We start from the raw sequence: 57,671 nt of genomic DNA, 5'->3' as shown, positions 1-57,671 counted from the left end.
TCCGGAATGGAACCCGGTGGTCGCGTTCAGCCTGATCGTCTTCACGATCTTCTATGCACCCTGCTTTGTCACAGTGGTCTGCATCGCCCGAGAAGCCGGGTCATGGAAATGGGGCGTGTTTTCCATCGTTTTCAATACCAGCATCGCTTTCAGCCTGGCCGTTCTGAGCTACCAGATCGGTTCAGCGGGAATATTCGGAATCTAAATCTTATGGAATCGCTATTGGTTTTATTCATTGTTGTGGTGGCCACGGTCTGCTCCACCCGACATTTGATCAGGAAATTCAAGGCACCCGATATTCATTGCTGCAATGGTGCCTGCAGCACCTGCTATCGAAAGACCCACCCCGGAAAGGACGATAACAATGCATCACCAGGAGGCGAAACGCAACACTATGGTAAAGATCCTTAAATTTGGAGCCATCATGCTGGGACTGGGGCTTATCTTGCCCGCCCTGGCCAGCGCAGCCGAAACACCGGACGACACCAGCCTGGCCGCCAGGGTCGACAAACTGGAACAATCCTTCCGAGGGCTGCATAACTGGCTGGACCGCATCAGCCTCAGCGGCCTGATCGAAGTGGAAGCCGGATATATCGATATCGATTCGGACGATCCCGAAGCAGACGGCGACGAAAGCGACCTGACCCTCGCTACCGTCGAACTCGGCATCGACGTCGACTTGATCAAACACGTTTCCGGCCATGTGCTGCTTTTATGGGAAGAAGACGATACCGAACCGCTCGATGTGGACGAAGCCACGATCCGTCTCGACGGCGAGGACGTTATCCCCCTGTACCTTGAAGCCGGTAAACTTTACGTCCCCTTCGGCAACTTCGAAAGCCACTTCATCAGCGACCCGCTCACCCTGGAATTGGGTGAAACCCGCGAATCGGCAGCCATCGTCGGTTATGCCAACGACCTGTTCGACGTGTCCTTCGGGGTTTTCAACGGCGACATCGACGAGGATGGCAAAGACGATCACATCGACAGCTTTGTCGCCAGTGCGGTCTACACCATGCCTGATGATGTCGTAACCGATCTGGAGTTGACCACCGGCATTTCCTGGATCTCCAATCTCGCCGACAGCGACGTACTGACGGACGAGATCGACGGCGACAATATCCGCGACAAGGTTAGCGGCATCAGTCTGTTCGTCATCGCCAACTGGCAGGAGCGCCTGACCTTTATCGCCGAATATCTCGGCGCTCTGGACTCCTTCGATGCCGGTGAGCTGGCCTTCGACGGCGGCAAGGCTCTCGAACCTAAAACCTGGAACCTCGAGCTCGGCTACGCGATCTCCGAAAAACTCACCGTCGCGGCAAAATACGAGGGCGGCGACGATCTGGGCGACCTTCTGCCCGAAAATCAGTACGGTTTGGTGGCCGGCTACGCGTTGTTTGAAGGTACCAGCCTGTCCCTCGAATATCTGCACGGCGAATTTGCCAATGACGATGAGCAGGACATACTGACCGCACAGCTGGCTTTCGAATTCTAACCAGACAAGAAAAAGGACAAAGGGGCCGGCGTTAAGCTGGCCCCTTTCACACATTCTGCCGCTCAGGCGGCAATGTCCCTCCAGATCACGCAGCGAAAACCGGCAGTCAATGGCCCCAGTTCCGACCAAAGGGGGTATTGCATGCCGAAGGGGGAGGATTTACCTCCCTTGTTCTGCGCCATGAAGCCCCGGCCCGGCAAGCCGGCATCACCGATGCTCCGCCGATGCCCGACGCCATCGTCATAAAGTATCGCCCCCGGCGATACGCTCGATACAGATCCCGCGGGCCACTTTCGCCATTCTCCATTTAAAACTTACCCGACCGACTCCTATTGCGGGTTTGCCGCTACGGCAACCTTCTCCGGCGAACTGGCCACTATCGCACCCGGCATTCTGCTACTCGCACCTCTTGACGAACAGGCATTTTCTGCGAAGATGAAAATAAATTTCATTTTCGTGATCTAACTCACCACATAGTCCGTAATGTTATGCTAGCCTCTGTCCACACTGTTCGTCATTCAACATCTCAATGAAAACGGTTATCGTTTTCATTGAGATAAAAGGACTATTTACTCACAGTTCACCTAAGGAATATCACGATGCAACCAGCCTCACCAAGCGTCGCACCACCCTCCTCCCGCCGGGGACCGGCACGGCGCCCCCTTCGAAATCGTACGGAAAAACCCTTCCGGCGTAACTGGCTCGACCTGGCGCCGCATTTTTCGGAAGACCGGGATTGCCTTGCGGCCTTTCTGGCACTGGAAACGGCGGAAGTGCTGGCTGGACAAAAACCGGCCAACCTGATCCGAATCAACAACCGGATGAAACCTTGCGGTCGCAATCTGTATCAACTCTGGCAGACTTTCGGTCCCTCCCTTCTGAAAGGCACCAACCTGAAAGTCATCTGCATGCGAAACGCCAAAGACGGAAAGCTGCTGCTGTTTTATACTCCCCGTCTGCTCAAAAGATCTCTTCACGCCCGTAAGACAGCCGCGTTTCTGCAGAGCCTGGGTTATCCCGGCCCCTCCAACCTGCAAAAACCCCTGGATGAGCTTCGCCGGCGGTTTCAACACGACACATTCAGCATGCCCCATGAAATCGGGCTTTTTCTCGGCTATCCCCTGAAAGATGTCGCCGGTTTCATGCACCGGGACAAGCAACCCTGCACCGGCCGCCGGCTATGGTGTTTCTACGGAGATCCGACTCCAAGCCTAAAACTTTACGAACGTTTTACGCTGTGTCGCAATCGCATGGCCGAACATCTGCAATATTCGTCCAATCCGTTAAAACTGCTGCAGGTTTCGCGAAGCGTTCCCCTTAGAGGATCCCAACCCGAAGACGACAAGAGAAAGGAAACCCGCCATGTCCATACTCATCGTCGGGGCCGACCGTATCGAGGCTTTTGTTCCGCGTCTCGCCGAAATGGGGTTCACCCAGATCACCCATTGGTCGGCCCGCAATCGAAAGACAGCCAGGAAGACCATACCCTCTCATGTTGAGATCGTATTGTTCTTCACCGATTTCCTGCATCATTCGGCCGCCCGAAAACTCAAGTCCGAAGCCAAAAGGCTTGGGTTGCCTGCAGTGTACAGTCGTCGTTGCTGGAGCGAACTTGCCGACCAGTTGAAATACCAACCGCGGTAACTTCGCTTCCCCGAGACGTTTTATTGGACTTCAAGGAGGTATCCCATGCTTAACACATCGCAAAGTGTCGTTGCCCTTTCGGAAAACCAGGAGAGTCGATGGTTGCCTCCCGGTCTCCACCTGCATGACTGGCGACAGGCAGCGGCAGCGCCAATTTTCGACGGCATCCCCACCGAAGTCATCATGGAAGCCCTGAAATCGGGCGATCTATGCTGCTTTACGAAAAATCATCTGGTATTTACTCCGGATTGCCGGCCATCATCGTTTTTGCTCATCCTGAGAGGGCGCATCAAGTTGTATTGTCTGGATGCCGATGGAGAAGAACGCGGATTGCGTTTTGCCGGGCCTGGCGAGTTGTTGTGCCCGCCCTTGAACAACCACCATAAGTCGACTCCCTGCGGCACCTTTGCGGAGGCCTCCGAAAACCTGCGACTGCTGATGCTTCCTGCCGGCGGTTTTCTGCAGTTACTGCACAACCACTTCGGAATGGCGCGCAACCTCATCGCGCAACTGGCATCCTCCCTGGAACGAGCCGGACACCAGGCCTGCCTGCGCAAAGCCCGCTCGGCACCGGTGCTGGTCGCCCGTTACCTGTTGGAACAAACACACGAGAACAACGCCGTAATCGACGTACGCCCTGTTCGCATGACGGCCCAGGAACTGGGCATTGCCCGTGAAACATTATCCCGTGCCATCACCGGTCTGCGCAAACGCCACCTGATCGACTACTGCAGGGGCAGGGTCCAGGTTGTCGACCGGCCGGGACTGCAGGAACTCGCCTCTCACTTATGAAATCTGAATGCCTTTATCGCCTCAGCAGCCATTGATGACTGATTGCACACTTCAGCTAATTACGAATATGGATGCGCTGGCTGGGCCGCCTGGACCAAGGAGCGGAAACAGCCCTGCTCGCTACCCTCGAGGCTTTACTGGGCGCCAGCCGCTCCGGTTACCGGTGCACAACACCATCGCACACGGCTCATTCATCCAGCCGAGTGAAAGTTACCTGGTTTCCCATATAAAAATCACACGGTGTCCCTCCATCGTTTCCGGATGGACACTATCTAGTTTTAATACGACGTTTCCAGATAAAATGTATCGATATTATCCTTCCTGCCATATAATGCTCCCCGATTCAAGCGTGGTCTGCCCGTCTGAAACAATGGTGCTCTTCAAAGTGCCCGAGAATCCCTGGCCTTGCTGAAAAAGCCGATCAAACAGAGCAACGAATACAGGTTTCTCTAAAACAACTTGTGCTTCGAAACGACATCGTCGTCCCTTCCGGTCCCCGTGTCACTCATGACTCACCAGCGAAATCAGCCGCCCTCGCGGATGCCCCGAGATCCTCCGTCGACGGAGAAACATCGGAGTCTTCATCGGCGTAGGCCCGCAGCCGCTCCAACCGCTTGCGATCCCTCTGCATGCTATCCAGGCAACGGTTGAGATCCTCGGCCAGGCCCATGAAGGCATCCCCTCTGCGAAAAGCGATGGGCCGTTGCGGGAAACGGCCTTCCGCCGCATCCCGCAGGATTTTTTGGACCCTGTAAATGGGGCCGGCAATGGCATGCGTACGCAAAATCGTCCAGATGACGACCCCGGTGACAAGCCCGGCCAGCATGAGGCCGATTTTCAGAAGGTAATATCCATTGAGGACTCCGCCAACCAGAAGCCGATCGTCGAGAACGTAGACAAACATCCAGCTGACATACAGTGCCGTAAAGACACAGGCAAGGAAGGTAATCACCAGCATGTTGCCGGCAAAAGCCAGCTGGAAGGGTTTGTTGATGAAATAGTTGCGGCGTTTAAAACGTCTGGCCAAGGATTTCGACTTTTTCCCCAGGGGTTGGGCGCTATCGGAAGACATGTTTTTCCCTCCTTTCAGGGACCTTTTACCAGCAGATCGTCGGCCGTTCCGGCCAAGCCGTCCGGTCCTTTGCTTACCAGTGAAAACCCTTTTTGGGAATGGTCGACTTTGTATATCAGTTGATTGCCCCAATGATCGCGGCCGAGTTCCCCGCCCGGGCTTTCCTTGAACGTCCGTTTCAACCATTTTTCAAAATCCCGGTTGCGCGGATAACGCCCCCGTTTCATGAATTCGTGGTCGAGCATGTTGCTGATGCTGCGCAAATCGGCAGCCGTGGCCAGATGCTGGGCCTGGGCCACGGTCTCATCGTAAAAGCGCGTGATTTCATCGGCATTGCCGGCGATGACGCCAATGGTCAGACCGGCAACCAGCAGACGTCTGATGACTTCAATCATTGCAAACCCTTTTCATGGCGGATTTTTGCAACTTCTTTTTGCCTTTGCCAAGCCTCAGATACACCAGCAGCCCGGCGGCGAGAACGAGGCCGGAGGCGCTGACCGGCAGTAGATAACGCTGGTAGTAATAGGTCCATTTCATGACATAGGTGTATATCTCGACCGATACGTTGCCGTTTTCCGAACGATAGCGCCAGACACCGTCACCCCCCCGGGAGATGCTCATGCTGGCGGGAAATTCGTTGTTACGTTTGACGTCCAGAACAATAAAGCGGATATCCGCCTCTTTGCCTTTCTGGTCCACGCCGAGGAATTGCGTGATGTAAAAGCGTCCTTTGCTATCGGCATAGCGCTCCCTGTACATCTGGCGATGAACGTAGGATTTGGCGAAGAAGGCCACGTCATCAATGCCGATGGTCCCCCTGCTAAGAGGAATCCTGATCCGCCCCTTCGTTTCGTTGGCCTGCGCGCAGACGGCGCTGCCCCCCAAGAGAAACAGGAACAACAGAAGGGTCGCGGCCAGCTGCCACGACAAGACGGGCTTCACTTTGAATCGCCTTCCTTGACAAAGTCTTGCAGACGGACATCATCGATCTTGAGGGAAAATTCCTTCTTCAACTTCTCATAAGTTCCCTGCCAGGCTTCCCGATAGCGCGTGTAGAGGAGGTCGTTGCGCACATAGGCTTTTTTGTCCTCGTAGACATGGGAAACCGGCTCGGTTTTCCCTTCCAGCTTCAAAAGGTACCAGGAATCCCCGATCGCGGTCGGCTCCGACACCTTGCCGGGCTCCAGCTTTTCGACGATTCCCCGCCAGTCGGGACGAAAACGCTTGAGGGGCCTGCGGCCGACTGCGCCGCCCTTTTCGCGCGTCGCGGCGTCGGTGGAATGGGTGCGAACCGCCTCCTCGAAGGTCAGACCGCCGCCCAGTTCGGCGACCAGGGATTCCAACTCGGCCTTGTCGGCAGCCTTGATAATTCGCACGTCGTAAAGCGCCGGAGTCACATAGCTCTCCGGGTGGGCGTCGAAATAGGCCTTGACCTCCTCCTCAGTGAAACGTGCCTTATCGATCTGGGGAACCAGCCGGTCCTGCATGACCTTGAGAAACAGATTGGCCATAAAACCATGAATCTCCGCCCGGATATTCGGATCGAGATGAAGATTTTCCTTCAACCCCTTGGCAATGACCATCTCCATATTGACAGCGTGGTCAAAGGCATATTCGGGCGTCAGCAATTCCGGATTGTTCCGATAACGCGAATTTTTCTTCAGTTTGCGCAGATGAGCCTGCACGTCCTCGACGGTCAGACTGCCCCCCTCGAAAGTTGCCAGCACATTGTCACCCTTTTTCTGTTCCGAGCACCCCACCAGCAAAACCGCCGCCAGCAACAAAAAACAAGCCTTTTTCAGCCAATCGCTCATATCCATCCTCTCTGTAAAGGTGGTCGATATTTCCCATCTCACCCGGTATACAAAGCCAGCATGCCGGAGATCAAGCCCCAGGCCACATAGCCGACAATGCCGCCCAGAACGATAATTAAAACCGGTTCGATCATGGCGCTCATGCGGGCGATCTTGTCGGACAGAATTCGCTCGTGCAGTTCCCCCACCGTGGTCATGGCCTGATCCATGAGGCCGGAATGTTCCCCGATCTTGACCATGGCGCTTACCATGGGGGTAAAAAAACGGTTGCCCTCAAAGGCCGTGGACAACGGTTCGCCGGCCAAAACCTTGTCATTCATTTTTTCGATCATGCCCCGCACCGCCAGATTGCTGACCGTCGCGCTGGTCGCGCGCAGCGCCTCCACCAATGTAATGCCGCTTTCCAGCAACGCCGCAAAGGTCTTGGAAAACTGAACAATGACGCCGTAGCGGAAAACCGGACCGATGACCGGGATGTGAATCTTGTTGCGATCCACATGCACCCGGGTTTCGGGCAGGGCCAGAAGCAAAACCAGAGCCGCCACCCCACCCATGAACGAAAGGACGATGGGGACAGCGTTTTTGGTCAGAAAGACGGCCAGATCGAGAAGGAACTGGGTGTTGGCCGGCAGTTTGCGCCCGCCCAGCAAACCGGCAAACCTGGGAATGACGAAGGTAACCAGAAAGATAACGACGACAACGGCCACCACGACGACCACCGAAGGATAGATCATGCTCATGATCATCTTGGAACGCAGCGCCGCTCGGCTCTCCAGGTAATCGGAGATACGGACCAGGACCGTGTCAAGAATCCCGCCCAATTCCCCGGCCCGGATCATGTTGGTAATGGTCTCCGAAAACACCTTCGGATGCGCCGCCATGGCGTCGCTCAGCGGCGTTCCTCCTTCGATGCGCGCCTTGACCTCCCCGATGACGGCCTTCAACTTGCGGTTTTCCGCCTGCTCGTGGAGGATCTCCATGGCTTCCGAAATCGTCACGTTGGACTCGATGAGGGACGAAAACATGCGGAAGAACAACACCATGTCGCGGGTCCGGACAATGCCCAGACAAGCCAGCAGACCACCGCCGGCCGAGGTACCGGTCCGGCCGGCGACATCCTCCCGGATCTCAAGGAGAGTCAGGCCGCCGGCCCTGAGCCGCTCGGCGGCCGCTTCCCTGTCTGGCGCGGTAATGATTTCCCGCACCCGGCGCCCTTCGGCGTTCAGAGCTGTACAGACAAATGTCGTCATTGAACCCCCGTTACTCGATGGTGACCCGCAGCACTTCTTCAGGCGAGGTTAGCCCTTTTCTTATCTTTTCTATGCCGTCCTCGCGCAGGGTTTTGAATCCCTGGTGGCGCACAGCGTACTGTCTGATTTCCTCGAAATTGGCCCGCCCCATGATCAGCTGCTGCATCGCCTCGTCCACAGACAGCAGTTCGAACAGCCCCAGTCGGCCGCGATACCCCCTGTAGCAGCGTTCGCACCCCGCCCCCCGTTTGACCGGAAAGGGCTCCCCCTGCAGGCCGAGCATGGCCATCTCGGCCTCGGTAATCGTTTCCCAGGCGCCGCAGTGCTGGCAGACAGTCCGCACCAGGCGCTGGGCCAGCACGCCGCGCACCGAAGCCGCCACCAGAAAAGCCTCGGCCCCCATGTCGTTCATGCGACTGAAGGAACTCGGCGCGTCGTTGGTATGCAGGGTGGACAACACCAGGTGCCCGGTGATGGCCGCCCGCAGGGAGATACTCAAGGTCTCAGCGTCGCGTATCTCGCCGACCATGATGATGTCCGGGTCCTGACGCAGGATGGAGCGCAGGGCCGCGGCAAAGGAAATCTTCTCGCCGGCGTCGACCTGGGTCTGGTTGACACCGCGCACCGTCAGTTCCACCGGATCCTCGATGGTGGTGATGTTGGTAGCCTCGCCTCGGAGCATCTGCAGGGACCCGTAAAGGGTGGTCGATTTTCCCGATCCGGTCGGCCCGGTAACCAGGATGATGCCGTGGGGGGCCTCCAAGTGGCGGCAGAAATCGCTCAGCATGCTTTTGTTCATGCCCAGGCCGTCAAGATCGATGGCCGCGTCATGAGGAGGCAGAAGCCGCATGACCACCTTCTCGCCATGGACCGTGGGCAATACGCTGACCCTGACGTTAACGCCGTCGATCTCCACATCCAGGGCTTGGGGCAGAAAATAGAAGGCGCCGTCCTGCGGCTTGCGCTTCTCGGCAATATCGAGCCCGGCAAGAACCTTGATCCTGGCCACCAGGTTGGACGCCATGTCGTAGGGAAAGGTCTCAGTGCGGTGCAAAACGCCGTCCTCGCGAAACCGAACCACCAGTTCGTCCTTTTCCGGCTCCACATGGATATCCGAAGCATTGCGATTAACGGCCCGGACCATGATCTTCTCAAACAGTTCGATGATAAAACCGGAATCCCCGACGTCGATGCGCTTGCGCAGATCGATGGTCGTGTCGTAGGCCTGGCTGAAAAAGAGATTCTGCATCCTCTTCAGCCGGGTTGTCGTGGTCAGCGTCAACCGAACCTGTTTCTTGACGATGCGCGAAATGGTCTGCAACACCGATTTGGGGACCGGGCCGGAACTGGCCAGGATCAGTTCTCCGGCCTCGCCCACGGCCACCGGCAGGACGTGAGCCTTGAGAGCCATCTTTTTGGGAATGACATGGATGATGCCCCGATCGATGGCGTCGATGTCGCTCCTGAAAAGGGGGATTTCCAGAAACTCGGAAAGGTATCCGACCATTTCATCTTCGCTCAGCAGCCCTTCGCGCACCGCGATGACCCCGATCTTCTCCCGCACCAGCCGCTGGGTCGTCAGCAGCTTGCTCAGGGCCTCGCGGCTGATGACGTTTTTGCGCACCAGAAACTCGCCGAAACGTTCCACTGGCATCATGCGGATATCACCCCTTCACGCCGCCGGTTGCCGAACCCACGGCACGCGAGCGGGAAAACCTCTGCCTCAGCAGAGTGCCGTTGCGGGCCGCGTCGACACCGGTCTCCAGCCCGATCCTGCCCTTCTCGACAAGGCCCAGCAGACTCTGTTCCATGGTCTGCATCCCCAGTTTGGCGCCGGTCTCGATGGCTGAATAGATCATGTCGTCCTTGCCCTGGCGGATAAGGTTGGAGATGCCGGGCGTGGAAAACATCACCTCCACCGCCGGCACCCGTCCGCTGCCGCCAGCCGTCGGCAACAGACGCTGAGACACCACCGCCACCAGGGTCGACGACAGTTGCTGGCGAATCTGCGCCTGCTCCCCGGCCGGGAAGGCTCCCACCAGGCGGTTGACGGTGGAGACGCAGTCCCGGGAATGGAGAGTGGAAAAGACCAGGTGACCGGTTTCCGCCGCCATGATGGCCGTACGCATAGTTTCCAGGTCACGCATCTCGCCGACCAGGATGACGTCCGGGTCGGCCCGCAGAGAATCCCTCAAGGCGTCGCTGAAGGACGGCACGTCGGTGTGCAGTTCGCGCTGGTTGATGATGCAGCGATTGTTTTGATGGATGTATTCGATGGGGTCCTCGATGGTGATAATGTGACGACGGTGCTTGGCGTTGATATCGTCGATCACCGTGGCCAGGGTAGTCGATTTCCCCGAACCGGTTACCCCGGTCACCAGCACCAGGCCGTCCCGCAGGCCCGACAGGCGGTTGACGCTCTCCGGCAGGCCGAGACGGCCAAAAGAGGGGATACCCTTGGCCAGCAAACGCAACGCTACGCTCAAAGCGCCGCGCTGATGGTAGACGGCAACCCTGAACCGCCCGACTTCAGTGGCGCTGATGGCGAAGTCCACTGATTTTTTGGTCCGCAGCACCTCCTTGTGGCGGGTGGTAAGGATCTCGTTCACCAGCGTTTCGATCTCCTCCGGCCCGTAGGCATCGCAATTCATGACCGTCAGTTCTCCTCGCATGCGAAAAACCGGCGGCATACCCGCCGTCAGATGAAGGTCCGAAGCATCCCTGTCAACGGTCGCGCACAGCAGTTCCTCCATCCGCGCCGGTTTCGCCACCTTTATTTCGATGGGTGAATCGATACTCATTTCAGCCGCGTCCCCTCCGGTTTTGCCACCGCTTATGCTCAAAGTTCCTCTTCATCTCAAGCCCGCCTCTTTTGCCTCGAATTATTCGTCTTTCGACAGGATGTTCTCCCGCCCCACGGTAACCTGCTCGTGGGAGCTTTTGCGCCCCAGAAACTCTTGGGAAACCTGTCCCGCCAGGGCCGGGTGCATGATGACATGCGGGGTCAGAAGAATAACGGTTTCGGTCTTGCTTTTGGTCTTTTCGACCTCCCGGAAGAAAAACCCCACACCCGGGATATCCCCCAGCACCGGCACCTTGGCGATACTGTCGTCGATGGTTTCGCGGATGATGCCGCCAATGGCGATGGACTGCCCCGAGCGGGCCGAGAGAATGGCCTTGATCTCGCTCTTGGTGGTGCCGTCGATGGGATATTCGAGAATCTCGCCGGTAATGTCATTGACCGCCTGCACAGTGCTGTAGGCCAGCTGGGGGCTGGAGATCTCCGCATCGAAATCGAGGGTAACGGTACCGTCGGCGTTGATGAAAGTGGTCATCTCCACGTCGGTGCCGAGTTCCTCCTCCTCAATCTCCTGGGTGAAGGTCGTCAAAGTCGTCCCGGTATCCTTGATGGTAGTGGTTTCCGAGGTCACCTCCCCCCGCAGGGGGGTCTCCTCGCCGACGAAAAACTCCACCTTGCTGTTGTTGGCCGCCATCAGAAAAGGGGTGGACACCACCTCCAGGCGCCCCTCTTTCTCATACAGAGCGATTCGGGCCCTGAACCTGTCATTATCGAACAGATAATTCAGGGTGGTCGCGCCAAGTGCTTTGGTTCCCAGCAGACCCAGGGTGTTGTCACCGCCTTCATACTCGAACTCGAAAAAGCTTTCGAAGCCGTCGTTGAGGTTGAGCTGCAGAATCCTAACCTCGAGCAGCACCTGGTTGGTCGGCGTGTCGAGAGCTTCGATAATTCTGCCCATTTCGTTGAGCAGCCCTTCATCCAGGGAGCGGGCGACAATGCAGTTGTTGCGTTTGAAAACCGTCAGCACCGCCAGCAGCGCTTCGTCGTCTTCCTGTTGCCGACTCTGTTCCCCCGGGGCGGACGCACCGAACGTGCTTTCATAGCGCTGCGGGTTGGCGGTTTCCGCCTGCCCCGCCGCCCCGGTCTGCGCACTCCGGAAGCCGCCGCTCTTTCGGATCCGGGTGTCGAGCAGTTCGGGGGGCTCGTAATCGCCGTTTCCCACATCGAGATCCACCTCGGGGTCGATATGGCCGTAGACCTTTTCGTCCTCGATGGCAGCCAGGTAGACCTCTTTGCCCATGGATGCCTGGATGACCTTTGCCATGTCAGCGGCATTGGTATAGCGGACGAAAAACGCCCGGGTCTGGGGCGCCTGGCGCACCTGAACATCCTGAACATACTCCTCGCGGGTCATGAGGGTGATGATGCCGTCCCCCTCCCTGTACCAGAGGTCGTTAAGGCGGCAGATCGATTCGATGGCGGCGCGCAGGGAGATGTTGCGCAAATTGATATCGATGATCTGGTCCGCCACACTGCGGGATGCGACCACATTATAGTCGTAGGCCTCGGTCATGAGCTCCGTCAGGGTGCGCACCGTAACGTTCCGCAGCTTCAGGGTGCCGATCTTCTGCTCCAGCCCGCCGGGAACGGAAGCCGCCTGCTCCGCCAGCTTGCGCTGCGCCTCGTCAAGGCTTTCCACAGCCGTCCCGGAGATGATTTTAACGTACGGCGCCTCTTTGGCGGGTATTGCAGAAGGGACTTGCGAAACCTGGCCGGCATCGGCTCCGGTCGCAAAAGTCTCCTGATACAAAGCGCGTTTGGGAGGGTTCATGTGGCCACAGCCCGAAACCGCCGTCAGAAGTGCCATAAGAGCGAATAATCCGTAAAAACGACATGCCATCATTTCCATTCCACCTCGTACTGCTTGCCTTTTTTATTTCGAAAGAAAACGCTCCGGGGCCGGATTTCCTCAATGCGGAATTCATGGTCCGCGCTGCCGTACCTGACTGTGACCTTGTCCCCGGACTCGTAGATCAAAGAGGTTGCGTTTTCAGGGCAGCGAAGGATGATACGCTTGAATTTCGGGGTAATCACCACCCCCTGAAGTTCGCAGCCCTTTATCGCCTGTTCGTAATCGAGGATCGGATTGCGATCAAAAGGACTCCGCTCCGTGGCCCCGCAGGATACAGCCAGAAAAAAAAACAGCATCAGGGCCGGCATGAAGGCTCGCATAAACTTCCTTTCTTTCTTCTTTACGACCATCGGGCGCTCGCCACCTGGTTCTTTTCAGATCATCAGATCAAGGGTGACATGCAGCAGCGCATCGTCACCTTTTTCCATGTGCAGTTGGCCGATCCGGACCGCATCGTCCATGGCCCGGAGATCTTCGAGAAAACCAAGCAGCCGACCGTAGGTGCCCCTCAGGCATACCTGAAACACGTTCCAGGTGAAAAAATCCCCCGCCACCTCCGGTTTGGGCTCCACCTTGGTAAGCGCCAGGCCGTTGCGGTCAAGCATGAGGTTGATACGGCCCAGCAATTCGGTGATTTCATCGGCGGTGCCCTGCTTGACGGTCAGGTTTGCGGTTTGTTCCCGGAGTTCCTCGTAAACCTTTTTCTGCTTCGCAATACGCCCGCGCACCGCTATCAGAGACGGCGCCTCCTTGAGGTTGTTGACCTGGGCCACCACCTTGTTGAGTTTGGCAACGGTCTTTTTCAGAGCCTGTTCCTGGGGTTCGTAGAAATTCTTCATGTAAAAAAAGGAACCGGCGACGATCATGGCCGCGGCCAGGCCGAATTTTTCCAATTTCGTCAGCTGCCTCATGATTTTTCCAACCTTGTTTTAACCGTCAACTCAAATGTCAGCACGCCTTCCTGCCCATCGGCCTCGACCTTCTGAATAACCGCCGATTCGCACCAGGGCTTTTTCTGCAGAGCCGAGGCGAACAAGCCGATCTCCTTCTGATCGAAGCACTGGCCGCTGACCAGAAACTCCCGCTCTATGGCGTCGCCCGTCACGGTCGTCAGGACCACGTTTTCCGGCACCACGGCACCGATGCCTCGCAGACAGGCGATGACGTGGACAATCACCCTGTCGGCCTCCCGTTCGAAAAAAACGATCTTGTTTTCGGTGAAGGCAATATCCGCCTCGAGCTTTTTCAGTTGCGCGAGCAGACCGTCGTATTTTTCTACCTGTCTTTTGCGGGATTTCAGCTGTTCGCTCAGTTCGTCGATGCGTTGCTTGTAGGCCCTATCCTGATGCTTCATAAACAGGTAGTGGCCGCCGAGGAAAATCACGAAAATTCCCGTAACCACCAGAGGCATGAGGTAGGCGCTCTTTTTCAGGCGCGGCACCAGGGCCTCGCGATCACTGATGCCGATCAGCCGTTCCCGCGCCCCCCGCAGCTCCCGCACGCCAGCCCCGACCACGGTTCCGAAAGCCGCGCTGGCGGCATCGCCCACCGAGTCGGTGAAGGCGGCCGAACGGGACAGGCACAGAGGTTTGGCGCCATGGGGGCAGAACCCGGCAATGTAGCTCAGCACCTCTTCGTTGCCCGCGCCGCTGCCGGAAACGAGGAGAGCCTCCTGGGAAGGGGCCTGGCGAACCGTAAATTTGAGGGTTTCCTCGAGCCCTTCGACCGGGGATTCGCCGTTCAGGTGGGAACTGATGGTATCGAGGCTGATACTCAGGGTGTTGATCTGCTCCGGGATGCCGCCGCGCAGGATGGCAAAGTTGGAATAGTCCTCCCCGACCTCGAGAATGGCGCGCGGCGCGGCGCCGGCGTCAAGGTGCAGGGGCATGAAGAACGACACGTCCGGCGGGTAGATGCGGACCAGGGAGAAGCCGACCGCCTTAAAGCGCGCTTTGGCCGCCCGATAGATATTGCGCTCGATGGCCGAAACGGTCACTGTCTGCTCATCGCTCTCCTCAGGCGCGATCTCGCCGGGGCCCAGTTTGGGTTTACGTTCGCGCTCCGCTCCAAGCAGGGCGTTCTGCCCGGAGATGCCGGTATAGGGCTCGACCTCCCACCGAACCGCTTCCAGCAACTGGTAGTGTTTTAGATTGGAGATTTTCCGCCGGTCCATGAACAGCTCGAAGGCGCGCGCCAAAGGGGTAACGAAAACCACCTTGCCACCGGTCAGGTTGAGGCGCCTGGCAAGCTGGCGGAGGGCATCCACCTCTGGCAAATCCTCCTCATGGTTAGCGCGCTTTATCGAGGCAAAATCAAGCACCCGAAACTTCCGGCCGCTTTTAGCCACGATGGCGGCCCGAACCTCGCTGCCCGTCACCTCAAAAGCGACGATTTTCTGTTGGAGCAATTTTGGGTTCATATCAAAACGTTCCGTCCACCGGAACCGTTATCGACGGAGCCGTTCATAACTGGATCAGAAAAAGGTTTCTTGATTTTCTTTGTCGTTGTCATCACTTCGTTATCACCATCGTTGCTATTGTCGACAACGAAAAAAGCCGTTACAAGAACCTCGTATCCCGTGCAGTTAATCGTGTCTTCGAATTGTGTCCCTTTTGGCCGCTATCTGCGTTGCGCCTTCTCGGCCTAACTCAGGCCAGAGCTGCGTCGATACGCCTTGATAGAAACCAATAGGACCCGGAACTACCTGACACGACGACCCGCACGGGACACTAGGGCAGCGCCGCAAAGTTGTCGGCATCCATCGTCAGATCCGTCTGTTCGCCGCTGCCGGCCACGGCCGTCACGTTATAGAGGATAGTAAAACCGTTTTCGCCGCTGTCAGGGATGTCGTCGCCGTCGTTGTCATTCCAGACCACCAGGTAGCGGGCGCCGCTGGCCGCCTTCTGCGTGGTGGTGTCGTCAAAATTGAAGGCCGGATTGACCGGAGTTCCATCCCCCGCCACCCAGTCGTCGTTGCCGTCGCTGTCACCGCCATCCACCAAGGTCGTCGCCGTGAGCAGGTCGTCGCCGGCCGCCGCCCCGTCGCTGCGAAAGAAACGCGCCTTGGTGATACCCGCCGTGGCGTCGTAAACGGTCAGCTGCGGCAGCCTGAAAAAACCGGGAAGCCAATCTCTCTCGGCAACCACGATATGGCAATTGTCGGCGTTCGGCGAAGCGGTCGGATCGTAGTTTGTCACGTCCACGGCCTCGGTGAAGGACGCCGGTTCCTGATAGTCGTCGGTCCCGTCCGGAGAGCCTTCGGGAAGGGTGTCGGTATCACCGAAATCGAAGAGCCCGTCCGGCCCGCGTGACAGGATGAGCCACAGGCCATTGGTCGCGTCGTGAAAAAAAAGTATCTCCCGCCCCCAGGCGTCGCGCAGAAACTGATGGCCGTCGCTGCCAACCGGGGCTTTAAGGTAGGCATGCCGCCAGCCGATGCCCCATTGCGACGCGTCCAGGTCGTCGCCGCTGTCGCTGCCGTTGGGTTTCGAAGCCCACAGCCCGCGCGGCTGGCCCTTGGTGTAGGCCACCGGGGTGGCTTCGTCGTTCTCGTCGTCCCAATAGTCGTCAGTGGCATCGGCCGGGGTACCGTTGTCTTCCCAGCGAAAGAGCCGCGGCCAACGCGTCAGGTCGCCGGTAAAGCCGCTGTCGAGGCCGTCGGGGGCTTGCCCCACCAGAGCCTTGCGGACAGCTTCGAGGGTGGATCGGGTATCCCCCTTCTTCCGGGCCTGCTCGGCGGCGAAAAGCGCCTCCCAGTCGCGGGAGTAAAGCTTGACGACGATGTTGTCGAGATTCTTTTCATCGTCTTCATCGTAGGCCGTGGCCATGACGTCCGTCGCGTCGACGCTCCAGGCATGGGACGCGCAGGTGCCCTTACTCGGATAGGTTCCCTCCCGGTCCGGGCCCTCCGAAAGAATCCAGAAAATGGTGCCGCCGGGCCAGTCCGGATCCTCGGTGATGAAAAAACGCAAGGCACGGCCCCAGCCGTCGATCAGGCGCCCGTTGCTCTGCAGCAGGCGGAAAGACTCCTTCTCGTCGAAATGCTCGCCCAGCTCACTCGCCGGGCCGTAGCTGCCCTCCTCCCAGGTCTCACTGCCGGCATGGGCGCCACTGTTGTGCCACAGCGGTTCCAGGGCGCCATATTCATCATCGGATTCGGCCCAATGGCCGCCGTCCGCAACGTTGTCGTCCGCAGGCGGCATCAGGTAGGGCCCCTTCCAGTCCTCGCCGAGATCCAGCCCTGGCGCCTTGTGACTGCCGATGTCGACGGGCAGCTCCTCGGGATAGCGGGTCCACAACCCCCGCGGTTGGCCCTCGTTTTCGGTTTCGAGGCCGCCGATATGGTCGGCATTGGCGGTGGTATCGTCGTAGAGCCTGCGGTAAGGCAGGTACCACTTCCATTTCTTTTTGACGAAACGCCCGGACGGGCGATAAAAAACCAGGGCGGGGTCGAGGGTGTAGTCGGGACCCTGGCCCAGGCCGGCGGTCATGGAGCCGGGGTTCTCCCAGCCGCTCCCGACGAAATTCGGCCTGATTTCGGCCCGCGCCTCCCACAGGTCCGGCCAAGCGCGTATATCCCCGACATAGCCGCCGACAATCGGCCGGCCCTCGGCGTCGAAGCGGTCATCCGGACCGAGAATGGCCCGCCGGATCAGCTCCATACGCTGACGGGTAAAGCGCTCACGTTCATGATCATCGAGACGCCCCATGGCCGGCACCACCAGAGCCGCGAGCATGCCGAGGATAAACAGGACGAGCAGCATTTCCAGCAGGGTGAAGCCGGACTGCGCCTGTTTGTGGTATCTGTCTGGTTTATTCATGGTGCCGACATCCATTATCGGGATCGAACAATCCGCCCTTATAACCGTTCTCTGTGTTCAATCTGTAAAAATACGCGGTGTGCGGGCCAACCGGGCCTTCGGCTTTCTCCGGATTCAGCGGAAGGGGGAAACGACTTTTCACCGCCCCGCTCAAGCCGGAGAAAAAGGCGGGGAGGGTGCCCTCCCCGCCGGTTGTTTTGCCAAACGTCATGCCTTAGCCGTTAATGGCGCCAGCGGACGGACCACCGTCAGCAGCAGTCGGGTTGAAATCGACACCCCAGAATTCGCCGTCATCCTCGGGATACATGTGGCCTTCGGGGCACTGGGTGGCATACTGCCAGGATTCCTGACCTTCACTAATGGTGAACTGACGATAGCGCAGGTTGTCGTCGTTCGTCACATAGTCATAATCCGCGCCAGGTGCGTCATCATAGGCTACGGCAGCCACCTGCACACCGTCAGTAGTATTGTCACCGTCGATGGTGCTGAACGGCGTAGCCGTTCCGTCGATGCGCTCCGCGGTTGCAGCCAGGCGGGGCAACACCAGGTTGTAGTCGTTGTAGGTGGCGTTGTCGGCGTTCTGGATGCCGCCAGGGCAATGAGCAGCGTTGCTGACAATGCCGGAGGTGACCAGAGAGCACTCGGGGCCCATACCCAGCACGATGCGGCCGAACCCGTCAGGCTCGCCCCAACCGCGTTCGGTATCGGTATTGGCCTGCCAGGTGCCAGCATCGTCAACCCCTATTCCGATCATGGCCACGGCAAAGGGAGTGGTTGCCGTATCGGTCGGCAAGGTGACCTTTTCCATGGTCGGCGCCTTGGTAACCGAAGCAGCCAGATCCGCATCGTTGGGCCCGGTGGCGGCAGTTTCATCGTAATCAGACTTGATGGCGGAACCATCTTCAAGGTAGGCGTCATAAGCATTGAGGTTGAGCAGGGCAACAATTCCCATGCCTTTGAGTTCCGCGACCTCATCGTCATTCAGGTAATGGATGGCGAAATGGTTGCGCTCGTTGAACTCGGCAGCCAGGGTTTCCGGGCCGTTATCCGGATCACCGTCCGAAACCGCCGGGATCTGGTAGGTGTTGGCGCCCGTTTCTTCCACCAGGTTGGTCAGCTTGTTGGGGAAGCGGCTGGTCTTCTCGAAGAAGCTCGACATGTAGGTAACCATGCGGTTCTGGTTGGTATCGCACACGGTGTCGACGGCGTCGCCGGAGATGCCGGCCAGGCGCGGCGCAACCATGGCGATAAGGAAACCCATGATGGTCAGTACGACCAGGATTTCCAGCAGGGTGAAACCTTGCTGGTTCTGCATTTTTTTACGCATCTTTTTCAACATATCTTGTTACACCTCACTTGGTGACGTGGAGGATCGTCCCACCCTCAGGAACCTTGTCCATCCGATACATAGACCCATCCCATATCAGCCAGCCGGCCCGCCAGGCTGCCCATGCAGCCTGCTTGTAATATCCGACTGTCTTTTTTCGATGCCCGGCAACAGCAGGCCGCGCCCGCCACCACCTCCTTTCCCAAAAGAATTTATGTACTGCTTTTGCGGCAACTGAGTCCCGCCACATCTACGGCCCGCTCTTCCACATCCGAGGTTCCGGACGAGCCCTTGGCAGCCGCCGCTTCTACCGAATAATCGACCACGTAACGATATTCCTTGCCGCAGACCAGAACGATCTCCTTCTGCCCGCGCTTTAGAAAGCGCATCTGCACCCGCAGGGAGCCGTAGCCCTCGTGAAGGAAGAGTTCTGTATAGAGGTCCATCAGCTTTTTCTTGATTTCCCGATGCTGGTCCGATTTTTGGAGCATGACTTGTATTTGACTATCCTGAATTTTTAAGGTCCGTTAAACAAAAGAGGTGCTGAATGTACCGCGATCCGCGACCGCCTGCTACTCGCCGCGGGTTTTTTTATGCTCACAGCGGGTCAGTTGAAAAGCCGTCACTGGTCACTGGTCACTGGTCGAAAGTTATCTGCTTAACCTCACCGGAATCTGTCAAGCCGACAGACAAGCGCAAGGGGCGCCGAGACAGCGCCCCTTGCTTGCTGAGAGGAAATTCCACTTCAGGACATAATCATCAGCCGCCATTGAGGACGTGATTGGCGTTCATGACGTCAACACCCCAGACCTCGTCGTAACGCTGACGGTTGGTGTCGAAATCCCAGGGCTCCATGGCTTCTCCAAGCCCCAGACCGTTGCGAACCTTGAAGTTATCGTCGTTGTTGGTAATGTTGTAGTTTGTCGAAGGCGTGTCCCCTCCCTTGGGCCAGGAAACCGCCTCCAGATCATCCGCAGAGAGGGACGCATAGGCGAGAGTGCCGGAACCCCATAGGGCGTTGTATGCGGTGGCGGTTTCCAGACGATCAGCCGTGGCTTCCAGGCGAGGCAGAACCAGATAGTAGGCACCATAGGAAAAATTGTCCGCCCCCTGGATGGAACCGGGGCAGTGGGCCGCGTTGGATACGATGCCGGAGGAAACCAGCTCGGATTCCGGCCCCAGAGCAAAAGCGATGCGGCCGAAAATATCCTCTTCAGCCCAGGCCCGCTCGACCTGAACATAGGTCACCTCGGTGCCGCCGACCGTAGCAATACCGCAGCCGCACATGGCCACGCCCACGCCAGCTTCCAACGGGCAGGGCTCCATGGCAGGCCGCTGGTCTGTGATGGCCGTCACATTACCCCAGTTGCTGACCCGGTCACCATCCGTAGCTGCCCCCGAGCGGCCGTTGGCGGCGGCGCCGTTGAGACCGTCGGCCTCGGCGGCGTAGTCGTTGAGATTGTAGACTTCGGTAATGCCGAGGGCTTTCAGTTCATCGACCTCTTCCTGGTTGAGGCGGTGAATCATGAATTTATACAACTTGTTGTGGCCCTTAGCCAAAACTTCGGGCCCATTGTCCGGGTCGTCGTCCGAGCAGTAGGGAATCTGATAGCCCGCATCCGCGCCATTGGCGGCAGCCAAAGTGGTTCCGTCGGTCATTACCATATTGGTAACGTGGTTGGGATAACGGTCGAATTTCTCATAGAATGAGCTGACATAGCTCCTGATGCGCCCCTTATTGGTGTCACACACCGTGCCCCCGGCCTCGTTGGACAGATTGGCCAGTCGCGGCGCCACCATGGCGATGAGAAAGCCCATGATGGTCAACACCACCAGGATCTCCAGCAGGGTGAACCCCTGCCTTCCGTCAAGTGTTCGACGGATCTTTCCGGAACGTGTGCCGGGAATCCTCTCGCCTATCGTTGTTATCAGCCTTCGTTTTGACATCTATTTCCTCCTTCGTTTCATGTCTTGGAAGAACGTCCCACTCCCAGGAACCATATCCACCCACATGCACATTGGGTTTTTCCGACACCCGGCCCGCCAGGCCGCGCACACGGCCTGCTTGTGCTGTCCGGATGTTTTATATTTTCATCTCTTAACCGCACGGGACACCAGGCAACTTTCTTGGAACCGTTCCGGCAAAAATTCATGGTCTTTAACGCGACTAGGCACATACGTAACATAAGGTAAAAACCCAGTGCTACTCGAAGCGGGTCTTTTTAAGTTCGCAGCGGGTCAGTTGAAAAAACGCTGTTTTCTCCAAGCCCCTGCGGCTTCGCCTGAAGAAATCCTTGGTACCGTTCACTGATTCATGCCCTCATGCCCGCATGATTCTCCCAGGCAGGCATGATGGCTTGAACTTACATACCGGATTCCGGCAAAAACACCTTGGAAAGGATTTATGGCAGGACTGGCAGGGGCTTCAATTGCTTCGCTCAGAAGCCTAAAGCTTCGGAGGAAATTGCCGTGGAAGGACTTCGCAGCCAGTGCCCCGGACTGACACCGAACTGCTTTTTGAAAGCGGCGCAGAAATGGCCAACATTGGAATAACCCACTGTCATGGCGGCTTCGGTGACACTGACCTGATCCTGTTCCAAAATCCTACGCGCCGTTTCCAGGCGGTAGTTGCGGAAACAATCGAAAACACTGGTCCCGAACAGATGCCGAAAGCCACGCTTGAGTTTGGTGGCGTTCAATCCCACACGGGCGGCCAGTTGCTCGAGCCTCGGGGGGGCTTCCAGATCGCGGAGGAGAATCTCCCGGGCCAGGCGAATTTTTTCCCTCTCTTCTTCCCGCAAGCGGCAGGAGCAACCGTGCCGTGACCGCTGGCCCATTTCCAGAGATGTGAGGCAGCAGGCCAGCATTTCCAAGGCCTTGCCATTGAGATAAATATCCCTCACCGGCGAAGCAAGAGGGCAGTCGAGGATCTGGCGGCCGATGACACCCATGAGTGGAGAGAGGATAATTGGAAGCAGGGAACGGGAAGCCTCCATCTTCTGCATCCAGCCCGGAAGCAGTCCGGGCATCATCGGCTCGGAACCGCCGCCGCAGCAACCAAGAAGCGCTGGATCGACACGCAGCAAAACGCTTTTCACATGTCCAGAACAATCCCTTTCAAGCCGCAGTGAGCCCTTGGGATTGAAGAAGATCAACGCCTGTCCGGCGGACAGTTCAAAAGAGCGGCCGCAAGCCTGGCAGTTGCCACGCAGGCAACCCTCCAGAGTGACGATCAGGATCAGGGACATCTTTTGGTTGCCAGATATCTTGGAAAATTCATCCGCAACGCAGTCGGCTTCAAAAACGACTTCGCCTTGATCGTCACAAAAGGTTTGAATTTCAACTTGTTTAATCAATTTGACACCTCACCCACCTGACGTTCCCATCCCCTCTCAATTCACAAGTATTTACGTTTTCCAGATAAGCCTAAGTGCATTTCGTAGCACCATCTCTGTGCCAGCCAGACTAATGCAGATTGCAATCGACTACTGTGACCGTCGTCACGAAAATGAAATTTATTTTCACTTGACAACCCTCTATTTCATTGGCATAAAAACTGGACCATGGTGCATATTTGAAATACACCTTTTCCCAAGGAGGCTGAGATTGAACACTCCTTCAAAAAAAACCGGCAAGACAAATAAACACCAGGTCTGCCCCTGGTGGATGGCCTACTTTTTCGACAATCCCCTGCGCCGTCTGATGCATCCGCCCTCAAAAATACTCGGTCCCTACGTAAACACAGGTATGACTGTGCTGGACCTGGGATGCGGCTTCGGTCATTTTGCCCTGGGCATGGCGCGCTTGACTGGCAAAACCGGACGGGTCGTGGCAGTGGATGTGCAACAGAAGATGCTGGACAAGACCATGGCCCGGGCGCGCAAAGCCGGCCTGGCCGAAATCATTCACCCCATACGCTGTGACGGCTACTGCATCGGCCTGCCGCTGAAACTTGATTTTGCGCTGGCCAGCAACTCGCTGCACGAAACTCCGGTTCCGGAAAAAATCCTGGCCGAAATCTTCACGCTGCTCACGCCCGGCGGCCTGTTCCTGCTGTTGGAACCCGGCGCTCACCTGCAATACGAAGAATTTGAAACCGAGATCGCCATGGCGAAAAAGTGCGGTTTTGAGGAGGTGAAGCGTCCCAAGATCACCCGGCAGATGTGCTCCCTGCTGCAAAAACCCACAGGTAAAATGGCGACATGAGTTGGGAAAACGGTGAATCCCACCCCAAACAAAAAGGCTCCGACAAAAAAAACCACCAAATTCTCCATGCCGTGCAAGGACTTTTCGCAACGCAGGGCTTTCATACCCCCCCACCGCCACCTGTTTCCGGCCAGCCATGACTAGACTTTAAAAACGTCGGTATCGAGCCGCTCAAACATTGCACTTAAGAAAAAAACTCAGATTTTTCTCGAATTGAAAATAGTTTTCATTTTCGTGACGTAAATCACTGCAATCCGCAGAGAGTAGCCCTATCCTGTCTGGCATCCGGCAACGGACCTGCGAGAGATCCCAAACAGCCCCCTATCAGAAAGGAAAACCCATGACACAAATCGGCATAGTTTACGGATCGACCACCGGCAACACCACCAAATACGCAGAAATGATGCAGCAACTGCTTGGCAAGGAGCGAGCCGACCTCATCGACATCTCCCAGGCCGAAAAGGAAGATCTGGCCCGCTATCCCAACCTGATCATGGGTATCTCTACATGGGGATACGGCGATGTCCAGGATGACTGGGGGAAAAAAATGGCGCTACTGCAGGAAGTCGATCTGCAGAAAAAGCGAATTGCCTTGTTCGGCCTGGGCGATCAGGAAGCCTATCCGTCCACCTTTGTGGATGCCATGGGCACACTCTACGAAGTACTGGTCGACTGCGGCGCAAACCCTATCGGTGCGTGGCCCATGGATGATTATTGCTTCGACGGTTCGACCGCCATACTCAACAAACAATTTGTCGGACTGGCACTGGACGAAGATAACCAGGAGGACAAAAACACCAACCGAGTTGAAACATGGTTGCAACGACTTGAAGATCAGTGGCTCACATGATTAGGTTTTTTAAACAATCTCTTACCCAGCGAGACAACGTCAATGTCTATATCCAACTTAAAAACCAAGCGAACAGATAATTTGGCCGAAATCATCGCAACGAATTTCGACAGCAGCTTTCTTATTCCCCTTTCGATCCACTATTCCGCGGAAGAATGGAACGCTGCCATGCACCAGGCGCTCGCAGTCCGCTCCAGAAAAACCTGCAGCGACACGCTCTGATCGAAATTCGCACATCTCCGCCTCAAAGCGCACCGGAGACACAACTTCCTTTACCTCTGCAACCGGTCTCCATCCTTACTTTCGGATCGAGACCGGTTATCCATTGTCACCCCCGGATCATCCGATGAGGAGAAACAAGATCCACCAAGGTATCGAAACTCGACAATGAAGTCAGAAAGGACCCACATGCGATGAAAAAACCTTTGCCCGATCCGCAGATGCAGGCAAACGAACTGTTTGAGCTCACCTACAACGCTGTAAAGTGGGAATTGTTGCGAGCCGCCCTCGTTTTAAACCTCTTCGACGACCTGTCCACCCCCAAGACAGCGGACGAAATCGCTGACTCGTTCTCATTACACCTCCAAAATACAGAGCATTTTCTCAATGCCCTCACGGCTCAGGGGTATCTGGTCAAGGACAACGACCGGTATTGCAACACCCCCACAACCGAGGCGCTGCTGACGCGCGGTAAAGACACCTTTGTGGGCGAAAGCCTGCTGTTCATGGAAGCCTGGCACCGCCCCCTGCAGCACGGAGTGCTGCTGAACCTGGTCCGCAACGGCCCGTACCGGCTGCAGAACCTGACCGACGAGAACCTATGGGAGGGGGCCGCTCGCATATCCCTGAACGCCTGCCGTACCGGGCGAGCGCAGAAGATTGCATCCCAGGTGGCAGCGCTTCCGGAATTCCCCTCCTTCTCCCGCATGCTCGACCTGGGTTCGGGACCCGGCATGATCGGCATTGCCGTAACCGCCGCCCATTCCTCGCTGCAGTGCTGCCTGTTCGACCAACCCGCGGTCTGCAAGGTGGCCGATGAAGTCATCGCGGAATACGGTATGGAGGACCGCGTCACCACCCTGAGCGGCGATTACCTGGTCGATGATATCGGCAAAGATTACGATTTCGTATTAGCGTGCTACACCTTTAATTTTTACCGCGACCACCTGGACGAAGTCCTGGCCAGGATCCACCAGGTGCTCCGTCCGGGCGGCGTATTCATGGTGGTTTCCGATGGCCTGGCCAAAGACAGGACCGCCCCCGCCACCACCGTCATCAGCTGGCTGTCGACCGCATTGCAAGGTACGGACATGTCCTTCGTCCAAGGTCAGATCGCCGACGCCATGCTCCGAGTCGGGTTTGTATCGACCCAACGCCACATGCTGAACGATTTGGACATCGAAGCACATGGTCCAACCGAAATAACCATCGGCAAAAAAGCGCCCGAAACAATCTGCGTGTCGCCGTCGTACTCATGCCGAAACACGACCACGTCCACCCCACGTCCTTATTAAGTCAAACGCATCATGTTTCCTGTCCGCCTCAACGTCTCGGGCGGACAGGAATATCCCCTGTCTCTTGAATTCCATTCCTTTTTTATCCTTGCAGGTAACGATGATACAGGTGATTCGCCATTCAAGACATAAAACGTACAACCCGTCAGATCAAGGAGATTCAAAATGGTCAATCGATTTGGTACTACCTCCGACATGATAATCCAGGAAATTGACGACAACGGAATCACCCGGCTTGTCGCCATTGACAGTAAGGGACTCTACCTGACCACTCGGGATCGGGTAGATAAAGTGTTGGCTGATGTCAACCGCTACGGAGTCAACAGAGAAGAATTCTACCAGCAGATGCAGGGCCTGGGACTGAAGCCTCATGAAGTATTCAGCGCCAACAAGCACCTCATTAAATCCATCCCTGTAAGAGAAGCAGCCGGCAAGGCTGTCAATCCGCTGAAAGCATCCAAAAGGGGGTTGTGACTCACCTTCATCCCGCCTCTGCGGGGACTGATCGGCATCGCCTATGCGCCGGATACGGGTTTTCGCGGACACCGGGAAACGCTATGGGACGTCGAACAGAACCACGTATCTGCGGATGAGATCGACACTTCCGGCTGGGCGGTCGTCAACCTGAGCTGCGGCGACCGGTTTTCCGCCGGGAGGTATCTGCACGATATCACGGTGGGGGTTGACAACCTGTTCGACAAAGCCTACCGTAACCACCTGTCCACTTCGCCGGAGTCGATCTCAACAAACCCGGCCTGAACGCCTACGCGGCATACAAAATGACGTTTTAATTCATGAAGAAAACAATCGCACTGCTTCTGCTTGTTTTGGCCGTCCTGACCGCGGCCGGCGGCTATCTTGCCTGGCACGAAACCGCCAGCGACGAGCTGGTATTCGGCACTCGTGCGGATCTACCCACACTGACCTTCTACACCACCGGTCTCGCCACCACCCCCCAGCTCCCCTTTTGGTCCGCGGTGCGCAACGGCAAGCTCCTGCATTACTGTAACCTGCGAGTGCGAACCTGGAAAAGCACCGATGATCTGCGGGGATTGCTGCTGGCCGGCAAGGGGGATCTGTGGCTGGGCCATGTCGAAGGCTTTTATCAGGCCCACCAAGCGGGGGCTCCGGTGCAGATCCTGACCGTGAGCGGATGGAAAAAGTTCTACCTGTTGAGCAGGAATCCGGCCGTCAAAAAACTGGCCGATTTAAACGGCCGGGAGCTGCCCTACGCCCCGGCCGGCTCCCCCGCCGTGCCGATCCTGGAAGCCGTGGCCACCAACGCTGAAAACGATATCCGCTACCAGCCCTTCGAACCGAAACAATTGGCCATGGCCCTGCTTCGCGGCAATGTTCAAACGGCCCTGGCACCCGAACCTCTGGTCACAAACCTGCTGACCAAGGTAGACGGGCTGCGGATCGTGACCAGCGTCGAGGAACTGTACGGCCAGCGCACCGGATCTCCGGCCCGCCTGCCCCTGGCGGGTGTGGCGGTCAATCGCCACACCGCCGAAAGACTCCCCGGGGTCGTTGAAAAACTGGTGGAAGAAATGATAAGCGCCTCACAACGCCTGGAAAGCAACCCCGAAGAAGGCATAGATGCCCGACCGAAAGTCTTCGGGCAATTCGTCTCCCGCGATACGATCAAACAGTCCCTGTCGCGAGACCTGATACTGACCAGGCCGGCGAACCAAATCCCGGAGGAAATACAGGCCTACCTGACCACCCTGAACCCAGAAAAATCCGCTACCACCCCGGCGACCGACGAACTGCCGGTCGATCTGCTCTGGAAACCCTGATGGCTTACCTGTTTTCGTTCTGCATTCTGCTGGGAATCTGGTACGCCGGAACCCTGTTTTTCGGTGCCAACCTGGTACCGACACCAACCCAAACCCTGGCTTGTCTGGCGGAATTAACCACCACTCTCAACTTCTGGGCGAATATCGCCATCACTATCTTTCGGGGTGTGCTGGCCCTGGGAATCAGCGTAACGACCGCACTGGTACTCGGCCTCGCCGCCGGCCGCAGCAAACGGGCCATGGCCCTGACCGGGCCGCTGGTCGCGGCGCTGCAAGCTTCTCCCCCCATCTTGTGGATCACCCTCCTGATGGTATGGGTCGGCACGGGCAGCAAGGTTCCGATCACGGTAGTGGTGGCCTCCCTGCTTCCCCCCTTGTTTGCCACCGTCGCCCAGAGTGCCGCGGTAGTGGACCATCGCCTGTTCGAGTTGGCATCCGTCTACCGGGTCAAACGAAGCCGCATCCTGACCGATATTCTGTTACGCGGCATCTATCCTTCCCTGCTGGGCGGATTTTCCTATGCCCTGGGAAGCTGCTGGAAAATCGCCGCTGTGGCGGAATTCCTCGGCTCGTCACAAGGCATCGGTGCCAGGATCTACTGGAGCTATCGCATGCTCAACATGCCGGAATTGTTCGCTTGGGCAACGGTCCTCGTCGGCCTCGGCATGGCCGTGGAACTGGGCCTGATCCGCCCCTTGCGCAACCGGGCCGAAACAAGGACGGGCACACATGCTTAGACTGGAACATATTTCAAAAACCCTGCAAGGCAAAACGGTCATCGAGGATTTCAGCCTGGCCATGAGCAAAGGTGACATGGTCTGTCTGACCGGCCCGTCGGGCGCAGGCAAAACCACCATCGTCCGGATCGCCGCCGGACTCTTGGCGCCAGACCGGGGACAGCTGCAAATCGGCACCGCAAACATCGCCTTTGCCTTTCAGGACGCCCCCCTTATTCCCTGGCTGACAGCACTGCAAAACATGCAATTCGTACTGTCGCCCCGCCTTCGCGGCGAAAAGCTCGATGCACAGGCGCTGACTTGGCTCGAAAGACTGGGATTATCGGACGCGAGGGATAAAAAACCGAGCGAAATGAGCGGCGGCATGCAACGCAGACTCTCCATCGCCTGCAGTTTCGCGGTCACTCCGGAACTGCTTTTTCTGGACGAACCCTTCGCGTTTCTCGACGAATACTGGCAATCGGTCGTGGTGGATGAACTTATCCGCCAGAACCGGCAACGGCGCCTGACCGTACTTATGGTGAGCCATCAACCGGAACCGGTGCAGCGGCTGGATGCCAGAGTGGTACACTTGGCAACGGGATCAAAGCTCCTATCTGCGAAAAAGCACAATCCCGAACGGGCGGAACAAACCGGAGCAGAGTCCGCATAGTGGTTAAATTTTGCAGGCCTTTGGAACCGAAACAAAAAAATGAGCCAAACTTTTCCCTCCTGAACTCAGTAAAATAACTTTTGAACCTCTCGGGATACTGGTCCTGAGTCTCTCCCCTGCATGCGCATGATGCTGCGGACCAAGCTGCCTGCCTTGATCAAAAGAGATTCACATGAAAACAATTTTCATTTTCGTGATTTAAGTCACCGACAAAACACTCAAAACGCGATAAACCATGGGCCACAAGGAAACGACATTGTTTCAGGACAAAGTACCGGAGCGCAAGGCACGTAAAAAGAGCACCTGAACCAATAACCTGAGCGCACACCTCCCTGAAAAACAGAAGCGAACTCATGACCCGTATCAGCAGCAGCAACGAAATAAAAAACAGATTAAGCAACATATTCGACGAACTGCTGCGTCACAACGGTTATGGCCAGATGCAGGTCGACATGCGTTTGCTGCGCCGCGGTCAGAAAGAAATCATCCTGCGTTGCGGCAAAGAATATCGCTTCGTGATCGAGTTCTCCGGCTAAGCAGCATCAATATGGAACATTGGATATATCCCACACCCTGCAACTCCCACCGAAACGGGACGCCCTATTCACGATTTTCCTGGGCAGTCGATTATGCAGACCATGTTGCTGCCTCCTCAGCAAACAAGGCATATCGACTGCCAATTTTTACCTCGCCAGAAAACCAAACAATGCGCCCCTTGCACCGGTTGATCGCCCCATATACTGCTGCCCCGGTCTGCCGACAAAGGAGGGGAAATCACAAGACCAATAGGGAGCGGGTGAGACCTCTTGCGATCGACGGGCATGCCGACCTGGATTCGGCCCCGTACGATCTCGTACGCACCCTTCGCGGCGCGAAACAGGAAGGACTCTTAAAATTGCGCAAAACCGGAATTAACCAGGGTGAGGTGAGCAACTCAGGCTCAACTCATCCCTCTAACAAAACCATGCGTGCGGGCCTCGTACACAGTTCCTGTCCATTCTTCTCTCAATAATGCTGAGGCTGGTAACCTGTCCCAACTTGCTCAAATCAAAAAGTCCCAGTTCTTCAAACCAGAAGTTAGGCATCGCATAGTTGGCCAGTGGGCTTGCAGCATTGCACCACGAACTCATCTTGAAGGTTTTGCAATCTCCTTGATAGCCAAACTGCCGGAGTCTGCGGTGGAGTCGTTTCGCAGGCAGAAAACTTCGGAGCCAAGCCATCGGCCCTTGTCCATCTATCGGTCCCAACCACGATAAGCAGGCATGAGCTATCTACAAGGGCATGACCTGGGAACGATCTGCACCCTTGGCCTGAATCGCAAGCTAATCAAATAGGTTAATTTTTTCTTTGACATTTTAATACCCGCAATGACATTATCGTGCCCAACAGAAGGGGTTCTCGCCAAAGACGCCGGTCACCCACCTTAAACCGCAATACCCCATACAAACATAACCTCGCTAATCCGGAAAATATTCCGGATATCGGCGGGTTCTGCTGGTTCCGGCGGGTTTTCATCCAAACCGCCGGCAATATGCACTGTTTAGGCCTATAAACATGTGCAAGGAACAAAATCGGTACATTGACAGCATACCGTCACGTCTGAAATCCGCTGTTCCTTCAGAAACCAGCAACATCGCCGGATGTTTCTATTCCCGAAGGACAAATGTCAAATGTGGAGGCAACACCTATGAAGAATGTTTTTATTGCGATGAGTGTGCTTTGCATCATGATGTGCGCCAACCGAACCTTGGCCGACCAGGTCAATGACGACCAGGAGGTCTTTGAAACCGAAAAAATGGTGGTCACCGCTACCATGACGGAAAAGATCATGAAAGATGCACCGGGAGCCATCGAGGTCATCAGCGCACAGGAAATCCTTGAAATGAATGCGCAAACCGTGTCCGAGGCGATCGAGGAAGCTACCGGCCTGCTGGTAACGACGGAGACGGGACGACAGAAAAGACCGAGTATCCGCGGCACGGGCGACAAACACACCCTGGTGCTGATCGACGGACGCCGGGTCGTGGCCGGCTTCAAGGATCTGCTCAGCATCAATCAACTCCCCGTGGATCTGATCGATCACATCGAAGTGGTACGCGGCCCCGCATCGGCTTTGTACGGCAGCGACGCCATCGGCGGGGTGGTCAACATCATCACCCGACGGCCCACCAGACGATTGGCCCTGGGCGCCACCGCGCAATACGGGCAGAACGGTTATCACGAAGGGGAAAAAACCAGGGGCCGGGCTTATGTCGGCAAGGCCACGGAACGTTTCGGCGTCTTTCTGGCCGGCGGCTACCAGAAACAAAACGCCTTTGACCGCGACGGCGTCACGCCCGACGACAGCGACACGATCAAGCTCAAATCGGTCGGCGGACGCTTCACCTTCAGCCTCGCTGAAGGGCACGAGCTGCTGGCGGGTTTCGAAGCCATGGACCGGGAACTGTCCGGCCTCAGGGATCTTATGAATATGGACCGGTTGCGAACCGTCGAGGAGGAGCGCTTAAACGGCTTTCTTCAGTACGACGCCAAAATCACGTCCCTCTCCAGACTGATGCTGCGGTTCAATCATTCCGAACAGGAAAACGAAGTCGATACGGATCCAGCCATCCCGGAGGTAAGCGGCGCCATCGGCAACGAATCGGATGCGAAACGCTGGCTGGACCAGATCGAGGGACGATACAGCGGCCTGTTCTACGATCGTCACCTGATTACCGTGGGCACCGAATACCGGGTCGAGGGACGCAAGGATGATGCCGGTCTGGACGACGATATCCATAACCTCAGCTTCTACGGTCAGGACGAATACCGGGTTTTCGATCCCCTCTACCTGGTGGTCGGCTGCCGCTGGGACGAGCATTCCGAGTTCGGCTCCGAATGGACGCCCCGAGTCTCCGCCACCTACCACATCCTGGACAACCTCAGACTCAAAGCATCCTACGGCAGGGGCTTCCGCGCCCCCGGGTTTATGGAGTTGTACGTCCCCACCTACATGAAACAGGGCAAGCAGATCTGCGAACCCAACGCTGATCTCGACGCCGAGACCTCCGACAGCTACGAAGTCGGCATCGAAGGCGAGTACGGACGCTTTCAGGGCCGCTTCATGTGGTTCTATACGGAAATCGACGATCTTATCGATGCGGTCTGGTACATGTCCACCGGCTCGGGCAAGAAAAAAAAGGACTATTACCAGTACCAGAACATCGCCGAAGCGACCATGGAAGGGGTCGAATTCGAGGGACGTCTGAAACTGCCTTACGGCTTCGCCCTGACGGGCAACATAACCTACCTGGATACGGAAGACAAAGATACGGGCAAGGATCTGGAGGGTCGCCCCGACTATAAGGGAACCCTGAAACTGAGCTACCGCCAGCCGCTTTCGGGATGGGCTGCGAATATCCGCTTCAACTATATCGGCGAGCGCTACTACTCCGGCGGAGACGAGGATGACGTCTTCCTGGTGAACACCTACCTGGCAAAAAACATCACCCGGCAATGGAAAGTCTTCGCCGGCGTGGACAATATCTTCAATACCGGCACAACCCGGGAACCGATGTTCTGGTACAGCGGGGTTTCCTACGATTACTGAGTTATTGAATATCTTTTCACACCTGTCCGATCCCGCCTGACGGAACCGGACAGCCGAACCCCACAGATACGACGAGGAGAAGCATCATGAAGTTAATCATCGGACAGATTGGCCAACCGTTAGTTCAAGGTACGTTGGGTCTGCTCCTGCTTATGACGCTATGCGTGATTCCCGGTCGAGCCATAGCGGATAGTACGGGACATTTCTATCTGGTCAGCGTCGGCTGCGGGGATGCGGACAACATCACCCTTAAAGCGATGCGAACCATCCAATCGGCGGACATCGTCTACTGTTCCAAAAAAAACCGGGAAAACTATCCTGAACTGATAAAGGACAAAACCGTGTATCCGCGACCGGGCATCCACATCCACCGATATCTCCAATCCCTCAAGGGCAATTTCGGCTTCGGCAAAAGCAAGGGAGAAGACCTTGCCGCCAAGGCCAAACCGGAGCTGGAGAACTTTGTCCGGACGGTCACCACGGCGGTCCGTGCCGGCAAGAACGTCTGCCTGCTGGACGGCGGCGATCCCTGCATCTTCGGCCCCTACATCTGGACCGTGGAGGTACTGCAGGACCTCGATCCCGTCATCATACCGGGCGTCAGCTGCCTGAACGCGGCCAATGCCGCCCTGCATAGAGGTCTCACCTTCGGCGTCGCGGCCCACTCGGCCATTCTGACCAATGCCGCCGATACCAAACCCGGCTATGGCGGCTCGGACACGATCGCGCGCATGGCCGCCACACGGGCCTCCATGGTGGTGTTCACCATGTTTTCGGACATGGAAAAACTGGTGGCGGAACTCGGCCGGTTCTATCCCCCGGACACGCCGGTGGCCATCGTGGCCAGGGCCGGTTACGCCAAGGATGAGCAGGTCATCCGGGGCACACTGGAAAGCATTCTCCAAGTCATGAAACAGAAGCAGAACATACCTTTCGAACACCTTGTCTACATCGGCGATTTTTTGAAATAACCCACGCGGGCCCATTGCGAGAGGAACCCTGTCATGTCGTCCAAACTGGCCAGATACTTCATCATTACCGCCCTGTGTTTCCTGCTGCTCAGCTGTCTCGAAGGGGTGATGTTTCCCACCAAGTTTCAGCTCCAGTCCCTGTATAAGGCCCTGCTGCATGTTCCCCCCGGCAAGCTCAAAGCCTTTTTCGGCTATTTCGTGACCAAGATCCACACCCATGTGAGCCTGATCGGCTGGGTCAGTTCGGCGCTCATGGGCATCCTGTACCATCTCGCCCCGCAGATCAGCGGACGGGAACGCTATCTGCGCTGGGTCGGTTACGGTAACTGGGGCTGTCATGTCCTCGGCCTGTTGCTGCTCACGGCCGGCTTCCACCTTATCGGGGTGTTCGGCCTGGCTTCCGGTTTCGATGCCGGGTCGCCCGAATTCCGCGCGGTGGCGGCCCCCTACAGGGCCCTGGTGGCGGCGGGCGGGGTACTGGTCACCGTATCGGCCCTGCTGTTCAGCGGCAACATAATGCGCACCCTGCTGGCAAGAGACTGAAAACACGGGAGATTGACCATGGACATGCGACAACGTGCGAACCCTGTCCCGACCCTGGTTCCCTGGATCATGCTGGCACTGGTCGGGCTGATACCCTGGACGGCGGCGGCGGAAACAGCCACGCAGGTAAAGCACACCGCAGAGCGAGCCGTGGCTGTCGATGCCGCCACCCAGCAAGCCGTGGAAGCATGGGAGGCGGAAAAACAGACGTTGCTGGCAAACATCGACCGGGCACACACACGCCTGCAGAACATCGACTGGCAGCGGCGCAAGGCCACGGACTACAGCGCCACCCTGAACCGAAAAATCGAAGCGTTAAAACTGCGTGCGGCCGAAATGGAAAAAATCAACGTGGAACTGCTGCCGCTGCTGGACCAGATGCTGGACCGGCTGCAAACCTTCGTAGCCGCCGACTTGCCCTGGCAGCAGGCCGAGCGCCGCCGGAAGCTGGCCCATACCCGGCAATTGCTGAACGATTACGACACGGGCCTGCTGCCGAAAACCCGCGCCGTACTGGAGACGCTGGCGCGGGAAGCGGATCTGGGCCACACCGTAGCGGTTCGTGAAGCGGAAATCGCCGTTGACGGCCAGCCCCGCCAGGTCCGGCTGTTGCAGGTCGGACGCCTCGGCCTGTATGCCCTGACCATGGATGGTCGGCAAGCCTACGCCTGGGACGGCGAGCTACGGAGTTTCTGGGCCCTGGACGAAGGCGGCAGGGATATCGGACAGGCCATGCAAATGGCCGAAGGCACTCGCATCCTGGCCCTGAGCCGCCTGCCCGTGGGCCAACCCGGGGCAAAAACTACCGCAGGAGGATCCCGTGTCAATGGCAAGTAAAATTCTGTGTCTGTCGTTACTGCTGTTAACAACCTCGGCCGGCGCAACGCAAGCGACGCCATCCTTCGATCAGGTCGCCGGTGAAATCCAGGCCCGGGAGCGAACCGCGCACCGTGATCGCCAGCTCACCCTGCGGGATATTCAACAGGAGCGCGCCCGGCTCACACGCACTCTGCGACAGTTGCAATCCGAACTTGCCTCCGCAGACAAAAAACTGGCCACCGAGAAGGCATTGTTGGACAAGCTTTCCCGCCAGCGCAACACCCTCAAGCAAGATATCGGCAGCCGTCTGGCGAGCAAGGAGGAGTTGGATACGGTGTTGCTCGACTTTGTCGGCAACTTCCTGGCCAGGGTCGAGGAAAGCCCTTACAGCGCCCAGCAGCCGGAAAGTCTGGCGAAACTGCGTGCCTTCAGCGCCAACGGCCATGTATTCGGCATGGCGGATGTAAAAACGCTTTTCGACCTTTACTTCACCGATATGCGAGCCGGAGCCGAAAAGATCCGTTACACCGGCAACATGCTGGATCGCGGCGGCAACGATATCGAAGCCGACATCATCCGCCTCGGGCACCTGGCCGCCCTGCACCGCTCAGACACCGGCACCGGCTATCTGCTGCTGAGCCCCGCTTCCGGACGGCTGGTGGCCGGCGCCGAACCGCCCGGCGGCGTGAAAAGCAATCTGGACGACTACTTCGACGGCGAGACCGACCGGGTCTTCACCGACATAACGGGCGGCGCCGCCATTCGCCAGCTCGCCCGCCGGGACACCGTGATGAATCAACTGCGCAGCGGCGGGGCGCTGGTGATACCGATTCTTCTGGTGGGACTGGTGGCTTTGGCGCTGACCGTCGAGCGACTGCTGTTTCTGGCCCGGGTACGGCATAATACGGATGAGCTGATGACCCGCGTCACCGCACTGGTATCCCAAGGCGACTGGGAGACGGCCCTCAGGGCCACCGCTCCGCACCGCGACCAACCTACCGGTCGGGTTCTGATCGCCGGGCTGCAACATCGCGGCGAAAACCGGGAGATCATCGAAAGCTCCCTGTCCGAAGCGATCCTCAGGGAGACCCCTCGTCTGGAGCGTTTCCTGAGCGCCCTCAAGGTGGCGGCGGCCGTGGCGCCGCTGCTGGGTCTGCTCGGCACGGTCACCGGCATGATCAACACTTTTCAGGTCATCACCACCCATGGCACGAGCGATCCGCGCCTCATGGCCGGCGGCATTTCCGAAGCCATGGTCACCACCCAGGTGGGTCTGGCCGTCGCCATTCCCGTCATGATGATCGCTTCTTTTCTGGGTAGCCGGGCACACAAGCTGTCCCAGGACATGGAAGAAAAAGGCCTGGCCCTCATGGGTGCCCTTCTCAAATGGAAAAACAACGACAAACAGGCAGCGGCATAACAGCTTTACCCTTGCCTAAGTAGACAAAAGCTATGGCGCGCCGCCTGTCGCAAAAGGATCGAATATCATCATGGCTCTTTTCCGCAACATTCTGGAACTGGTGGACATGGGCGGCCCCGTCATGATTCCCATCGGGGTTCTATCCGCCTGGATGTGGATTCTGATCGCCCTGAAGGCCGACTGGATCCGGCGAGCCGGGCGGCAGTCGCTGCCGCTGGACGACGCCATGGCATGCCTTTGCAGCGAAACGCCACCACCGACATCGGGCTGCTGTCCCAAAGCCCTTGCGCTGGCCTATTTCATGAAGCAACAAGACGGGCCGGGAAGACCCACAGACAACGAACCCCGGCGGATTTTCTTCGAGGTGGCCGTGCGGCGCCAGTTGCGGGATCTGTACCGCTTTATTCCCGCCATCATGATCCTGGCCGCGGCCGCACCCCTGTTGGGCCTGCTGGGTACCGTCAGCGGCATGGTGGAAACCTTTCGGGTTATCGGCCTGTACGGCATGGGCAACGCCCAGGCCATGGCATCGGGCATCAGGGAAGCCCTGCTCACTACCCAGGCCGGTCTGCTGGTAGCCATTCCCGGCCTGATCGTCGGACAGATCATGCGCAGGAAAGTGCGTGGCCTGCATCAGGACTTACTGGTATTTCATCGGGCCGTCTGCCAGTGGCTCGAAAAGGAGTGGCAACCATGCAGCGACTAGGCGGTCTCGGAACGGCAGGCAACGGCCTGGAGAACCATGCCGATGCGGAAATCAACATGATGCCCCTGATCGACATGATTTTCATCCTGCTGATCTTCTTCCTGGTCACGGCCAGCTTCGTACGGGAATCCGGCATCGAGGTAAATCGCCCCGAAGCGGTCACCGCCGTGAAGAAAGAGGCGGTGGGCATGGTGGTAGGCATCGCCGGCGACGGCCGCGTCTTCATCGATCACCAGGTGGTGGATGTGAGGCGGGTGCGCGGACTGGTGGAAATCTTTCTGGCGGAAAACGTCGACGGCGGCATCATTATCGATGCCGACAGCGCCTGCACGGCCGGCCGCATGGTCGCGGTCCTGGATCAATGCCGCATGGCCGGCGCGCAGAATATCGCCGTTTCCGCCCGACGCCCCGGAGAATAACCATGATCGCCATGCTGCCGAACACCACCGAATCCGTGCGCGCAGCGGCCCTGGCCGCCGCGGCAATCATTATCAGCCTCGCGATATTGGCGTGCGTGCCGCTGCTGCTGGACCAGACTTCCCCGGCACAACGGCATAACCTGCCCCGCACCAACCGCAATATCCCGCTGGTGCCCGAAAAAACTCCGGAAGACCGTCTTTTCGAGCAGCAGGAACTACCCGACCCGCCGGCGCCGGAACCGATACTTAACGCTCCGCCCGTCGAGCTGCCGGAGGTCGCTCCGCCCGATACCCAGGCCCCGGCGACGTCATGTCCGGACATGACGGCCGCAGCCCTCGCTTCCCTGCCCGCCGTCGACCTTCCGGTCCGGGTCGCGGTGCCCCTGCAGGGGTTGGCGCTACGCCCCGACCCGCAGCGTCTGGCCATGAATATCAATCCGGGCAAGCTGCACCTGCCCGCCACCGCGCCCACCACGGGACACCGCTTCAATCTGGACGAGGTCGACCGCCGGCCGCAGGGCATCTCCACCATGCAGCCCCTCTATCCCTACCAGGCCCGACGCATGGCCATCGAGGGCTATGTGACGGTGCGTTTTCTGGTTACCCATAACGGATCTGTGGATGAACTGACCATTCTCAAAGCGGAGCCGGAGGGCGTCTTCGAACAAGCGGTAAAAAGCACCTTACGCCACTGGCGCTTCAAACCGGGCCAGAAAAACGGCCGACCGGTGGCGACCTGGGTCAAAACAAGCATCGAGTTCAAGCTGCAGGACGCTTCCTAGGAGTTCACGGTCATGCCCCGTTGCGCATATTTCATTGCCATGGTCGTCATGGCCCTGCTGCTTCTCTCCGGCACCGGCACTACGGTCGAAGCACGGCAGCACGGGGCCTCCGTAGAACGCAGGGAAGACTGGCCGGTGTCGCTGCGCGAGGTTGTCAGCGAGGCGGAACAGCTCGCGGCGAACGGCAACTTTCAAAAAGCGGCCAGTATCCTGTCGCGCCACATGAACCAACACCCCGGCCCCTTCTGCGCCTACGTCTATTATGAACTGGGCTACTTTCTGCACCGGGCCGGCCAAAACGACGCAGCCGTCAAGCCCCTGCAGACGGCTGTGGAAAAAAGGCCGAACTTCCCTGATGCCTGGCAGATGCTGGGAGCCGTCCAGCATGCCAACAACCGCTTTGCCGAAGCGGACGCCGCTCTGGAACGGGCCGCGGCCCTGAACGACACGACGGAAACACGTTATCAATGCGCGGTCTGTTGGCTGTCGGCCGGGAAGCCTCAAAAAGCCCTGCCAATTCTTCGCCAGCTGGAAAAAACCCCGAATCCCCGCGCCGAATGGCTGGTGGCCCTGTCCGAAACCCTCAAAAGCCTGAAAAAAAAGGAAGAAACCGCCCGCGTCATGGAAGGTGCAGCCCGCCTGAACAACGATCCCGACCTGTTCTACCAGGCCGCCTGGCTCTGGCTGGAAGCGAACCGCCCCCGCAAGGCTCTGGCGCTGCTCAACCCCCTGGCCCAGGAGCAAAAACCGCATCTGCCATGGCTGCTGTCCTTGTGCCATGTCCACACACTCCTGAACCAACCGGCCCAGGCCGCCGCCGTCATGGACACCGTTATCCGGCGCAAGGGTCAACCGGAATATCTCTACAACGGCGGCCTTTTATGGCTCCAGGCCGACCGGGCCGACAAAGCCCTGCAGCATCTGCGGCGTCTTTCGGAGCTGCCGGAGCCCAAAGCCGAATGGCTGATCGCCCTGGGGCAGGCCTGGCTCAACACTGGTGATATACCCAAGGCCGCCGCAGTCACGGAACGAGCGGCCCGCATCAGCGGCAAGCCCGGACACGCCTACCGTGCCGGGGTATTGCGCCTGCAGCTCGACCAGGCCGATGCCGCCCTGGTCTGGCTGCGGCCGCTGCTGCGGCATCCACATCCCAAGGCCGAATGGCTGATCGCCCTGGTGCGGGCCCGGATCCTGAAAAAAGACTACCCGGCCGCCGCAAAAACCATGGAACGGGCCGCCGGCATCACCGGTAAAGGCGAGCACTACCACCAGGCGGCCATGCTCTGGCGACAGCAGAAAAAACCGGACCGAAGCCTCGCCCTGCTCAAAATCTGTGCCGGAAAAAAACCGGTCCGACAGCGCTGGCTGGTCGATCTGACCGACCTGCTCGTGGAACAGGGCAAAACCCGCGAGGCGCGCGCGGCCTTGGAGAGCACCGCCCTGATCGATGAAGAAGTGCCTGCCGACGTCCGTTTCAGGGGCGCATCCCTGTGGCTGCACCTGCAACGACCGCAGCGGGCCCTGCCCGTCCTGAGCGCGTTGTGCCGGGCACCAAACCCCACCTACAGCTGGCTGGCGGCCCTGGTGAAAACCTGCGTGGAACTGAACAGACGGCCGCAGGCGGAAAAGGCCCTGGGAAAGCTGCTCGACCTCTATGCGGAAAACCCCGATGCCTGGCAACTGGCGGTATGGCTGGCCCTGCAGCAATCGGATTATGCCGCGGCGGCCGCCGCCACAGAGGTCCTCGCGCACCTGGCACCGGACAACGCCGACCATACCCGCAACCTGAGCACCTACTACGCCATGGCCGGCATTCCGGTCCGGGCGGCGGAAACCTTGCGGCAAACGTTATCAAAACAACCGGCGGCCAAAGACTGGGACCGGCTGACCAACATCTACCTGAGCGGCCAGCGCTACGCCATGGCCCTGCTTCCGGCCCGGTCCGCCGTAGCGTCCGGGCAGACCGCCGATCGCTGGGAAACGGTGGGAGATATTCTCTACCGCCTGCGCCGCTTCAAAGAAAGTCGCGACGCCTACGGCCATGCGACCGCCCTGTCGGAAAACCCCGGTCTGCTGCTGAAAAGCGGCTATTCGCTATTGAAAATGCAGGCTTGGGACGAGGCGGCCGACTGTTTCCGCGCAACCATCGCCCACACGACAAACAACGGCGATCTGGCACGGGCCGCCCATCAGAGTCTGGCTTACATCGAGAAACTGCGCACAATCGAACAACCGAATCCCCCCTGAGGCGGATGGGGTTCGTACAACAGAATGTTCTTTGTGCTTCATTTGTGCTAAAGAATTAAAAAAGCACGAACTTAATCTACATGAAGTCAAATAAACAGCTATTCTTCCCCACCCCGTCAGAAAAACTTCTTGGTGCGCGGAGAAAGGCTGAAATATTCCGAGGAGGAAACCGTTGAAAATGAAAAAAATCGCTTCACTGACCGCATTCCTGTCGCTGTTCTTCGTTCTGTTGACAAGCGCTGTTCTGTTCATCGTCCCCCATGGGCGGGTGGCCTATTGGGCCGACTGGAAACTATGGAGTCTTTCCAAGGATCAGTGGACCGCCATACACATCAATGCGGGCATCCTGTTTACGGTCGCGGCGGTGGTTCACACCTGTTTCAACTGGAAAAACATGGTCCTCTACATGAAGGACAAACACCGGCACCTGAGGATATTCACCATGAATTTCAATATCGCCCTGGTATTGACGCTGCTGTTCGTAACAGGAGCCCAGTTCGGCATGCCGCCCTTTTCGACCATCATTGCCGTCAATGAACACATCAAGGATGGCGCCGCCCGAAAATATGGAGAGCCGCCCTACGGTCATGCCGAATTATCCTCTTTGAAGGTCTTCGCCAGACACATGGATATCGATCTTGACCGGGCCTTGCAGGGCCTTAAAGCGGCTGGCTACAGCGTCGAGTCGGATGCCCAGTCTCTGAAAAAGATTGCCCTTGCCAACCACGTTCCTCCTCAGGAAATCTATCTGGCCATGATCAAGCCCGCCGGATCGATAGAGAAAATTGAAAAAATGCCGATAAAACCGGTCAAGGGGTTGGGGAAACTGACGCTGGAGGAGTTGCTTGGCCGGTACCGGCTGGATGCCGGCGCTGTCGCAGCGGCTCTCAAGGAAAAGAATATCCGCTGGCAAAGCGGAATGACGCTGAAACAGATAGCGGAGTCGAACGGCGTGAGTCCCATCGATGTCTATGACAACATCAGGGAAATTGCGGATCGGAATGCAGGGAGCTGATGCCTTTTGAAAAAAGCCGGATCGTTAAAAGGCCGGGACAATCCCGGCCTTTTTTATTTTCGTCACTGCGCTGGCTTATTGAAACAACCCTACCCCCCCGATGGAATAGGCTCGCCGGTTCGGCGTCCCCTTGGTAGCCGGGATATGCACGCGACTGCCGTTTTTCAATGGGTCGGAGAAAAGCAGAGTGTTGCCGGTTTTGTCGTCGTAAGGAATGCCCACCGGCCCGACAAATGCAAAGCCGAGAATATCTCCGGCCTGCACGGCCAGCGGAACATCGAGATCGACCTGGTTCAAACCGGCTTGGGCGACCTCGAGAAGCGGGGAAACCTCAACGACTTCCCACAGATCTTCTGCCGGCCGAAAAACCAGCAGATGCAACCTGCACGGAACGATGAAATATCCCCTTAGCGACAGCAAAGCCCCCTTGCCGGGCAACGGATTACCGCTATCGACAAGCGTCAGGTTTTCATCGCCGCTGTGTTGCCGGTTAACCAGCTCCGCACCGATATAGTCAAAAAATTCCTGCCGCAGAGAGAATTGCCGTAAAGCATCCATTTGTGCCTGAACAAAAGTCCGCATGGCCCGGCGTAACTGTTCCGCTTCCTCCACCCTGGCCCGCTTCTCCCGCTGCAAGGTTCCGGAAACCCGCGTCAAATCAGCGACCCTGTCATCCAAAATGTTCTTTTCCGCCGTCAAAGTGTCCAGGCTTTGCTGTACGGTGGTCAATTGTTGCTGCAGTTGCTGATTTTCTTCCTGCAGACGCGTCAGGTGCTCATTCGAGCCCGCACAGCCTCCCAACACCCCTACAAGCATGCAACTTATTAAAATATGGCGCATTCATGCCTCCAGAATCGAACGAGAATCGTATCTGCAACATACTTTAACAAATCATGCCCGCTGGTGAAAGCCGGAAATTGCTTTATCTTTTGTTGAAGGGATAGGGCCGTCACCGTGCAAAACCGCACTGCCGCAGCTTTGGTTTAACGAATGAACACTTCATCGGGTAGGAGGCGGGGTTACCCCCGCCGTCCTCCCACACCACCGTGCGTACGGTTCCGTACACGGCGGTTCACAAAGCGCACTGAAAGCGTCTGCGGTAATCTACTAACGAGACCAACCCCAGTCTGTCGAAGTAGGATTTCCGAAGTGCATCGTGCATATGCGAGGCTCCTGAGTTCCACCAGGGGCCTCGCTCATTTGTGGCGGATCGCCACGCCCGATGCTCTGGCAATCCCCGCCGCATCAAATTCCTGGCTCGGGTAAAGGGGCGCTTCCACTGTCGCCACAGAATGCAGCGCAGTTTCCGCCTGATCCAACCATCAAGATCCTCGAAGATACCCTTAACCTCCGCCAGGCGAAAGTAGGCGATCCAACCTCGAAGCTTCGGAGTGGACTCTTCGATGACCCGCTTGAGACGGCGTCCCCTTCCCCGCCGAAAGATTTCTCGCAGGCTAGTCTTGAACCGCTTCACGGAAGATCCCGCCACTTTCAGACGGGGCTTTTTGTGAGAGGTCATGCTGTAGCCTAGAAAGGTTCTTTCCCAGGGGCGGCCAACGGCGCTTTTGACGCGGTTGACTTTGAGCTTGAGCTGCTGTTCCAGAAACCGTGTCAACGAGGTCATGACTCGCTCGGCCGCCCGGCGACTATGCACGTAAATATTGCAGTCGTCGGCATAGCGACAGAAGGCATGGCCCCGCCTCTCCAGTTCCTTGTCAAACTCGTCGAGAAGGATGTTCGACAGCAGGGGCGAGAGAGGGCCGCCCTGCGGCGTCCCCTGTACCCTTGGCGAAATAATCCCCCCTTCAAGCACACCGACCGTCAGATATCGGCGAATCAACCCTAATACCCGGCGGTCTTTGACTTTGCGGGCCACCCGCGACATGAGTATGTCGTGGCCCACGCGGTCAAAGAATTTCTCCAAGTCGATATCGACCGCCCAGCGCCGCCCGGAGGCTACGTGCCGGCGGGCGGACTGAACGGCTTGGTGGGCGCTCCGTCCGGGACGAAACCCGTAGGAGTGCTCGGAGAATTCCGGTTCAAACAGCCGCATCAGCTCCTGATGCAGCGCCTGCTGAATGAGCCGATCCAGCACCGTGGGAATGCCGAGCATACGCATCCCGCCACCGGGCTTGGGAATTTCCACCTTCCGCACCGGCTGAGGCTGGTAGGTTCCGGTCAGCAGTTCTTCTTTGATGCGCGGCCACTGCTCCTGCAGGTAGGTCTTAAGGTCGCCAACCGGCATTCCGTCGATGCCCGCCGCGCCCTTGTTCCTGACCACTCGCTGGTAAGCCGCCATCATGTTGCCGCGACTGACGACTTCTTCCATCAGCCGCGTTGCCACTTCCGTCCAGGATGATTCACTGCATGCCGTGACGTTTGACGCACCGATGCCGTACTCTCGCGACTTCCGGTCGCTACCCTCGGACATGGCCCCCGGCATCTCAACCAGGGCTTCTGCTTCTTCGATCGTCATCGAAATTCGTGCCTCCTGAAAAGCGCCTCGTGTTCGGCCCTTCGCCAAAGTGGTTAGCCCGGCTATTATGGCCTCTGCTGACTTCTGCCAACCCATCCCGACACCTTGCGATGCCGGTAGCACGAGGCAGGTTGACAGATCTCCCAGGGTAAGACGCGTGACCTTCCTTCCACATACCCGCCGCATATACAGCACCACCCTCCCGGATGACTATCGGGCTTTGAAGACTATGGCCTTCTCGCCCGGATGGCACTGCCTCGTATGCGATTCCTGTTCGTCGGGCCGGAAGTTTGCCTACAGCTTCCTTCAGATTCCACCTCGCGGTGGACACCCTTGCTGTTCAGCTAACGGTTCCCGTCATCAGGGTCCGTAGGGGACTTGCACCCCCAAGTCATCCGACTGCCACCACAGCAGCCAGAACAGCGCCAGTCAAGGCGCTACGCGCCATGCCTGGCGCACCACGAAAAAAGAGGCGGTGCCCATGGCCGCCGCCTCTTTTTTATTCTGCCGTCGCAGGGATATTATTCGCCACGACGCGTTTCCATGGCTTCAAGCTGCTGTTTCAATGCCGCCAGTGATCTTTCGAGGGTATCGATCTGGCCCTTCAAGACGTTGGTATCGGAAGCTTGCGCAACCGGTACGACAGGTGCCGCTGGCGCAACGGCAGGAAATCCCCAACCGCCGCAGCCCCGCCGCATAGCCAAACCGCGGCCCCCGCCACGGCCGCGGCCTAAACCTGCAGCATTCGGCATATCGTATCCGGCGCAAACACCCATCCGTCGCCCTGTCAGCGGACCGTATCCCTGTGGACCGGTTCTATCTCCTCCTGGCATATCGCACTCCTTTCCACCGCCTTGGCGGCTTCCGTTCGCTGTTTGACCTCGGCCCTTCCCTGAAGAACAACCGGGGATATTCAATAGATGCAACTTGCATCTAAAAGATAATAACTATCCCTCTATCTGTCAAGGGTGAAAGGCCGCCGATTATTCGACCAACGACTCATCAACGGAATGGGTCGGCGAGGTTATGGCAGGCAACTCCTTGTTATGGAATTGAGCCAGAACATCCCGGACGGTCTGTCCTTCGGCAATCCGGTAAATATCGACCAGATTATCCTTGAGCATGTAAAAGGAGATTTCCCCGATGCTGGCGGTGAACAGCAGATCGATCTGCTGCACAAGCATGGTTTTGATGACCTTCAAGCCGATGAATTTTTTCTCTTCCAGGTATTGGTTGGAATAGAAGTCCTCAATCGCTTCGGTTCGCCCATTCAGGCGGATGGCCACGAAATAGGGGGCTCGGCCAAAATGGCCGTGTACATGGGAAGCGAAGCCGTTGATATCCTTGACCGGAATGATAACGGTCATCTCGTGATCGACGGCCGGTTCGACATGCACGAAAACCGACTCGACATGTTCGCTCTGATCGCGTATGGCGGTTTCGGCCAGATCGGCCAAATGGTGGGCGCGATACAGAGGTAAGGTCGGGCTGGTATAAATGACACAGTCGACCATACGAAACGGACCGGCCTGGCGGATGCGGACTTCACTCACCCCCTTCACACCATAGATCTCGTTGACACGTTTTTCGATGGCCGAGGTCAGTTCCGGATCGAGATTGGCGTCAAGTAACGCCAGGAAAGATTGCCTTACACTGCTCCAGCCGAGCTTCACGATCAATCCGGCAATCAGCAGGATAACGGTTCCTTCGACATAGCGAATCCCCAGATAATTAAGCAGCAGCCCCAGCAGAACCACAGCCGAGGTGGCGATATCGAGAAAAGATTCACTGGCGTTGACCTGCAGGGACTGGGAATTGATGGCGCGACCGACACGCCTTTCCGCTACGGCAATGGCCAGAGACACGGCCATGGAGATCCCGCTGGCCAGCATCGGCCATGTCGGTAATATTTCGTTTTCGCCGACATGGCCGAGTTTACTCCATCCCTCGGGAATGAGCTCGAAACCGGCCCAGCAAATCACCGCCCCGGCCAACAAGGTCACGAAGGTTTCCACCCGATAGAGACCGTAAGGAAATTGCTCGGTTTTCTCCCGACCGGCCAGCCACAGACCGAAAAAACTGGCAAAAATGGCCAGCAGATCCGCCCCGCTGTGAAAGGCATCGGCGATTAACACCGGCGATGCAAAACGCCAGCCGACGAAAGCCTTGCCGAGGGCCAGCACCAGGGTAGCCACCGTTGCCGTAAGGGCGATGCGCTGGCCTCTTTTGAGACGGGCCTGATGATTCGTATCGACGCACTGATTGGGCATGGACCTAGCGATCCTCCTCGACAAGCTGTCGGGTCATGGGCGACCCACATTCAGGGCAAAGGCGTTTGAAGCAGGGCTCGCCCGGTACATGGGGAAGTTTGACGCCGCAGGCCGAACAGACACAATGGCTTGGCGGCCCCCCGCGCCCCTTACGACATCCCCACGATTTTTTGGCGCCTCTGCCGCCGCGTCCAAATCCAAAAACCATAAATTCCTCCTGCGAAACGGACTTGTCTTTCTAGAGCATACCAATAAATAACACACCATAGATATTTTTTACACCTATATTTACACCCGGAATGAAGCGGACGGCAGGAAAAGAAAGCCATGGCCATCAGCGAGCCCTTACGCCAGGTTCCTGCAACCTGAATCGGGAAAAACGGGCATCGGCAATAGACGACAACGCCTTGCAGCACATCGACCGGCATTGCATATCCGGCGCAACGGCCCATCCTCGTGATTTTTGGGCAAAAGTTGATACACTCGAAGTTATGTACGGCAAATCGGTTAAAAGTTGACCTGCATCAACTTTTAAAACAACGATTCAGCGTAGTCTTTTTGCATGGCCCCCTTTGTTACGGAAGCTGGGAAACAATGAAAACCGCGCAGTGGTGCGGTTCGTGTTTCACACGGATTTATCCGAGGGGAAATTCAAGGCAGTCAGGTCGTTTGGCATTTTAAAACAGAAAAGGGGAAAAACATCATGTATTGCCATCAATGTGAACAGACGGCTAAAGGCGTGGCATGCAACATCAGCGGCGTATGCGGCAAACAACCGGAAACGGCGGCACTGCAGGACAATCTTTTGCAGGGATTGCGCGGTCTGGCGTGGTACGCCAACGAAGCCCGCAAGCAGGGCAAACGCGACCCCGAAGTGGACAAATTCATGCTTGAGGGACTGTTCGCCACCGTCACCAACGTGGACTTCGACGCGAAGCATCTGGAGAAGGTCATCGCCCGCTGTTACGAGATGGAAAAAAAAGCGATGGCACTGGCCGGCACCTCCTGTTGCGGCATCGGCAAACTGGTCAGCGGCATCAAGGATGCTTTCAAACACGGGCCGCCCACCGCGGCCAAAGACTGGAAACCGACCGGCGACCTGGTCAAACAGGGCGAAGCCTACAGCATCGAGGACCTGCATTCCGACCCCGATGTGCGTTCAGCCATCGAGATCCTGATTTACGGTCTCAAGGGCATGGCTGCCTACGCTCATCATGCGCTGATCCAGGGCAAAACCGACGAAGAGGTTTCCGCCTTTTTTCACCGCGCTCTGGCCGCCACCTGCGATCCCGATCTGGGCCTGATGGACTTTGTCGGACTGGCCATGGAATGCGGCAAACATAACCTGACCGTCATGGGCCTGCTCAACCAGGGCCATATCGAACATTACGGCAAACCCGAACCGACCAAGGTCAACCTCGGTACCCGTGCCGGTAAAGGCATCCTGGTTACCGGGCATGACCTGAAAATGCTCGAGGAGCTTCTGAAACAAACCGAAGGCAAAGGCATCAACATTTATACCCATGGCGAAATGCTGCCGGCCCACGCCTACCCCGGCCTGAAAAAGTATGCGCATCTGGCCGGCAATTTCGGTGGTGCCTGGCAGGATCAGGCCAAGGAATTCCCCGAGTTCCCCGGCGCCATCATCTTCAACACCAACTGCATCCAGAAACCGGCCGGCTCTTATATCGACCGCGTATTTACCTGGGATTGCGTAAGCTGGCCCGGCGTCAAGCATATCGACGGTTGGGATTTCTCCGCTGTCATCGACAAGGCCCTGGCCTGCCCCGATCTGCCGGAAGCACCGGGCAAGGAAATCCTGGTCGGCTTCGGCCATGATGCGGTGCTGGGCGTCGCCGACAAGGTCATCGAAGCGGTCAAGACCGGCGCGGTGAAACACTTTTTCCTGATCGGCGGCTGCGACGGCGCCAAGCCCGGGCGCAACTACTACACCGAATTTGCGGAAAAGGTGCCTGAAGATTGCATCATATTGACCCTGGCCTGCGGCAAGTACCGTTTCAACAAGCTCGACTTCGGCGATATCGGCGGCATTCCGCGACTGCTCGACGTCGGCCAATGCAACGACGCCTACAGCGCCATCCAGATCGCCATAGCCCTGGCCGGTGCCTTTGAATGCGGAGTCAACGATCTGCCTCTGTCGCTGATCCTGTCCTGGTACGAGCAAAAAGCGGTGGTCATTCTGCTGACCCTGTTGCATCTGGGGATCAAGAACATCAAACTCGGTCCCAGTCTGCCGGCGTTCGTTTCGCCGAACGTACTGAACTACCTGGTCGAAAACTTCAACATCGCCCCGATCAGCACACCCGAAGCCGACCTCAAGGACATTCTGGGCTGATCCGGACATATCACTTGGCACGGTAAAGGCGGCAGGGAAACCTGCCGCCTTTTTTAGCCTGGTGATTTTTGCTCACCGCTTAGGCAACAACAATGCAAAGCGCCGGGCATCCTCCTGCATGTGAATGGTATTGAAAAAAACCACGCCGCTTTTACGCCGACAAAAGCGTCGCAACTGCATCAATTCAGCGTCGCTGTAACGATGCCGGTAACCGGTAATGCCCTGAAGACGGAAATAGACGGGACCGCGGCTAAGCACCGGGCCGGCAAAAGGATCCGTACAATGGATCAAACGACTGGTTCGGCACACATCGCTGATGAGTTTGTGGGGCCAGCCCTCCGGCGGTGCCCAGGCCAGCCGCAAGCGCCCTCTGTCAATCGTGCGAAAAAAGCCCTCCATCCTATGCACATGCTCTGCCGTCGGTTCGAAACTCGGCGGACTCTGAAAAAGGATATATCCGGCATGCAGCACACCGGCTAATCCGCGTAGCGCCTGCCATGCATCGAGGACCTCCTCCGTGGCGCGAAAACCGCCGCATCGGGCCAGCGCCTGGGGTAAATACCCCTCGTCGAGAAAACGGAAACTGGGACAGGACAGATCGTGAGTGATCAGCTGCCATGCCTTGAGACTGAAAACGAAACCGTCCGGCCCTTGCTCGCGCCATTTTGCAACGGTCCCTGGTCGGGGTAATCGGTAAAAGGTCTGCTGGATTTCCACCGCGCGGAACTTCTCAAAATAAGCCTCGACCGCACAGGCAAATCCACAACAACCGACCTTGATATCCGTGCGAAAGCACATGTAAAAACTCCGTTAAAATGACCACCGGCAGCATCCATCCAGACAACAACAATCAGTGGCAAGCGAGGGCCGTAATCCTCGAGGCCCTGTCTTTCCTTACAGTTTACCCCCATTTAACGATAGTCCAACGTCACAATGCCTGGTTGCTGAACCGATAAGGCGAGTAAAAAATTTAAAGCCTGAAGGGATTGGGAATATCCCGGTAAGTTATCTCCGGAGGATACGCATAAAAAAAGGAGCGTTTTCTCCACCGATTTTTCCAGTGAAGAAAACGCCCCCGTAACGTTCGGATACGATCCGGACTATTTCAGTTTTTCGATGATTTCATCCAGGCCCAGAGCCTCGGCCCAGGAGACTTCGACATACTGATCGCCTTTTTTGATCATCGGCGCCATCGGCTCATCGTTGTACCGCAGTTCCAGACCAAGACGGCCTTTCAGGCACAGCGGACGGCCTTCACTGGGCGCCTTGGCCACAACACCGACGGCCTTGCCGTTCTTGCGCAGCAGGTCGAATTGACAGCCCGCGTCACACCAGGTGCAGGTGACCTGCTCTTTTGCCACTTCCCAGGAGCGGGTTTTTCCGGACAGGGACTTATAGGTCAGAGCCCCCACCGGACATACCGACACACAGCGACCGCAGGAGACGCATTCGGACGTGGCAAGATTGCCGTCCAGAGCGGGGGCGACCTTGGTGTTGAAGCCGCGATAGGCCAGACTGATAACCGCCCGTTCTTCAACGTCCTGACAGGTTCTGACACATTTGGCGCACAGGATACACTTGTTCATATCCCGATTGATGTACGGATTCGAATCATCGAATTCGTAATCTTTTCGTTCGCCGCCGAGAGTGGGGGCCTTCACATCGTAACGGAAGGCATAGTCCTGCAACCGGCAGTCGCCGGCTTTATCGCAGGTCAGACAATCCACAGGGTGATTGGCCAGCATCAGCTCCAGAATGGTCTTCCGAGCCTCGACAACCGCCTCGGACTCGGTTTCGACAACCATCCCGTCCAGGGCTTCGGCACAGCAGGAAGCGACCAGGTTGCGAGCACCTTTGACTTCCACCACGCAAATGCGGCAGCCGCCGTAATTGGGGCTGTTTTCGTCATGACAAAATGTCGGTATAAAGAAACCGGCTCCCGTGGCTGCATCCAGCAACCGGGTACCCTTCGGAACCGTGACCTCCTGGCCATTTATGGTAAGAGCAACAGTAGACAATTGTTACCTCCTTCTATCCACGCAAGATTTTACATTCTCTTTACGTTTGAGGAAATCGGCACGACACCCATGATGCGTGCCGGCTACCGATTGTTACGCCTGAACAATAGCGTCGAATTTGCACTTCGGCACACAAGCACCGCACTTGACGCACTTGGAGGCGTCAATGGTATGGGCGGCTTTCTTTTCGCCGGTAATGGCGCCTACCGGACAGGCCTTGATGCAGACGCCGCAGCCGACGCACTTGTCCTCAACGATGGCGTAGGTCAGCAGTTCGGGACAGACACCGGCCGGGCAACGCTTTTCGTTGATGTGCGCTTCGTACTCGTTGCGGAAATAACGCAACGTGGTCAGAACCGGGTTCGGAGCCGTCTGTCCGAGAGCACACAGGGCCGAGGTCTTGATGGTTTTGGCCAGGCGCTCCAGAGTGTCGATGTCTTCCGGCACACCCAAACCGTCACAGATACGCTCGAGAATTTCCAACAGGCGTTTGGTACCCTCGCGACATGGCGTACACTTGCCGCAGGACTCGAGCTGGGTGAAATTCAGGAAGAATTTCGCCACGTCCACCATGCAGGTACCTTCGTCCATGACCACCAGACCGCCGGAACCCATCATGGCGCCGCCGCTGATCAGCGAATCGTAATCGATAGGCAGATCGAGCTGCTCCGCCGGCAGACAGCCGCCGGAAGGTCCGCCGCTCTGTACGGCCTTGAATTTCTTGCCGTCGGCAATACCGCCGGCAATATTGAAGACGACTTCGCGCAGGGTGATCCCCATGGGGACTTCGGCCAGACCGGTATTGTTGATCTTACCGGTGAGACAGAAAACCTTGCTCCCCTTGCTCTTTTCCGTACCCATGCTGGCGTACCAGTCACCGCCGTTGCGGACGATGAAGGGAATATTGGCGAAGGTTTCCACGTTGTTCAGGCAGGTCGGCTTCTGCCACAGTCCCTTGTGAGCAGGGAACGGCGGCCGCACCCGCGGCATGCCGCGCTTGCCTTCGATGGAATTCAACAGGGCGGTTTCCTCGCCACAGACAAAGGCGCCGGCGCCGGCCTTGATGCGAAGTTTGAAGTTGAAGTCGGTGCCCATGATATTGTCACCGAGAATCCCCATCTCTTCCGCCACCGCGATAGCCATGTTCAAACGCTTGATAGCCAGCGGATACTCGGCACGGCAGTAGATGACCCCTTCATTGGCTCCGATAGCGTAGCCCGCGATCATCATGCCTTCCATGATCGCATGCGGGTCGCCTTCCAGAACACTGCGGTCCATGAATGCCCCGGGATCGCCTTCGTCGGCGTTGCAGACGATGTATTTCTTGTCGCCCACGGCATCGGCAACGAACTGCCATTTGGTGCCGGTGGGGAAACCGCCGCCGCCGCGTCCGCGGAGACCGGAGATTTTCACCTGATTGATGATCTCCTGAGGCTCCATGGTCAAAGCCTTTTCAAGCCCTGCGTAGCCGCCGGTTGCGATATAGTCTTCGATGCGTTCGGGATTGGTGCGACCAAGACGGGAGGTTACCGACCGTACCTGCTTCTCATAGTACGGGGATTTTTCCATGACCGGAATACCCTCATAGGTCGCGCCTCCGGCCGAGATCTGAATCTCTGCCTTATCCGTCACCGGGGTCTTATTGACCATGTGACTTTCGATAAGTTGCGCGACATCCTCCGGATAAACGCCCCCGTAAACGACGCTGGCTGCGCCAGGCAGCCCCATTTCAACTACCGGCTCGGCGTAGCACATACCGATACAGCTGGTGAAATCCAGGTCGACATCCAGCCCAAGCTTCTCAACCTCGGTCTCAATCGCAGCCATGACCTTGGTGCCGCCAGCAGCCATCCCGCAGGTTCCCAGTCCAACGATGATCCGGGGGCGGTCCAGCTTCTTCTTGTATGCTTCCTCGATGCTCGAGCGTACTTCTTTTAAAGAGCCCATCGTTCCCCCCCTACTCGTACTGTTCCAGGATTTTATCGAGACCATCATTCGTCAGTCGACCATGGGTATCATCATTGATCATGATAACCGGCGCCAGTCCGCAAGCTCCGATACAGGCCACAGACTCGAGCGTAAAACGCAGGTCTTCCGTGGTTCCGCCATTGTCAACACCCAGGATTTCCTTCAACCCTTCGAATATCTTCGACCCGCCACGCACATGACATGCGGTACCGAGGCACACGCGAATGATATTGCGGCCACGCGGCTTGAGATGAAACTGAGAATAAAAGGTGACGACTCCGAATACCTCGCTGAACGGTATTTTCAGTTCCTTGGAGATAGTTTCCAGTACCTCCCCAGGCAGATAGCCGTAGATATCTTGTGCGCCTTGCAACACCGGGATCAACGCACCGTCATATTCACGGTAGTGCTCAAGCAATTCCATGAGCTGTACATCCTGTGGCGACTCAACCTGTTCGCCGGTGCACTTGCAAATTGCCATGTTCCTCTCCTCTCCGATTTATTGTATATTCCCAGGCTTACGGCATACAGATGCCGCCCTCTCCCAAGCATCCTGGGCCAACCGTTTATCCTGCTGAAATGACAGATAGTGACAGGGATCAGGGCGCACGCCGAGCATCAACGGCCTGCCGCAAAGATCCTCGAACCTTGGCGGTGTCCGATACGCGCGGCCGGCATACCACTTGTCAACTTCTGTCGGAAAGGTGCCTTAACTTCCGCTGTCGGCGAACTTGCCGCCGCAACCATCCATGGTAAAATTCACAGGCATCGGATGCGCGGTCTTGAACGGTGAAGCCAAGGACTTCCCACTCTGCGCGTCCGGATACCGGCAAACGATGTTTGCCGCATGGGGCAAATGCTCAAGTCAGTCTGGAAGAAAAGGGGGGAAACGTTTCTCAACCTCGATAACTAAATAACAAACCCTGCAAAATCATGCATATCCCACACAAACGACGAAACCTGTACCGCTCCGTCCGCAATCACAAGACACCCCGAAAAAACGGTTCTGTGCCCCGAACGCTTAAGCAGCGAGCCCAAGCGCAATTCGGCAAGAGAAGGCACACCCATGCCGAACCGGATCCATTCAAGAGAACGCATCCGAACGCACCGGTCCCTTCAGAACACAGGTTGATGATTGTAGATATGTATGGAAATTATAGAAAAAAATTCAATATCAATTTTTATCAAAAACGCTGCCAAAAAACAGCCACCACGCTTGTAGCACACCATCCGAAGAAGCGTCAAGAAATTTAGAACAAAACCATGGCTCGGATAAGAAAGGCGTTTCTTCAAACGGGGTATTTATCGCCACACCTTCTCAACCGATATGCCCTCAAGTGTTGAAAATAGCATGCGATTATCGACCCAGCGTGGCAAAACAAAAAAACAACACGCCGCGATCATAAAAATTCGGCGGCCTGCTTACAGGCCGCCGAATTTCTACGAAGTTTAATTCCTCTTTCTCAACATCCGCTTGTCGCCAACCCGGATGGTGATCTTTTCCTGGTCAAAATATTCCAGCAACGGAATCATGTATTTGCGTGAGAGGCCGGTCAACTGGCGAAATTCCGGCGGCGTGATCTCCTGCTTTTCCCGAAGAAAGGCCAGCAACTGTTCCCGCAGCGTCATCAAAGGCTCGGGGGCATAAAACAGATCGGCCTTTATTTTGACCGCCCGCTCTTCCCGAACCAGCAGATCCAGATGACCGAGGACCTCCCTCTCGGCGCAGCTGACCGCCGCACACATTTCCTTGATGCTGGGCGGTTCCGTGCCACCCTCCTGCAAAGCATGTTCAAGCTGAGCCAACAGCCCCGCCTGGCCCACCACCACCGAAGCCCTGTGCCCCGGGATCTTCACCAGATCCTTCTCGACAAGCACCTTGCCTTCCTTCTCCAGAGCAGCCAACACCACCGCATAGAAACGGCTATCGCTTCGTTTCGGGATATGGGCTTTAAGCTCTTCCTTGCCGATGCCCTCTTTCAGGGGATTTTCCCGGATGTACTCTTCCAGCCCCTCCAACAGCAGCCCCTTGAGCGTTTCAAAGGCTTGTTTGGCCAAAAAAATCCGTGGTTTGCGCACAACCTGGACCACCCCCCCCTGGGAGAGCAATCCCGCCAGGGCGGAGTCGACACTTTTGGCAGACAGACCGCTGCGAACGACGAGTTCATCCAGAGACAAACCCGAAAGCAGGCTCTCTTGAATCAGCAACGACAGCTTATCGGCATCCTGCCCTTCGTTAAGAGCATCCAGCAGTTCCAGGGCCTGGGCGGAACGACGACGTCGCCGCGGCGGAGCGGGGTCGATGACCACCCCGCCACCGATGGTAATCTGGGGGGAATAGCTGCGTACGATAAAATAATCACCGGGCAACAGCAGGACCGGGCTTTTCAGACGCAACTGCACAAAAGCGGAGTCTCCGGGAGCAAGGGTATCGCGATCGAGCAGAATGACCTGCGCCGGAACCTCATAAGTGGCGGAATGCAGCCGTACCGTGGCGCGGTGCTTCAGCTCCCGCGTCGCCGAAGCCAGATAATCGATCCGCACATCGACGGTACGGGTAACATTATAAACATCGCGCGGCACCACTACATCTCCGCGGGATATATCGGCATGATCGATGCCCTGCAGGTTGACCGCCAGGCGTTGCCCCGCCGAACCGTACTCGGCCTTTGTGCCGTGGCTCTGAACGCTGCGCACCCGCGAAGTCAGGCCGCCCGGTAAAATCTCCACCTCGTCCCCGGTGGCAATCTTACCGGAAAGAAGCGTACCGGTGACCACCGTGCCGAAGCCGGCAACGGTAAAGACGCGGTCCACGGGCAGGCGGAAGCAACCGTCATCGGATTTTTCGTGCACCTCGGAGGCCAGTTGCGCTAGCTGCGACTGAAGATCCTCCAATCCGGCGCCGGTTTTGGCCGAGACCTGGACAATCGGCGCCTCTTCCAGAAAACTTCCGACCAGGTAATTTTGAACATCTTCAATGACGAGCTGCCGCCACTCCTCATCCACCATATCGCATTTGGTCAGGGCTACCAGCCCTTTTCTGACCCCGAGTAACTGGCAGATTTCCAGATGTTCCCGCGTCTGGGGCATCACCCCTTCGTCGGCCGCGATGACCAGCATGACCAGGTCCATGCCGCCGACTCCCGCCACCATGGTGCGGACAAACCGTTCATGCCCCGGAACGTCCACGATACCGAACTGGATATCGTCCCCCAGTTCCAGATGCGCGAAGCCCAACTCGATGGTGATGCCGCGTTCCTTTTCTTCTTTTAAACGGTCCGTGTTGGTACCGGTCAGAGCCCTGACCAGGGAAGTTTTGCCATGATCGATATGACCGGCAGTACCAAGAATAAGGTGTTTCATGGAATACCCTTTTCACCACGATCGATACGATGGTGGAATCTCAGAGAATTCATATACGCAGTATTTCAGAAAGGTATTGGGGGAAGAAAATGTAAACCGGAAGGTTTAGATGCAAAAGCCTGCACCATCATAACAATTTTTGCAGAACCGATGTCAGTCGGTCCCGGGATCACAGCAAAAACCCGCCGCATCCGCATACATTGAAAACCGTACCCGGGTTTAGAATTGGCGGAAGCGCATGGGAATCGAACCCACCTGGGAAGTTTCTCACCCCCCACACCGGTTTTGAAGACCGGGCGGCCCACCAGCGACCGACGCGCTTCCATGCATCACAGATACAAACAAGGCCAACAAAAACATGCTGAAGGCCCCGGCAGCCGCAACGGCTACATAAAAAACCCTGTTACGGATTCCCGAAGGAGGTGAATAGTAGCCGATCGATGGGATTTATGCAACCCCGTTCTACCGTTTCGAGGGAGGCCCCCTGGCGCAGAATGCATCATTCCGCTCGTACCCAGCCAAACGATCGGAGGCTTTTTTACAAGCGAAAACGTTGGTGAATACAGTCGATGAAAGCTTTGGCCGCTGGCGCAAGATCGCGCCCCTGGCGGGCGATCAGGTAAAAATGGCGAAGGATCTCCAGCCCCTGGACCTCGACCATGGACAGCTCGCCCCGCTCACACTCTTTTTGCACCGACATCTCGGAAACAAAAGAGATGCCGGCTCCGTTGAGTATCGCCTGCTTGACGGCCTCATTGCTGCCCAGGCACATGGAGGGGGTCAGCTCGTCCGGGGCGAACCCCGCCTTGGCAAGGGCCTCGCGCAAAGTCCTGTCCGTACCGGAACCGGGCTCCCGGACAATGATCGGCTCACCGGCAAGATCCGCCAGACGGATATGCTGTTTTTTGCTCCAGGGGTGACCTGCGGGTACCACCAGCGATATCTTGTCCAAAACCAAAGGCGTATGGACAAGGCCTTTGTCCGCAAAACGCGTTCCGACCAGGGCAAACGCCACCTCTTCGCGCTTGACCCGCTCGAGGGTTTCCCGGCTGTCGCCCTGGCAGAGGGTAATAATGACGCCGGGATGCTGCCTGCGGAAAGCAAAGATGCACTGCGGGATCATGTAACAGGCAGGAATATTGCTGCCGCCGATTTTCAAAGTAACGTCTTCAAGCCCGCGAAACCGGCTCAAAGCCCGCGGCACCTCCCTGGCCTCGGCAACCACGCGCTGAGCATGGTCCAGCAGCAGCGTCCCCGCTTCGGTGAGAAACGCCCCTTTCCCGGTCCGGTCGAGCAATTTCAGCTCAAACTCTTTTTCCAGCGACGAGACATGCTGACTGACCGTCGACTGGGTAAGGAAGGTGATTTCCGCGGCTCGCGAAAAACTGCCGCTCTCGGCAACAGCGATAAAGACCTCAAGCTGTTTCAGATTCATGAACATACCTTAGAAAAAATGCAGGCGCGGTGGCCGGTTTTGCGGCTAGCCATGACAGAGGTTCGGCATACGAAACAGACCGCATGGCTGCTCCATATCTGGAATCCGTCCCCGCGGGCTACCAGACAATAAGCTACCGTATCAATTTCTCATCGTCGCGACAATCCGATGCGGTTGCAGCAGCAGATCCAAAGCATCCTTGATATCGACACATACAATGTCCGCAGCCAGCATGGATGCCACAGCGGCCCCTTCCTGCTGGATAAGACAGATACCCAAAGCTGCGTTTTTCAACAACAGACCATCATTCCTGCCATTGCCAACCGCCAGCACCCTGCCCAGCCCCAGGCTTCGGGCATATTCGAGCTTGGCCTGATCCTGCTTATCGCGGCCGATGATTTTCAGAGTACAGGGCAGCGACGCCAGTTCCGAACGTGCGCTGGCATTGGTATCCGCCGTAATCACATGCACGGTGACCAGGGAACTCAAAGCTTCGAGCCTCGGCACCACGCCGGAAATCAGCTTGCCGTCGACGGCTAGCGTACCGTTAAAATCGAGGATGACATGCTCAATGGCCACGACCTCTTCAT

53 protein-coding genes and 1 tRNA gene (2 of these 54 cut by a window edge) are annotated in these 57,671 nt (G+C 57.3%); 24 read left to right on the top strand and 30 right to left on the bottom strand.

The annotated features are described in order from the left end of the window. From feoB to PCAR_RS05205, 5 genes are all read left to right on the top strand, one after another. On the top strand, positions 1–205 hold the 3' end of the coding sequence (gene feoB / locus PCAR_RS05220; protein WP_011340600.1) for a ferrous iron transport protein B. It extends 1,958 nt beyond the left edge of the window; 205 of the gene's 2,163 nt are visible here — the last part of the coding sequence; the start codon falls outside the window, past its left edge; its stop codon occupies positions 203–205. Positions 206–394: 189 nt separating this feature from the next. After that, entirely contained in the window at positions 395–1,495 is a 1,101-nt protein-coding gene (locus tag PCAR_RS05215) for an LbtU family siderophore porin (protein ID WP_158447405.1), read from the top strand. Between the two features lie 599 nt (positions 1,496–2,094). Continuing rightward, positions 2,095–2,994, top strand: a complete 900-nt coding sequence (locus tag PCAR_RS19010) for a DUF3793 family protein (RefSeq protein ID WP_011340596.1) — start codon at positions 2,095–2,097, stop codon at positions 2,992–2,994. Then, the gene (locus tag PCAR_RS18290) at positions 2,918–3,139 is read left to right on the top strand and encodes a DUF2325 domain-containing protein (protein ID WP_245523313.1); all 222 of its coding nucleotides are present in this window, start codon (positions 2,918–2,920) and stop codon (positions 3,137–3,139) included. The genes PCAR_RS19010 and PCAR_RS18290 overlap by 77 nt, the downstream gene beginning before the upstream one ends. 45 nt (positions 3,140–3,184) lie before the next feature. Then, complete coding sequence (locus PCAR_RS05205) at positions 3,185–3,931, top strand: Crp/Fnr family transcriptional regulator (protein WP_011340594.1); 747 nt, start codon at positions 3,185–3,187, stop codon at positions 3,929–3,931. A gap of 505 nt (positions 3,932–4,436) precedes the next feature. Here PCAR_RS05205 and PCAR_RS17700 read toward each other — a convergent pair. From PCAR_RS17700 to PCAR_RS17695, 16 genes are all read right to left on the bottom strand, one after another. Continuing rightward, on the bottom strand, positions 4,437–5,003 hold the full coding sequence (locus PCAR_RS17700) for a type IV pilus prepilin peptidase PihH (RefSeq protein ID WP_011340592.1): 567 nt from the start codon (positions 5,001–5,003) through the stop codon (positions 4,437–4,439). A 14-nt stretch (positions 5,004–5,017) separates the two neighbouring features. Beyond that, positions 5,018–5,398: a type II secretion system protein GspG gene (locus tag PCAR_RS05195; protein ID WP_011340591.1), complete on the bottom strand. Its 381-nt coding sequence runs from the start codon at positions 5,396–5,398 to the stop codon at positions 5,018–5,020. Next, a complete protein-coding gene (locus PCAR_RS05190) occupies positions 5,391–5,945 on the bottom strand; it encodes a hypothetical protein (protein ID WP_011340590.1) in 555 nt (184 codons plus the stop codon). The genes PCAR_RS05195 and PCAR_RS05190 overlap by 8 nt, the downstream gene beginning before the upstream one ends. Continuing rightward, on the bottom strand, positions 5,942–6,817 hold the full coding sequence (locus tag PCAR_RS05185; RefSeq protein WP_011340589.1) for a peptidyl-prolyl cis-trans isomerase: 876 nt from the start codon (positions 6,815–6,817) through the stop codon (positions 5,942–5,944). Before PCAR_RS05185 ends, PCAR_RS05190 begins: the two co-directional genes overlap by 4 nt. A 38-nt stretch (positions 6,818–6,855) precedes the next feature. Further along, complete coding sequence (locus tag PCAR_RS05180) at positions 6,856–8,067, bottom strand: type II secretion system F family protein (protein WP_011340588.1); 1,212 nt, start codon at positions 8,065–8,067, stop codon at positions 6,856–6,858. Positions 8,068–8,077: 10 nt separating this feature from the next. After that, a complete protein-coding gene (locus tag PCAR_RS05175; RefSeq protein ID WP_011340587.1) occupies positions 8,078–9,724 on the bottom strand; it encodes a GspE/PulE family protein in 1,647 nt (548 codons plus the stop codon). A gap of 7 nt (positions 9,725–9,731) precedes the next feature. Beyond that, positions 9,732–10,868 (bottom strand): type IV pilus twitching motility protein PilT, encoded by a 1,137-nt coding sequence (locus tag PCAR_RS05170; RefSeq protein ID WP_011340586.1) that lies wholly within the window; start codon positions 10,866–10,868, stop codon positions 9,732–9,734. A gap of 81 nt (positions 10,869–10,949) precedes the next feature. Then, complete coding sequence (locus tag PCAR_RS05165) at positions 10,950–12,770, bottom strand: type II secretion system protein GspD (protein ID WP_011340585.1); 1,821 nt, start codon at positions 12,768–12,770, stop codon at positions 10,950–10,952. Next, positions 12,767–13,099: a hypothetical protein gene (locus PCAR_RS05160; RefSeq protein WP_041531260.1), complete on the bottom strand. Its 333-nt coding sequence runs from the start codon at positions 13,097–13,099 to the stop codon at positions 12,767–12,769. The genes PCAR_RS05165 and PCAR_RS05160 overlap by 4 nt, the downstream gene beginning before the upstream one ends. Positions 13,100–13,153: 54 nt before the next feature. Continuing rightward, the gene (gene pilO, locus PCAR_RS05155; RefSeq protein ID WP_011340583.1) at positions 13,154–13,690 is read right to left on the bottom strand and encodes a type 4a pilus biogenesis protein PilO; all 537 of its coding nucleotides are present in this window, start codon (positions 13,688–13,690) and stop codon (positions 13,154–13,156) included. After that, positions 13,687–15,198, bottom strand: a complete 1,512-nt coding sequence (locus tag PCAR_RS05150; RefSeq protein ID WP_011340582.1) for a type IV pilus biogenesis ATPase and membrane protein PihI — start codon at positions 15,196–15,198, stop codon at positions 13,687–13,689. The genes pilO and PCAR_RS05150 overlap by 4 nt, the downstream gene beginning before the upstream one ends. Before the next feature lie 310 nt (positions 15,199–15,508). After that, positions 15,509–17,599, bottom strand: coding sequence for a prepilin-type N-terminal cleavage/methylation domain-containing protein (locus PCAR_RS05145; RefSeq protein ID WP_041531259.1), 2,091 nt, complete (start codon positions 17,597–17,599; stop codon positions 15,509–15,511). Between the two features lie 214 nt (positions 17,600–17,813). Then, positions 17,814–18,938 (bottom strand): type II secretion system protein, encoded by a 1,125-nt coding sequence (locus PCAR_RS05135; RefSeq protein WP_011340580.1) that lies wholly within the window; start codon positions 18,936–18,938, stop codon positions 17,814–17,816. Positions 18,939–19,138: 200 nt separating this feature from the next. Next, positions 19,139–19,417, bottom strand: a complete 279-nt coding sequence (locus PCAR_RS18890; protein ID WP_011340579.1) for a hypothetical protein — start codon at positions 19,415–19,417, stop codon at positions 19,139–19,141. Positions 19,418–19,685: 268 nt separating this feature from the next. Next, positions 19,686–20,873, bottom strand: a complete 1,188-nt coding sequence (locus PCAR_RS05125) for a type II secretion system protein (protein ID WP_011340578.1) — start codon at positions 20,871–20,873, stop codon at positions 19,686–19,688. A 491-nt stretch (positions 20,874–21,364) separates the two neighbouring features. Continuing rightward, the gene (locus tag PCAR_RS17695; protein ID WP_011340577.1) at positions 21,365–22,282 is read right to left on the bottom strand and encodes a helix-turn-helix transcriptional regulator; all 918 of its coding nucleotides are present in this window, start codon (positions 22,280–22,282) and stop codon (positions 21,365–21,367) included. Between the two features lie 250 nt (positions 22,283–22,532). On the opposite strand from PCAR_RS17695, the gene PCAR_RS05115 reads away from it, so the two are divergent. The 4 genes from PCAR_RS05115 (at position 22,533) to PCAR_RS05100 (ending at position 25,970) form a co-directional block, all read left to right on the top strand. Continuing rightward, on the top strand, positions 22,533–23,132 hold the full coding sequence (locus tag PCAR_RS05115; RefSeq protein WP_011340576.1) for a class I SAM-dependent methyltransferase: 600 nt from the start codon (positions 22,533–22,535) through the stop codon (positions 23,130–23,132). Between the two features lie 340 nt (positions 23,133–23,472). Further along, on the top strand, positions 23,473–23,982 hold the full coding sequence (locus PCAR_RS05110) for a flavodoxin (protein ID WP_011340575.1): 510 nt from the start codon (positions 23,473–23,475) through the stop codon (positions 23,980–23,982). Between the two features lie 413 nt (positions 23,983–24,395). After that, on the top strand, positions 24,396–25,496 hold the full coding sequence (locus PCAR_RS05105) for a class I SAM-dependent methyltransferase (protein WP_011340574.1): 1,101 nt from the start codon (positions 24,396–24,398) through the stop codon (positions 25,494–25,496). A 165-nt stretch (positions 25,497–25,661) separates the two neighbouring features. Then, positions 25,662–25,970, top strand: a complete 309-nt coding sequence (locus tag PCAR_RS05100) for a hypothetical protein (RefSeq protein ID WP_011340573.1) — start codon at positions 25,662–25,664, stop codon at positions 25,968–25,970. Positions 25,971–26,051: 81 nt separating this feature from the next. On the opposite strand, the gene PCAR_RS18775 is transcribed toward PCAR_RS05100, so the two are convergent. Beyond that, positions 26,052–26,213, bottom strand: a complete 162-nt coding sequence (locus tag PCAR_RS18775; protein ID WP_158447404.1) for a hypothetical protein — start codon at positions 26,211–26,213, stop codon at positions 26,052–26,054. A gap of 77 nt (positions 26,214–26,290) precedes the next feature. Between PCAR_RS18775 and PCAR_RS05095 the strand changes: the two genes are divergently transcribed. From PCAR_RS05095 to PCAR_RS05030, 14 genes are all read left to right on the top strand, one after another. After that, positions 26,291–27,295: an ABC transporter substrate-binding protein gene (locus PCAR_RS05095; RefSeq protein ID WP_011340572.1), complete on the top strand. Its 1,005-nt coding sequence runs from the start codon at positions 26,291–26,293 to the stop codon at positions 27,293–27,295. Further along, a complete protein-coding gene (locus tag PCAR_RS05090) occupies positions 27,295–28,032 on the top strand; it encodes an ABC transporter permease (protein WP_011340571.1) in 738 nt (245 codons plus the stop codon). Before PCAR_RS05095 ends, PCAR_RS05090 begins: the two co-directional genes overlap by 1 nt. Continuing rightward, positions 28,025–28,684, top strand: a complete 660-nt coding sequence (locus PCAR_RS05085; protein WP_011340570.1) for an ATP-binding cassette domain-containing protein — start codon at positions 28,025–28,027, stop codon at positions 28,682–28,684. Before PCAR_RS05090 ends, PCAR_RS05085 begins: the two co-directional genes overlap by 8 nt. A 353-nt stretch (positions 28,685–29,037) precedes the next feature. After that, entirely contained in the window at positions 29,038–29,220 is a 183-nt protein-coding gene (locus tag PCAR_RS05080) for a hypothetical protein (protein WP_011340569.1), read from the top strand. Positions 29,221–30,371: 1,151 nt separating this feature from the next. Next, entirely contained in the window at positions 30,372–32,273 is a 1,902-nt protein-coding gene (locus tag PCAR_RS05075) for a TonB-dependent receptor plug domain-containing protein (protein WP_011340567.1), read from the top strand. 86 nt (positions 32,274–32,359) lie between these two features. Then, on the top strand, positions 32,360–33,244 hold the full coding sequence (locus tag PCAR_RS05070; RefSeq protein ID WP_011340566.1) for an SAM-dependent methyltransferase: 885 nt from the start codon (positions 32,360–32,362) through the stop codon (positions 33,242–33,244). A 33-nt stretch (positions 33,245–33,277) separates the two neighbouring features. Next, positions 33,278–33,787, top strand: a complete 510-nt coding sequence (locus PCAR_RS05065) for a cbb3-type cytochrome c oxidase subunit I (protein ID WP_011340565.1) — start codon at positions 33,278–33,280, stop codon at positions 33,785–33,787. An 18-nt stretch (positions 33,788–33,805) separates the two neighbouring features. Further along, positions 33,806–34,624: a DUF3450 domain-containing protein gene (locus PCAR_RS05060; RefSeq protein WP_011340564.1), complete on the top strand. Its 819-nt coding sequence runs from the start codon at positions 33,806–33,808 to the stop codon at positions 34,622–34,624. Next, positions 34,614–36,026: a DUF3450 family protein gene (locus PCAR_RS05055; protein WP_011340563.1), complete on the top strand. Its 1,413-nt coding sequence runs from the start codon at positions 34,614–34,616 to the stop codon at positions 36,024–36,026. The genes PCAR_RS05060 and PCAR_RS05055 overlap by 11 nt, the downstream gene beginning before the upstream one ends. Positions 36,027–36,096: 70 nt before the next feature. Then, a complete protein-coding gene (locus PCAR_RS05050) occupies positions 36,097–36,732 on the top strand; it encodes a MotA/TolQ/ExbB proton channel family protein (RefSeq protein ID WP_011340562.1) in 636 nt (211 codons plus the stop codon). Next, positions 36,720–37,151, top strand: coding sequence for an ExbD/TolR family protein (locus PCAR_RS05045; RefSeq protein WP_011340561.1), 432 nt, complete (start codon positions 36,720–36,722; stop codon positions 37,149–37,151). The genes PCAR_RS05050 and PCAR_RS05045 overlap by 13 nt, the downstream gene beginning before the upstream one ends. Before the next feature lie 2 nt (positions 37,152–37,153). After that, entirely contained in the window at positions 37,154–37,933 is a 780-nt protein-coding gene (locus PCAR_RS17690) for an energy transducer TonB (RefSeq protein WP_011340560.1), read from the top strand. A gap of 12 nt (positions 37,934–37,945) precedes the next feature. Then, complete coding sequence (locus PCAR_RS05035) at positions 37,946–40,180, top strand: tetratricopeptide repeat protein (RefSeq protein ID WP_011340559.1); 2,235 nt, start codon at positions 37,946–37,948, stop codon at positions 40,178–40,180. Positions 40,181–40,358: 178 nt separating this feature from the next. After that, positions 40,359–41,195, top strand: a complete 837-nt coding sequence (locus tag PCAR_RS05030) for a DUF4405 domain-containing protein (protein WP_011340558.1) — start codon at positions 40,359–40,361, stop codon at positions 41,193–41,195. Positions 41,196–41,270: 75 nt separating this feature from the next. Here PCAR_RS05030 and PCAR_RS05025 read toward each other — a convergent pair whose 3' ends face one another. The 5 genes from PCAR_RS05025 to PCAR_RS18575 all read right to left on the bottom strand — a co-directional run bounded on the left by PCAR_RS05025 (position 41,271) and on the right by PCAR_RS18575 (position 46,149). Beyond that, positions 41,271–42,035 carry a hypothetical protein gene (locus PCAR_RS05025; RefSeq protein WP_011340557.1) on the bottom strand — a complete coding sequence of 255 codons (765 nt, stop codon included), beginning with the start codon at positions 42,033–42,035 and terminating at the stop codon, positions 41,271–41,273. A gap of 232 nt (positions 42,036–42,267) precedes the next feature. Beyond that, positions 42,268–43,671 (bottom strand): group II intron reverse transcriptase/maturase, encoded by a 1,404-nt coding sequence (gene ltrA, locus PCAR_RS05020; protein ID WP_041531257.1) that lies wholly within the window; start codon positions 43,669–43,671, stop codon positions 42,268–42,270. 521 nt (positions 43,672–44,192) lie between these two features. Then, positions 44,193–44,504 carry a DUF5320 domain-containing protein gene (locus PCAR_RS05015; protein ID WP_011340555.1) on the bottom strand — a complete coding sequence of 104 codons (312 nt, stop codon included), beginning with the start codon at positions 44,502–44,504 and terminating at the stop codon, positions 44,193–44,195. A 150-nt stretch (positions 44,505–44,654) separates the two neighbouring features. Next, a complete protein-coding gene (locus PCAR_RS05010; RefSeq protein WP_011340554.1) occupies positions 44,655–45,941 on the bottom strand; it encodes a cation diffusion facilitator family transporter in 1,287 nt (428 codons plus the stop codon). A gap of 4 nt (positions 45,942–45,945) precedes the next feature. Continuing rightward, entirely contained in the window at positions 45,946–46,149 is a 204-nt protein-coding gene (locus PCAR_RS18575; protein WP_148204302.1) for a hypothetical protein, read from the bottom strand. A 495-nt stretch (positions 46,150–46,644) separates the two neighbouring features. On the opposite strand from PCAR_RS18575, the gene hcp reads away from it, so the two are divergent. Beyond that, positions 46,645–48,297, top strand: a complete 1,653-nt coding sequence (gene hcp / locus PCAR_RS05000; RefSeq protein ID WP_011340553.1) for a hydroxylamine reductase — start codon at positions 46,645–46,647, stop codon at positions 48,295–48,297. A gap of 72 nt (positions 48,298–48,369) precedes the next feature. On the opposite strand, the gene PCAR_RS04995 is transcribed toward hcp, so the two are convergent. From PCAR_RS04995 to PCAR_RS04955, 8 genes are all read right to left on the bottom strand, one after another. Next, on the bottom strand, positions 48,370–49,095 hold the full coding sequence (locus tag PCAR_RS04995; RefSeq protein ID WP_011340552.1) for a DUF72 domain-containing protein: 726 nt from the start codon (positions 49,093–49,095) through the stop codon (positions 48,370–48,372). A 302-nt stretch (positions 49,096–49,397) separates the two neighbouring features. Continuing rightward, the gene (locus PCAR_RS04990) at positions 49,398–50,315 is read right to left on the bottom strand and encodes a 2Fe-2S iron-sulfur cluster-binding protein (protein ID WP_011340551.1); all 918 of its coding nucleotides are present in this window, start codon (positions 50,313–50,315) and stop codon (positions 49,398–49,400) included. Positions 50,316–50,408: 93 nt separating this feature from the next. Next, positions 50,409–52,262 carry an NADH-quinone oxidoreductase subunit NuoF gene (gene nuoF / locus PCAR_RS04985; RefSeq protein WP_011340550.1) on the bottom strand — a complete coding sequence of 618 codons (1,854 nt, stop codon included), beginning with the start codon at positions 52,260–52,262 and terminating at the stop codon, positions 50,409–50,411. Between the two features lie 10 nt (positions 52,263–52,272). Further along, positions 52,273–52,764, bottom strand: coding sequence for an NADH-quinone oxidoreductase subunit NuoE (gene nuoE / locus PCAR_RS04980; RefSeq protein ID WP_011340549.1), 492 nt, complete (start codon positions 52,762–52,764; stop codon positions 52,273–52,275). Positions 52,765–53,732: 968 nt separating this feature from the next. After that, a complete protein-coding gene (selB, locus tag PCAR_RS04970; RefSeq protein ID WP_011340545.1) occupies positions 53,733–55,646 on the bottom strand; it encodes a selenocysteine-specific translation elongation factor in 1,914 nt (637 codons plus the stop codon). Positions 55,647–55,872: 226 nt separating this feature from the next. Next, a tRNA-Sec gene (locus PCAR_RS04965) sits at positions 55,873–55,970 on the bottom strand. Positions 55,971–56,184: 214 nt separating this feature from the next. Then, the gene (locus PCAR_RS04960; protein ID WP_011340544.1) at positions 56,185–57,081 is read right to left on the bottom strand and encodes a selenium metabolism-associated LysR family transcriptional regulator; all 897 of its coding nucleotides are present in this window, start codon (positions 57,079–57,081) and stop codon (positions 56,185–56,187) included. A 141-nt stretch (positions 57,082–57,222) separates the two neighbouring features. After that, positions 57,223–57,671, bottom strand: the 3' portion of a protein-coding gene (locus PCAR_RS04955; protein ID WP_200858987.1) for an HAD family hydrolase. The gene runs 46 nt beyond the window's last position; only the last 449 of its 495 coding nucleotides appear in the window; its start codon lies off the right edge, out of view — the gene reads right to left on this strand; its stop codon occupies positions 57,223–57,225.

The sequence above is a fragment of the Syntrophotalea carbinolica DSM 2380 genome (assembly GCF_000012885.1).
Lineage (GTDB): Bacteria > Desulfobacterota > Desulfuromonadia > Desulfuromonadales > Syntrophotaleaceae > Syntrophotalea > Syntrophotalea carbinolica.
Note: the sequence above shows the minus strand (reverse complement) of the source record. Positions and strands in the feature narration are given on the sequence as shown.

Bases quoted from the DNA above. Each gene is read 5' to 3' on its own strand.
- PCAR_RS05055 (WP_011340563.1), top strand. From the start codon at position 34,614: ATGGCAAGTAAAATTCTGTGTCTGTCGTTACTGCTGTTAACAACCTCG.
- PCAR_RS18290 (WP_245523313.1), top strand. From the start codon at position 2,918: ATGGGGTTCACCCAGATCACCCATTGGTCGGCCCGCAATCGAAAGACA.
- PCAR_RS05170 (WP_011340586.1), bottom strand. From the start codon at position 10,868: ATGAGTATCGATTCACCCATCGAAATAAAGGTGGCGAAACCGGCGCGG.
- pilO (WP_011340583.1), bottom strand. From the start codon at position 13,690: ATGAGGCAGCTGACGAAATTGGAAAAATTCGGCCTGGCCGCGGCCATG.
- PCAR_RS05095 (WP_011340572.1), top strand. From the start codon at position 26,291: ATGAAGAAAACAATCGCACTGCTTCTGCTTGTTTTGGCCGTCCTGACC.
- PCAR_RS05110 (WP_011340575.1), top strand. From the start codon at position 23,473: ATGACACAAATCGGCATAGTTTACGGATCGACCACCGGCAACACCACC.
- PCAR_RS05165 (WP_011340585.1), bottom strand. From the start codon at position 12,770: ATGATGGCATGTCGTTTTTACGGATTATTCGCTCTTATGGCACTTCTG.
- PCAR_RS05185 (WP_011340589.1), bottom strand. From the start codon at position 6,817: ATGAGCGATTGGCTGAAAAAGGCTTGTTTTTTGTTGCTGGCGGCGGTT.
- PCAR_RS05065 (WP_011340565.1), top strand. From the start codon at position 33,278: ATGTCGTCCAAACTGGCCAGATACTTCATCATTACCGCCCTGTGTTTC.
- PCAR_RS17690 (WP_011340560.1), top strand. From the start codon at position 37,154: ATGATCGCCATGCTGCCGAACACCACCGAATCCGTGCGCGCAGCGGCC.
- PCAR_RS05015 (WP_011340555.1), bottom strand. From the start codon at position 44,504: ATGCCAGGAGGAGATAGAACCGGTCCACAGGGATACGGTCCGCTGACA.
- nuoE (WP_011340549.1), bottom strand. From the start codon at position 52,764: ATGGCAATTTGCAAGTGCACCGGCGAACAGGTTGAGTCGCCACAGGAT.
- PCAR_RS05090 (WP_011340571.1), top strand. From the start codon at position 27,295: ATGGCTTACCTGTTTTCGTTCTGCATTCTGCTGGGAATCTGGTACGCC.
- PCAR_RS05180 (WP_011340588.1), bottom strand. From the start codon at position 8,067: ATGACGACATTTGTCTGTACAGCTCTGAACGCCGAAGGGCGCCGGGTG.
- selB (WP_011340545.1), bottom strand. From the start codon at position 55,646: ATGAAACACCTTATTCTTGGTACTGCCGGTCATATCGATCATGGCAAA.
- PCAR_RS05195 (WP_011340591.1), bottom strand. From the start codon at position 5,398: ATGATTGAAGTCATCAGACGTCTGCTGGTTGCCGGTCTGACCATTGGC.
- PCAR_RS05080 (WP_011340569.1), top strand. From the start codon at position 29,038: ATGACCCGTATCAGCAGCAGCAACGAAATAAAAAACAGATTAAGCAAC.
- PCAR_RS05030 (WP_011340558.1), top strand. From the start codon at position 40,359: ATGAAAAAAATCGCTTCACTGACCGCATTCCTGTCGCTGTTCTTCGTT.
- PCAR_RS05035 (WP_011340559.1), top strand. From the start codon at position 37,946: ATGCCCCGTTGCGCATATTTCATTGCCATGGTCGTCATGGCCCTGCTG.
- PCAR_RS04995 (WP_011340552.1), bottom strand. From the start codon at position 49,095: ATGTGCTTTCGCACGGATATCAAGGTCGGTTGTTGTGGATTTGCCTGT.
- hcp (WP_011340553.1), top strand. From the start codon at position 46,645: ATGTATTGCCATCAATGTGAACAGACGGCTAAAGGCGTGGCATGCAAC.
- PCAR_RS04960 (WP_011340544.1), bottom strand. From the start codon at position 57,081: ATGAATCTGAAACAGCTTGAGGTCTTTATCGCTGTTGCCGAGAGCGGC.
- PCAR_RS05160 (WP_041531260.1), bottom strand. From the start codon at position 13,099: ATGCGAGCCTTCATGCCGGCCCTGATGCTGTTTTTTTTTCTGGCTGTA.
- PCAR_RS05215 (WP_158447405.1), top strand. From the start codon at position 395: ATGGTAAAGATCCTTAAATTTGGAGCCATCATGCTGGGACTGGGGCTT.
- PCAR_RS05175 (WP_011340587.1), bottom strand. From the start codon at position 9,724: ATGATGCCAGTGGAACGTTTCGGCGAGTTTCTGGTGCGCAAAAACGTC.
- PCAR_RS05150 (WP_011340582.1), bottom strand. From the start codon at position 15,198: ATGAACCCAAAATTGCTCCAACAGAAAATCGTCGCTTTTGAGGTGACG.
- PCAR_RS05075 (WP_011340567.1), top strand. From the start codon at position 30,372: ATGAAGAATGTTTTTATTGCGATGAGTGTGCTTTGCATCATGATGTGC.
- PCAR_RS05205 (WP_011340594.1), top strand. From the start codon at position 3,185: ATGCTTAACACATCGCAAAGTGTCGTTGCCCTTTCGGAAAACCAGGAG.
- PCAR_RS05045 (WP_011340561.1), top strand. From the start codon at position 36,720: ATGCAGCGACTAGGCGGTCTCGGAACGGCAGGCAACGGCCTGGAGAAC.
- PCAR_RS05105 (WP_011340574.1), top strand. From the start codon at position 24,396: ATGAAAAAACCTTTGCCCGATCCGCAGATGCAGGCAAACGAACTGTTT.
- nuoF (WP_011340550.1), bottom strand. From the start codon at position 52,262: ATGGGCTCTTTAAAAGAAGTACGCTCGAGCATCGAGGAAGCATACAAG.
- PCAR_RS05085 (WP_011340570.1), top strand. From the start codon at position 28,025: ATGCTTAGACTGGAACATATTTCAAAAACCCTGCAAGGCAAAACGGTC.
- PCAR_RS05135 (WP_011340580.1), bottom strand. From the start codon at position 18,938: ATGTTGAAAAAGATGCGTAAAAAAATGCAGAACCAGCAAGGTTTCACC.
- PCAR_RS05010 (WP_011340554.1), bottom strand. From the start codon at position 45,941: ATGCCCAATCAGTGCGTCGATACGAATCATCAGGCCCGTCTCAAAAGA.
- PCAR_RS05025 (WP_011340557.1), bottom strand. From the start codon at position 42,035: ATGCGCCATATTTTAATAAGTTGCATGCTTGTAGGGGTGTTGGGAGGC.
- PCAR_RS18575 (WP_148204302.1), bottom strand. From the start codon at position 46,149: ATGGTTTTTGGATTTGGACGCGGCGGCAGAGGCGCCAAAAAATCGTGG.
- PCAR_RS05100 (WP_011340573.1), top strand. From the start codon at position 25,662: ATGGTCAATCGATTTGGTACTACCTCCGACATGATAATCCAGGAAATT.
- PCAR_RS05050 (WP_011340562.1), top strand. From the start codon at position 36,097: ATGGCTCTTTTCCGCAACATTCTGGAACTGGTGGACATGGGCGGCCCC.
- PCAR_RS05145 (WP_041531259.1), bottom strand. From the start codon at position 17,599: ATGAATAAACCAGACAGATACCACAAACAGGCGCAGTCCGGCTTCACC.
- ltrA (WP_041531257.1), bottom strand. From the start codon at position 43,671: ATGACGATCGAAGAAGCAGAAGCCCTGGTTGAGATGCCGGGGGCCATG.
- PCAR_RS05125 (WP_011340578.1), bottom strand. From the start codon at position 20,873: ATGTCAAAACGAAGGCTGATAACAACGATAGGCGAGAGGATTCCCGGC.
- PCAR_RS19010 (WP_011340596.1), top strand. From the start codon at position 2,095: ATGCAACCAGCCTCACCAAGCGTCGCACCACCCTCCTCCCGCCGGGGA.
- PCAR_RS05070 (WP_011340566.1), top strand. From the start codon at position 32,360: ATGAAGTTAATCATCGGACAGATTGGCCAACCGTTAGTTCAAGGTACG.
- PCAR_RS05060 (WP_011340564.1), top strand. From the start codon at position 33,806: ATGGACATGCGACAACGTGCGAACCCTGTCCCGACCCTGGTTCCCTGG.
- PCAR_RS17700 (WP_011340592.1), bottom strand. From the start codon at position 5,003: ATGTCTTCCGATAGCGCCCAACCCCTGGGGAAAAAGTCGAAATCCTTG.
- PCAR_RS18890 (WP_011340579.1), bottom strand. From the start codon at position 19,417: ATGCTCCAAAAATCGGACCAGCATCGGGAAATCAAGAAAAAGCTGATG.